We start from the raw sequence: 56,338 nt of genomic DNA, 5'->3' as shown, positions 1-56,338 counted from the left end.
AGTCGGTGGTCACCGCATCGACGCCCAGATCCAGCGAGTACTGCACAGCCTCCGGCGAGTTCACCGTGTACACGCCGAGGATCAATCCGGCACCCTTCACGTCCGCAACGTTCTGGGGTGTCAGGGTCCGGTAATTGGTACCCACCGAATCGGCGAAGGTCGCCCACGACTCAACAACCGCACGCGGCGGCACCACGCTGGTGAGCTGCTGCAGCTCGATGTCCGGAGCAATTGCTGCGAAGCGGCGGTTCGAGGCCTCATCAAAGCCGATGACCTGGATCTTGTCCGCCGCAACCAGCTGCGTCCACTTCGGGTCGCTGAGGAGTTCATCGGCGACAACCTGCTCCACGCCGGGCGAATTCACCGGGGACTTGATCTCGATGTACACGCCGGTCTTGACGGTCGCGATCTCAGCCGCGTCATCGAGGTGCGGGATGCGCTCCCCCGCGTACTTGTCGCTGAAGTAGGAGCCGGCGTCGAGCTGCTGGAGTTCCGCCCAGGTGAAGGAAGTGACCGGGTTGTTCTCGCGGCCGGGGAACACCTCTTCAACGTTGGTTGTGCGCGCAGGCGTGTTGTCGTGGAACAGGAATGGAACGCCGTCGGCGCTCAACTGCACGTCGATCTCAAAGAAGTCGGCACCGGATGCACGTCCGTCCTTGAACGCGGCAACAGTATTCTCCGGCGCGGTGCCGGCTGCTCCACGGTGTCCGATGAGGATCGGAGCGTCGGTCGCCTTCTCGGCGGGTGCAGCGTGTGCGCCGGCGACGGGCACGGTGGCGAGCGTCAGTCCGGCAATGGCGGTGGCGATGCTCCTGGTCAGGCGAAAAACCATAAGGTTCAGTCCCTTTCGAATGAAGTGTGGGTGGTCCCCCCGCCCGATGCTCCATGGTGCTGTGGTCCACCCGGTCAACGACGGGTGAACTGCGGGTGAAAGCCGCGCCCACACCCCGCGTTGAGTTGGCAGGACACACCCTGAAAGCCCGGCGGAACGGGGTGTGTCCTGTTAACTCAACGGGTTAGTGGCGGGCGTAACGCCGCACGAAGTTGGTGAGGATCTGCGGCGGCCAGGTCACCGACGAGGCCCTCGCGCGCTCAATCACGGTCTCCGCCTGGTCCGGCGGGAAGTAGCCGGCATGGCGGTAGATGCGGATGCGTTGAACGAGACCCTCGACGTCCAGTTCGGGGTGGAACTGAGTGGCATAAAGGTTTTGCTTCACCCGGAACATCTGCACCGGGCACGACGCCGACGACGCCAGCAGCACCGCGCCGGCCGGAAGCGTCGCGCAAGCCTCCTTGTGCCCAACGAAGGCATCGAAGCGCGGAGGGAGGCCGGCCAGCAGCGGGTCCGCTGTGCCGTCGTCGTTCACTGTGATTTCTATTGGACCAATGGGTTCCGCGAAGGTGCGGTCAATCACCGCGCCCTGGTGCCGCCCCAGTGTCCCCACCCCGTAACAGGCGCCCATGAATGGGAAATCGGCGTCGACAACCCGGTCGAGCAGCTCTCGGAGTTCGCGCTCCACACGATGCTGGGTGGGAGATTTGGCGTCCTCAGCGTCCGAAGAGTTGAAGGGGCTCCCGCCGAGGAAGATGCCCGAATAGTCCTCGAGCCGTAGATCGGGCAGGGGTTCCTGTTCGACCCGGATCCGGTGAAGGTTCGGCGGCGTAAGGCCGGTAAAGCGCAGGAAGCTGCGGTATTCACCCTCGGCCGCCGCATCCTCGGCGCGGGTGCCCAGAAGCAGGAACGGTAGCACCCATTGATCGTACTGCCCGGCAGATTTTTCTACCGATCGCTCGCAAAATGGTAAGCATGCTGATAGAAATTAACGGTGCCGTCTTCCCATTAATTCCTCGACGGTCTACGGCATCCCAAGTCTAAGGAGAGCATCATGGCAGGAAACACGCTTGTACGATCCCTTCACGATCTCAGTGCTGCGGCTTGGTTCGGCGGATCGCTCATGGGCGCCGTCGGCCTGAACGGCGCGGCAGCCGAAGCCAAGGACCCGACGGAGCGCACCCGTCTTTCCACGGTCGGCTGGGCTCGCTGGACTCCGGTGCAGGTCGCAGCGTTCGGCGCACACGCAATCGGCGGAATCGGGCTCATCGCCGCGAACAAGGGCCGCCTGGCCGGACAGCCGGGTGCTGTCGCCAACACAGTCGTCAAGTCAGCGATCACGGTCGTCGGCATGGCAGCGTCCCTCTACTCCGGCATGCTCGGCAAGAAGGTGGGCGAGCTGAGCCAGCACGGTGCTGCGGGTTCAACAGAACCCAACCCGGGAGCGCCGGAGGAACTCGCCAAGGCACAGCAGCAGCTGAAGATCCTTCAGTGGGTCCTGCCCGCCCTGAGCGGCGCAGTGATCGTGCTGGGCGCAAACCAGGGTGAGCAGCAGCGCCCCAAGAACGTGCTCGACGGACTGTTCAACCGCTAACCACCACGAAGCCAGGCCCGTCGTTTCCCCCAAACGGCGGGCCTCTTCGGTTAACCCCTTGAATCACACACCTACAGAAACAGCGACTTTCGGAGGAAATCATGGGTCAGCCAAAGCAGCAGCAGGACGTCCCCGGCGTTCAGTCAGAGATGGATCCCACGCCGGACTGCGGTGAGGAGAGCTACCGAGGGAGCGGCAAACTCACCGGCAAGGCGGCGGTCATCACCGGCGGCGACAGTGGTATCGGCCGCGCCGTGGCCATCGCCTTCGCGCGTGAAGGCGCGGACGTCCTCATCTCCTACCTCAGTGAGGACGACGACGCCGAAGAAACTGCCCGCCACATCGAGGACGCCGGCCGGAAGGCGGTCGTGGTACGCGGTGACCTCTCGGATTCCCAGCACTGCCGGGACATCATCGAGCTGGCCGTGCAGGAATTCGGCAAGGTGGACGTCCTCGTCAGCAATGCGGCCTACCAGATGAGCCACGAGAGCCTCGATGAGATCACCGAGGAGGAGTGGGAGTACACCTTCAAGGTCAACGTCTCGGCGATGTTCCACCTGGTCAAGGCAGCCCTGCCGCACATGGCGCCGGGTTCCTCGATCATCGGCAGCTCGTCCGTCAACTCGGATATGCCGAGCCCCGCGTTGGCACCCTACGCCGCGACGAAGGCGGCCATCGCGAACTTCTCCGCGAGCCTCGCGCAGATGCTCGGCGAGAAGGGTATTCGCGTCAACAGTGTGGCCCCCGGGCCCATCTGGACTCCGCTTATCCCCGCGACCATGCCGCCGGAAAAGGTGGAGCAGTTCGGTGATGACACGCCCCTGGGCCGCGCCGGCCAGCCTGCCGAGCTCGCCCCCGCATACGTCCTGCTGGCGTCCGACGACGGCAGCTACATGTCCGGTGCGCGCATCGCCGTCACCGGCGGCCGACCCATCCTCTGAGGCACTCGGTTCGAACGCATTGAGTTGACAGGACACGCCGGTTATGGCCGGTCAAAAGGGGTGTGTCCTGCCAACTCAACGCGACGGAGGATGACCATGGAATTCAACCGGCTGCTGCAGATCCGGCGCATCTATGCGCAGCCTGCAGCCCTGGAGCTGCCCCGCGGCAAGGAGATCGTGGAAAGGTGGCCGGATGCCGACGTCGTTCTGGTGGAAAACCACTGGAATATCCCTGAGGTGCACGGCGACGAGACCAACGTGCCCCGCTGGTCCCGAATCAAGACCGAGGCGCTGGTCCTCGGCGTCAAGAAGGCACTGACCGTCAAACCGAACGGCCGCTCCGCCGACTTCATTGCTCCCTCAACCGCCAACGGCTGCGCCATGGCCTGCGCCTACTGCTACGTCCCCCGGCACAAGGGGTACAGCAACCCGGTGACGGTGTTCGCGAACATCGACCAGATTGCCGGCACGCTTGAACGGCATGCCACGCGCCAGGGCATGAAGCTGGAGCCCAACCAGTGCGACCCGGAGCTCTGGGTCTACGACATCGGGGAGAACAGCGACTGCTCCGTGGATGCGTTGATCAGCGACAACGTCGAAGACCTGGTCAGCCTGTTCCGCGACCTCCCTACCGCCAAGCTGTCCTTCGCCACCAAGTACGTGAACCCCGCGATGCTGGACTGGCATCACGGCGGGCATACAAGGATCCGGTTCTCCCTCATGCCGGCGGACCTCGCCAAGTCGATCGACGTCCGCACCTCGCCCGTGGCCGAACGCATGGCTGCCATCAACGACTTCGTGGATGCCGGGTACGAGGTGCACGTAAACTTCTCCCCCGTCATCGTCACGGACACCTGGCTCAGTGACTGGGAGGAACTCCTGCGCCAGCTCGATGCCACGCTGACGCCCGCGGCGAAAGCCCAGCTTGCCGCCGAAGTCATCTTCCTGACCCACAACGAACGCCTCCACGAGGTCAACCTGGGCTGGCATCCTCAGGCCGAGAGCGTGTTGTGGCGGCCGGACCTGCAGGAATCGAAGGTCTCCTCGAACGGCTTTACCAACGTCCGGTACCGTTCAGGCACCAAGGCCCGCTACGTCCGGCAGCTGACCGCACTCATCGAGGAGATCGCACCGTACTGCCGGATCCGCTACGCGTTCTGATCCCCGCGAGAACGGGCAGGTGAAGGCAACCTCGGAGCGAAAACGGGCTTACACCGCCAGGGCGAGCTCCGTCCCGGTGTGTGAAACAGCAGCGACGGCGGTGGGGTTCGTCAACATCTCCAGTGCTTCAGTCGGCGTGGGGCGCAGGGCTGGATCCATGGAGGTCATGGCACGGATGAGGTGGCGCCAGTGAGACGGGATGTGGTCGGGAATCAATGGGCTGCGCAGGGTCCGGGCCACGAGCGATTCGACGGTGGGGAGGCTGAAGGCCCGGTGGCCGGAGAGGCATTCGAGCAGTACCAGTCCGAGGGAGTACATGTCGCTTGCAGCGCCGACGCCTGTGCCGCGGGCCTGCTCGGGGCTCATATAGAGGACGGTGCCACGGGACGACGCGTGGTCGTCACACTGGGGACCGCGGGCAGCGGTTCCGAAGTCAACGAGCTTGGGCTGGGGCGACGGTGAGCCTCCGGCGGTAAGAGGGATCATGATGTTCGAGGGCTTGATATCGCGGTGCACGATGCCAGCCGCACGCAGGGACTGCAGGGCCCGCAGAAGCCCGTACGCCCAGGCCGTCACATCAACGTTGTGCGGAGTGATGCGACTCAGGATGTCGCGAAGGTTCATTCCGGGGACCAACTCCTGCACGAGATACGCGGCGGGTTCCTGCTCAGCGCTCTCAGTCACGCCGCAGTCGAGCACGTGCGTGATGTATGGGGAATGCAGAGACATCTGGAGCTGCGCTTCTTCCTTGAAGGTGTGCTCACTGCGCCGGGCCACCTTGACGGCAACGTCGGTGAAATTGTCAAGGTCGGTGGCTGCCCACAGGACACTAGTGGCGCCCGAGCCGATCGTTCGCTGTAGCTGCCAGCGGCCCACAATAGTCGATTCGCCGGGGATATGAGGTGAAGAACCGCTGCCGCTCACGGTTGGTTGCGCTCGGAACGAGCGGCCCAGAGCAGAGTGGCAACTTCTTCCTTCGCCAGACCGGCAGACTCGGCGATCTTCTCGACGGAGCAGCCGTTGGATGTGGCCCGCTCGACTGCGGACGCGAGCGCGCTCTGGGCCCGGTCCAGTTCCCACTCGAGCGACTCGACCGCTCCGGCGGCTGCGATGATCCGCTCAGTGTCGGAGGCGCCGTCGTCGAACCCTGGATCACTGATACTCTCGTCAATCCATAACTCGTCGACAAGGTGAACGGGGTTCGCCACTGCAACCGGGGCCGCGGGCGATTTCTGGGCGACTGTAGACATCGGCTGCTCCGTAATCAGTAGGAAGAATAGTAACTAGTTCAACTAGTTATATATGACCTTAGCTTGTGCTGTCTACGATGAAAAACCCGGCAATACATGGCTGTTCTCGAGATTAACCGGAAATCTCAAGACCTCCTTGAGATTTGCTAGGTGACCTAGCTTGTAGGCGGGCGATAAACTAGTCGATATGGAACCCGCAATGAACCCTGACGGCGCAGGCTATTGGTACGCCGACCAGGAGAACCCCGGCAGCGTTGAAGTGCTAAATGCATTGCGCGTCTACCGGGCTGCGGAAGCCGAGATGCGACGCCGGACACGCGACGCCATGAAAATGAACGAAACGGATCTTCTCGCCATCAGGTATGCAATGCGGGCCCAGAAGGCTGGGCATTGCATCAGCCCGAAGGACCTCTCCCGCATGCTGAAGATCTCGACGGCATCCACCACGGGGCTCATCGATCGTCTCGTTGCGAGCGGACACCTTATCCGCCGGCCGCACCCTACGGATCGGCGTTCCGTCGAGATTGTCCCGACCGGCAACGCAGACATCGAAGTGCGGGAGACACTGGGCGAGATGCACAAGCGGATGCACGACGTAGCTGAATCACTCAGCCCCGAGGAGGCACTCCACGTCACCCGCTTCCTTCAACGCATGACGCAGGCCGTAGAACAGCAGGACAGCCCGCACCACTAACCCCACCTCAGACGCACCGAGTTTGGAAGCCCGGTTCTCGAACTGCAGAACAAAGCACAACCAGTCACAGGGTTCGTGCACGGCGACCGGAAGAGATAAACATCATGGATATCGCGCAGTGGCCGACGAACCGGCTTCTCAATACGGCCGCCAGGCTCAGCGCCAACCGCGAAAACGAACTGTTGCGCGAGCTGGGAACAACACACGCCGGGCTCCTGACGCTTCGAGTCCTGGGCCGGAACAATTCCATCACCCAGGTTGAGCTGGCCCGGGAACTACGGGTCCAGGCGCAGACCGCCGGAAAGCTTCTCGAAAGGCTGGCGACCCGTGGCCTGATCCTCCGGACACGGAGCGACGACGATCGACGCGTCTTCATTCTCAGTCTCACCCCGGTAGGGGAAGCTACCCTGCGGAGGGCACAGGCCCTGCTGGACGCGCAGGCACAGGCTCCCGACGGATCAGACGCAGTCCTGCGCCAGGAATTGATCGCTCACATCCGGGGCCTCGGCGGGGTCCCCGACCCGGATGACCAGCGGCCCAGCCTGCGTATGATCCCTGGTGACCAGCCGCATCATGAGTTGAGCGGGCACGACGCCACAACCGGCGGGTAGTCAGCCCGCGAGCAGGCCTTCGCAATTCGCCCCTGAGTGAAAGGTCCTCGCCTCGAAGAGCCTGGAGTCTATTTCCTCAAGATCGCCGACGGCTGCAGAGAGCAGTCGTTGGGCATGGTCCGGGTCCTTGGCAGCCCCACAGGCCTGCTGGACATCCAGCAGCGTCCGCGCAAGCTGGTCTCGCACCCGCTCCAGATCGCGGATGCGGCGGGCCGACTCTTTCAGCTCTTCGGCGATGCCGAAACCGCCATCGTATCGAGCTATCGCCCGGGGACTTGTTGAAGTTTGAAGCACCCGAAAATGATAAGCAGGCTTGGTATTTCTGTGCAAGCCGACACGCCTGGTCCTTGTTAGTGTTCAGCAATGGGACGCAGTAAGTCATCTCGGCACATCGCAAAGAACCTCACTCCGCGGGTCATCCGCGACTACGTGCGGACGCAGCTGTGGCCCGTGCCCCTTATAGCGGTGCTCAGCTCCGTGGTGCTCGCCCAGTTCCTGACGTGGCTGGACCTCCAACTCACCGATGACATGCCCCCCGCCCTGTCCGGACTGTTGTTCGGCGGAGGCCCCTCAGCTGCCCGGTCACTGATGGAAGCCATTGCTGCCTCAACAATTACCGTCACTTCGCTCACCTTCTCATTGACGGTTGTGACCCTTCAACTAGCCAGCAGCCAGTACTCGCCGCGCCTGCTGCGCACCTTCACCAGCGACAAGTTCGTCCACAACACCCTCGCGCTTTTCCTGTCGACATTCGCCTTCGCCTTGACGGTTCTGCGGACGATTCGGGACGAGGACGAGAACGGAGGGTCGTCATTCGTACCGGAGATCGCGGTGACGCTGTCCTTCCTGCTGTCGCTGGCAACCGTCATCGTACTCGTCCTGTTCCTCGGCCACCTTTCCCGACAGCTGCGGGTGGAACGGATGCTGGTGAACGTTCGGGACGAGTTCCTGTCTACGGTGGGTGATGAGGGAGCGGACTCCGAGCCGTTCCCTCACGAGTTCGCTTCACCGGTCGGCGCACTGGAGGTCCAGGCAAGGAGCTCCGGATTCATGGTGCAGGCTAACGAACCGTCATTGCTGAAGGTTGCGGAGCGCTTCGACGCAGTCATTGCTCTTCAAGAGCCGCCGGGTGAATTCCTTGTCGAGGGGATACCGTTCGCCCGAGTGTGGAAATTCGATGGCGCTTCGGCGAACATCTGGAGTACGGAGGAAAAGGAGGAACTGCAGCACGCGGTCACAGAGGCGATCTCGGTCGGATTCGAACGAAACTCGGTGCAGGACATCGGCTTCCCACTGCAGCAGCTTCTCGACGTCGCGGTGCGGGCGATCTCACCCAGCGTCAATGATCCAACGACCTGCGTGCACGCACTGGGCCACCTTTCGGCCGGCCTGACCAGGCTTGCCCGGGAGGGCAAGGGACACCGGGTGATGACCGATGGCCACGGACGCGTACGGGTGTTCCTTCCGAGGCGGACCTTCACCATGCTGCTGGAGCTGGTGGTTTCCCAGATCTGCACCTACGGCATGGATGATCCGCGTGTCGCCCGCCGTCTGGTGGAGCTGCTGGCAGAGGCAGAACAGAGCGACACCTCGCGTCGGTACGGCAAGGAGATCCGGGAGCAGCGACAGCGCGTCGCCCGCGCCCTCTCCGGAAGCCAACTCGATCCCGTGGACAGGCAGGAACTCCTCGAGGAGTGCAGGGCTTCCTGACTGACCGCTGTGTCAGCCGACCTGAACGGGCGGACCGGCGATCAGGAGCGCCGCAAACACAACGCTGATGCCGGCGATCGCCACCAGAGACGCCGTGAGCGGGTTGCGCAGCACCCACGCCTGCAGATTCTCGACCGGACCGGAAGGCCGGTCCTTTCCGGCCGCAAGGCGCCATCCGCCGTCGAGCTTTCCGCGGCGCTCGAGCTGCCAGTCAAAGAGCACGGTCGCGAAGGGAATCACACCAGCAAGCAGTCCAAGAATGCCCGTGCCTGCGCTCCATCGCTGGTTGACCCAGACGAACGCGGTGCTGACCAGGTACGTGAGGAATACGAACCCGTGGAGCGCACCACCGACGGACACCAGTACATCCGTGGTTTGGGCTACATACTTCAGGTACATGCCCGCCAGCAGAAGGGCCCACGTGAGCGCCTCCGCGACGGCGACGCTGCGGAAGAGGATACGAGGGGTCATGGGTGTCTCCTGGTCAAGGGGTTGCGGTCCTTCAAATCTATCGCAGCGCCGGCCGGACACAGACTGCGGCGGGCTGACCGACGCCCGGCGCCGGCGTCCGTCGAAGCCTGAACCGCGGGCGCACACTCACGGCGAGGATGGAACCGAGAACCAGAAGGCCCCCTATTCCCTGCAACAGTGACAACTGCTCTCCCAGCGCGAGCCAGCCCAGGAGCGCGGCCACCACTGGACTGAGCAGTCCCAGGAACGACGGCGCCGTGACGGGCAGGCGCTGGATGCCGCGGAACCACAGCACGTAAGCCACCGCCGTGCCGACAATCGAGAGGTAGAGATAGCCGCCGAGGTTCGCCAAGGACAGTGCCGGCGGCGGACCCTCCACCACCAACATCAGCGGGACCAGGAGGAGGCCGCCGGCCACCAGCTGCCAGGCGGTCATGGTCAGCGGCTTCTCAGCCCTGCCCCACTTTTTGGCGAGCACGACGCCGGTGGCCATGGATACAGCACCGCCGAGTGCTGCCAGCACCCCCACACCGTCCAGACGGGCCTGGGATTGGAGAACCAGGAGCGCGACGCCGGTAGCTCCGGTGACGCCCGAAAGCACCACCTTCATCGACAGCCGGTCCTTAAGCACCCACGTTGCCAGCCCGGCCACGATGAGTGGCTGCACGGCACCCACGGTCGCAGCAATCCCTCCCGGCAACCGGTACGCCGCGATGAAGAGCAGGGCGAAGAACACCCCGATGTTCAGACCACCGAGCACCAATGCCTTCCACCACCATGAACCGCACGGAAGCCGCCGGACCACCAGCAGGAGCAGCAAACCTGCCGGGAGCGCCCGAAGCACGGTGGCGGTCAGGGGAAGAGCCGGCGGCAGCAGGGAAACGGTCACCAGATAGGTGCTGCCCCACACCATGGGCGCCATGGCTGTGAGGATGAGAGTCCAACTTGTTTTGCTAAGCACTTAGCGATTCTAGCTAAGCGCTTAGTAAATTGTCTAGAGTGGACCCATGAATGACCATGTCGATGACATCGTGGAGCAGTGGCAGCGGGAACGGCCGGACCTCGATGTCTCCCCCATGCACGTGATCGGGCGGCTCTCCCGCGCCTCGCAACAGGTGGAGCGAAGGCTTGAGGAGAACTTCGGACGGCACGGGCTGGACTCCGGATCCTTCGACGTGCTCGCCACCCTGCGGCGGAGCGGTTCCCCCTTCACCCTCAGTCCCAAGGACCTGGCGGCGAGCGCAATGATTACCTCAAGCGCCGTTGCGCAGCGCCTGAACAGACTCGAGGAACGTGGGCTCATCACGCGCGAGAAGAGCAGCGTCGATGGACGCGGGACTGAAGTGACTCTCACCGGGACGGGACGGGACATCGTCGATGCAACCCTTCCCACCCACCTGGCTACCGAAGAAGAATTACTGGCCGGGCTTTCCGCGAACGAAATGCGCACGCTCGCGAAGCTGCTGAAGAAACTCGGAACCGGGCTGGCCGGCTAGTCCTGCACATCCCAGTACACCCCGCCGTCCCCAACCCGGGCGCCGGCGGACGGCTCGTGCGGCGTCAATCGGCCGTCATGCATGAGGTGATGGACCTCGAACCCATGGAGCAGGACCAGCACGTCCGCAACAATCCGCCGATGGCACCGCCACCAGACGCTCTCGCTGCACATGATCGCGGTGGAACGCTGCGCCGCGAGGGCCCGCAGGTCCGCCAGCGCTGTCTCGAATTCCCTGGTGCGGGTATAGGCCGCATAGGCGCGGAACTGTGCCACCCGCCACCACGCATCCGTTTCCGGTTCATCCGCAGCACGACGACGGCGGCCACCCAGGTCCTCAAGCCACACATAGTCGATACCCTCGGACGGCAACCACTCCTCGAGGGCTTCCTTGCGGGTGTCGAGGTTGCGGCGGCTGCCCGGGAAGCGGCGGGCATCCGCCAGCACCTGAAGGTCGGCGCCATGGAGCAAAGCGCTGAATTGTTCCCGGTCCGCTGTCCCGTGCCCGACGGTGAATAGCCGCATGGATCCAGTCTGTCAGGAGCGCGTGAGAGCATGAATTCATGCCCGAATCCCCGTATCCCATGATTGATGTCGCGGACATCATTCGCATGGTGGGCGGTGCCGCTTTTCAGCGGGGGCAGGGCTATGCCAAGGAGTCCCTGGTGCAGGGGCTCACCTTCGAACCGGAGTCCAAAACCGTGCACGCACGGGTCATGGGCAGCTCACCGGCGCCGTACCGTACGCGGCTGTATCTGGCCCGGAAAGGTGACGGCCGGTACCACCTTCGCGACAGTGTGTGCTCGTGTCCGGTGGGGCTGGACTGCAAGCATGTTGCTGCCGTCGCGCTCCGCTCCAATATGGAGAATCTCCGCTCCAACCAGGAGCTGACGGCACCGTTGTCCCCCGCTCGTCCAGCGGGGTGGCAGGAATCGCTCTCAGGCTTGCTTTCAACCCACGAGCACGACGACGGCGCGCTGGCCACCGTCCCGCACACCGCGCTGGGTCTGCAGTTCGAGTTGCGCCCCACCACGGGAGCCAAATGGGACCAGCGGCGCGCCTACCGCGGGTTCAAGCTCGGAGTCCGCCCGGTCATCCGGAATGCCAAGGGCAACTGGGTCAAGAACAACCTGGCGTGGGGAAACATCAGCTACCAGACGTACGGGCTGAAACTGGACTCCGATCAGCACCGCTGGTTCGCCCAGTTCCCGGCGCTGCACCGCGGAACCGGCGTCACATACTTCGGCAATAACGACTCCTGGCTGTATCTGGACGATTTCAGCAACCCCCTGCTCTGGCAGCTGCTGCAGGAGGCGCAGCGGCTCGGAATCGCCTTTGTCGGGTCGAAAAAGAGCGTGACGGTTCAGCTCGCTTCCCAGGCGGTGCTGCTGCTCGATGCCACCACCGTCGACGGCGCGATCCAGCTCTGCCCGGCCATCAACATCGACGGCGAAAACCACCCTCCGGACTCGGCGCATGTCATTTCCAACCACGGGGTGTACACCGCGTCGGAGGACGGCCTCATCACGCTGGCCCCCACCACCCGGAAGCTCACAGACCACAACCGCGAACTCCTCGAGCGCACGCGGCCCGTTCGCATTCCGGAGACGGAGAAGCAGGAGTTCCTCGCGGGCTTCTACCCCCGGCTCATCCAGTCCATTGACGTCGTCAGCAGCGACGGCTCCGTTGTCTTCCCGGAAATCATCCCGCCGGCCCTGGTCCTCACTGCCACCTTCGACGACGACCAGCTGGATCTCCACTGGGGCTGGGCGTACCAGACCGGCAACACCGAAACCCGCAAACCGCTGAAAAACACCGACGACGACGGCGGCTACCGTGACACCGCAGCCGAAACCTCCGCCCTGCAGGCTGCGCGGGAAGCCCTGGGCGGGCGCATGGTGAAGGACCGTGTCTACACCGGCATGGAAATGGTGGACTTCACGGAGACGGTCCTCCCCCGTCTGGAGCGCCTCGACGCGGTGCGCGTGGACGTGGTGGGCAGCAAGCCGACGTTCGAGGAACTTACCGAAACCCCGCAGCTCCTGATCACCACGGTGGACACGGAAGACCGCGATTGGTTCGATCTCGGCGTGCTCGTCACGGTGCAGGGCCGCAAAATCCCGTTCGACCACATCTTCACCGCTTTGGCCAAGGGCAACAACCGGATCAAACTGGTGGACAACAGTTATCTGTCCCTCAACCAGCCCATCTTCGACCAGCTTCGTGAGCTCATCGATGAAGCGCGGATGCTCAACGAATGGGAAACCGGCCTGCGGATCAGCCGCTACCAGGCCGGCCTGTGGGCTGAGTTCGAGGACCTGGCCGAGGAGACGGAACAGGCCCAGGCCTGGCAATCGGCGGTCAACGGCCTGCTGGGGCTGACCGAGGTGGAACAGATTCCGCCCCCGGAAGGACTCCACGCCACGCTGCGTCCCTACCAGGTGGACGGCTTCAACTGGCTCGCGTTCCTTTGGAGCCACGGCCTGGGAGGTGTACTCGCCGATGACATGGGCCTCGGCAAAACCCTGCAGACACTCGCACTGCTGGTGCACGCGAAGAACCACGGCGAGCAGCGGCCCTTCCTCGTTGTCGCGCCTACCTCCGTGGTGCCGAACTGGATAGCTGAAGCGCAGCGCTTCGCCCCCGGCCTGACGGTGCGGGGTATCGCTGACACGCAGGCCAAGAGCGGTACGCCGGTGGCCGAGCAGGTGGAGGGCGCCGACGTCGTCATCACCTCCTATGCCCTCTTCCGGCTGGACAATGACGCCTACGGCAAGCAGGAATGGGCAGGGCTCATCCTGGATGAGGCGCAGTTCGTGAAAAACCATGCGGCCAAGGTCCACCGCTGCGCCAAGGACCTGGATGCACCGTTCAAGCTGGCCATCACGGGTACCCCGATGGAGAACAACCTCATGGAACTGTGGGCAATGTTCAACATCACCGCTCCCGGGCTGTTCCCGTCGTCGCGCGCTTTCACCGAGGAGTACCGCACGCCGATCGAGAAGCAGGGCAGCACGGAGCGCCTGCAGCGGCTGCGTCGCCGGATTCGGCCGCTGATGATGCGGCGCACCAAGGAGGCCGTCGCATCAGACCTGCCGCCCAAGCAGGAGCAGGTGCTGTCCGTCGAGCTCCATCCACGGCACCGCAAGATCTACCAGACGCACCTGCAGCGCGAGCGGCAGAAGCTGCTCGGTTTGATCGATGACCTGGACCGGAACCGGATGATCGTGTTCCGTTCGCTGACCCTCCTCCGGATGCTCAGCCTCGATGCCTCACTGGTGGAGCCTGAGTATGAGGGAGTGCCATCGGCGAAGCTCGACGTCCTGTTCGAGCAGCTGGAGGACGTCCTCGCTGAGGGCCACCGTGCCCTGGTGTTCAGCCAGTTCACGTCCTACCTCAAGCTCGCGGCCGCTCGGCTGGAGCAGCAGGGCGTCGAATTCGCATACCTCGACGGCTCCACCAGGAAGCGCGGTGAGGTCATCGATTCCTTCAAGAACGGCACCGCACCTGTCTTTCTGATCAGCCTCAAAGCAGGCGGCTTCGGACTCAACCTGACGGAAGCCGACTACTGCTTCCTGCTGGACCCGTGGTGGAACCCTGCCAGCGAATCCCAAGCGGTTGACCGGACGCACCGCATCGGTCAAACCAAGAACGTGATGGTTTACCGGATGGTCTCCACAGACACCATCGAGGAGAAAGTGATGAAGCTGAAGGAGCAGAAGGCCAAGCTGTTCAGCTCAGTTATGGACGACGACGCCGTCTTCAGCTCCGCGCTCACGGCCGATGACATCAAGGAACTGCTCGCGGGATAGCCGCGACGCGACCGACGCCAAGGACCCATAGAGATGGACCGTCCCCGGAAAACATCATTGAATTCCACTCTCTTGAGTGCCAGGCCCCACGGGAAACCAAGCCAGGCACCGGTTCCCGGGCAGCAGGTTCTGGGCCTGGAAACTGTACGGGACACGTTGCTCTACATCCCGCCCGGTCTGGAGCCCGGACAGCCCGCCCCGCTCATTCTCCTGTTGCACGGCGCCGGGGGTGAAGCCGCGGGAGGCCTTTCCCTGCTGGGCGACCTTGCTGAGACGAGTGGGATCGTGATGGCAGCGCCGTCGTCGAGGGACTCCACCTGGGACGGCGTTCGAGGCAGCTTCGGCCCTGATGTCCAGGTGATCAATCGGGCCCTGGAACGGATTTTCACGCTGGTTTCCGTAGATCCGGACCGTATCGCGGTAGCAGGCTTCTCCGACGGCGCCTCCTTCGCGCTGGCACTGGGTCTGGCCAACGGGGACCTCTTTTCCAACATCGTGGCATTCTCGCCGGGTTTCACGCCTTCCGTGCCGCGTAACGGCAAACCCCGCCTTTTCGTTTCGCACGGCGATGCCGACCACGTCCTGCCGATTGACCGCACCAGCCGTCGGCTCGTGCCTGCCCTCAGAGCAGATGGCTACGACATCAGGTACCGGGAGTTTCAGGGACAACACGCGGTCCCTCTGGCCATCGTGCAGGAGGCCGTCGACTGGCTGGACTGGACAGGGACCGACCGGTATTGACCCTCGTAGGCAGCATTGCCCGACCGCGACCTTCCTTAATTGGTTGCGAGATGCACTCATCGGCGTTTCACAATAGTCTGGCCAAGTGGGTACAAGCACCGTTAAATCCGGCGAACAGATCGACAGGCAGTCGCGCATTCTCGAAGCGGCGATGGATCTGCTGTCGCGCCACGGCATCTCAGGTGTGAACATGCGTGCCGTGGCGCGCGAAGCCGGCGTAGCACTGGGGCTCGTTAACTATTACTACGAAGACAAGTCCTGCCTGATCCGTGCCGCCTTGCATCGAATCGACGAGCACGACCTCATGCTGGTCGAGCCCGACCCTGATTCGCCCCCGGACGAACAGCTCCGCAAGTCCCTCCGGCGCGTTGCGGGCGCGGAACTCCTGACCACACGATACTTGTCTCTCCGTCTCCACCTTTGGGCTCTCGCCCAGGCCAGCGAAGACTTCGCCCAGATCAACGCGGAGGCGTTCGAGCGGTACCTCGATGGTCTCGCGACGCTGATAGGGAACGCCAATCCCGAGCTTTCCCGCGATGAGTGCAGAGAGCGGGCAGCGGACATCGTCGTCGTGCAGAACGGCATGTGGCTAACCGCTCTCCTCGGCGTGGATAAGGCATCAATCCAGAGGAACATTGCCCACACAGAGGACATCGCCTTCGCCCCTCCGCGCAAGAACGAGCGCGGCCTGGGCGAGTCCGAAGAGTCCTGAGTCCTAAAGCCTGCCGCATCCGCGCAAGCGGCTTCGTGACTGTCATTGAACATTCGTTCAGATTATCTCTTGAACGTTTGTTCAATATCCCCTAATCTGGACTGTATGACTTACGCCACACAGTCCAGAACCAAGACGGATACCGCATCCACCCTGTTCATCAACGGCTCGTGGGAGCCGGCCGCGTCCAGCGCGGTGCGTGAAATTCGCAACCCGGCCGACGGCGAACTGGTCGCCACGGTCTCCGAGGCAGGCAGGGAAGACGCTGAGCGCGCCATCGCTGCGGCCCGTGCAGCCTTCGATTCCGGTGTCTGGTCCTCGGTCCCGGCTCCCGAGCGCGGCGCCTTCCTCCTCAAGGTCGCCGCGGAACTGCGCGACCGCCGCGAGAAATTTGCCCGCGCCGAATCGCTGGATACCGGGAAACGGATCATCGAAAGCCGGATCGACATAGACGACATCGCCGCCTGCTTCGAATATTTCGGAAGGCTCGCAGGGCAGCAGTCGGGCCGCGTGGTCGACGCCGGGGACCCCGCCGTCGTTAGCAGGATTGTCTACGAGCCGGTCGGTGTGTGCGGCCTGATCACGCCCTGGAACTATCCCCTGCTTCAAGCGGCGTGGAAGATCGCGCCCGCATTGGCCGCGGGTTGCACCTTCGTCCTCAAGCCCTCCGAACTGACCCCGTCCACCGCGATCCTGACCATGCAGCTGCTGCAGGACCTGGGCCTGCCGGACGGCGTCGCGAACCTCGTGACCGGCGCCGGCGCGGAGGCGGGCGCGCCGCTCTCGGAACACAGCGACGTCGACCTGGTCTCTTTCACCGGCGGACTGGAAACCGGCAAGCGCATCGCCGCGGCTGCCGCCGGCACCGTGAAGAAGGTGGCGCTGGAGCTCGGCGGCAAGAACCCCAACGTGGTCTTCGCCGACGCGGACTTCGACGCCGCCGTCGACAATGCGCTGAACGGGGCGTTTGTGCACTCCGGGCAGGTCTGCTCCGCCGGGGCGCGGCTGGTGGTTGAGGAATCGATCGCCGAGCGCTTCGTCGACGAGCTCGTCCGCCGCGCTGAGGGCATCCGGATCGGCGGCCCGTTCGATGAAGCCGCCGAGACCGGACCGCTGATCTCCGCGGCCCACCGCGAAAAGGTGCACACCTACGTCCAGCGCGGAGTGGAGGAGGGCGCACGGCTGCGGTGCGGCGGCGCGGCGCCTGAAGGAGAGCAGTACGACGCCGGTTTCTACTACCAGCCGACCGTCCTGGACCGCGTGCAGAAGGGGATGTCGGTCGTCGTCGATGAAGCCTTCGGTCCCGTAGTGACCGTTGAGACCTTCCGCACTGAGGACGAAGCGGTTGCAACCGCCAACGACACCATCTACGGGTTGGCCGGAGCGGTCTGGACCCAGGACGCCGGCAAGGCGCAGCGTGTAGCGGGCCGGCTGCGGCACGGCACCGTCTGGATCAACGACTACCACCCCTACCTTCCGCAGGCCGAGTGGGGTGGCTTCGGCCAGTCCGGCGTCGGTCGCGAGCTCGGGCCGACCGGCCTGGCCGAGTACCAGGAATCCAAGCACATCTACCAGAACACCGGCCCGCATGTGACGGGCTGGTTCGCTGACCACGGCAAGGAGAACTAGATGCATATCGACAACGTCGAGAATCTCAACGACCGAGAGTTCGACTACATCGTCATCGGCGGCGGATCCGCCGGTGCCGCAGTCGCCGCCAGGCTGAGCGAGGACCCGGCCGTGTCCGTGGCCCTGGTGGAAGCCGGCCCGGATGACCGCGGCGTGCCCGAGGTGCTGCAGCTTGACCGCTGGATGGAGCTGCTCGAGTCCGGCTACGACTGGGACTACCCGATCGAACCGCAGGAGAACGGCAACTCCTTCATGCGCCACTCCCGTGCCAAAGTCATGGGTGGCTGCTCCAGCCACAACTCCTGCATCGCCTTCTGGGCGCCGCGGGAAGACCTGGACGAGTGGGAGTCCAAGTACGGCGCCACCGGCTGGAACGCTGAGTCCGCCTGGCCGCTGTACAAGCGGCTGGAAACCAACGACGACGCCGGCCCCGAGGCGCCGCACCACGGAGACTCAGGACCCGTGCACCTGATGAACGTGCCCCCGGCGGACCCCACCGGCGTCGCGCTCCTGGATGCCTGTGAACAGGCCGGCATTCCCCGTGCCAAGTTCAACACCGGCACCACGGTGATCAACGGCGCGAACTTCTTCCAGATCAACCGCCGTGCGGACGGCACCCGCTCCTCCAGCTCGGTCTCCTACATCCACCCGATTATTGAGCGCGAGAACTTCACACTGCTGACCGGCCTGCGCGCCCGCCAACTGGTGTTCGACGCTGACAAGCGCTGCACCGGCGTCGATGTCGTGGACTCGGCGTTCGGCCGGACTCACCGGCTCTCCGCGCGTTGCGAGGTGGTCCTGTCCACCGGCGCCATCGACTCGCCGAAGCTGCTCATGCTCTCCGGCATCGGCCCCGCCGAGCACCTAGCCGGGCACGGCATCGAGGTGCTGGCTGACTCCCCCGGCGTCGGCGAGCATCTGCAGGACCACCCCGAAGGCGTCGTGCAGTTCGAGGCCAAGCAGCCGATGGCACAGACTTCGACGCAGTGGTGGGAGATCGGCATCTTCACACCCACCGAGGAAGGTCTGGACCGCCCGGACCTGATGATGCACTACGGCTCGGTCCCGTTCGACATGAACACCCTGCGGTACGGCTACCCGACCACGGAGAACGGCTTCAGCCTCACCCCGAACGTCACGCACGCCCGCTCCCGCGGCACCGTCCGGCTGCGCAGCCGGGACTTCCGCGACAAGCCGATGGTGGATCCGCGGTACTTCACCGATCCGGAGGGCCACGACATGCGCGTCATGGTCGCCGGTATCCGCAAGGCCCGCGAAATCGCGGCCCAGCCCGCCATGTCGGATTGGACCGGACGGGAGCTCTCGCCCGGTATCGCAGCGCAGACCGACGAGGAACTGCAGGACTACATCCGCAAGACGCACAACACCGTCTACCACCCCGTGGGCACCGTCCGGATGGGGCCGGCCGACGACGAGATGTCGCCGCTCGACCCCGAACTGCGGGTCAAGGGCGTCACCGGACTGCGAGTCGCCGACGCTTCTGTTATGCCTGAACACGTCACTGTGAACCCGAACATCACCGTCATGATGATCGGGGAGCGCTGCGCGGACCTCATCCGCGCCAGTCGAACCAGCGAAACAACGACGGCGGAGGCGGAGCTCAGCGCGGCCCTGGCCTAACTGTCAGCGCGCCACAGCGGGCTCCGAGTCGGTTAGGTCAACCCGGTGGAGGGGTGCCTCATGCCTCCTCCACCGGGTCTTTCCGCATCAGCCAGGGGTCCACCGAGCGAAGGGGATTATTCTTGAACATTCGTTATTCAGAGGTCTTGAACACATGTTCAAAGTGCACTAATCTCGTAATATGACCTACGCCACACCTAGCGGAGTCAATTGGGCTCCTCTCACGGGACAACAGGCATAGGCAACAGCCACACTAGGCAAAAACACTTGGGGGAAACGGCCGGGGGTCCACAATCGCTGCCCTGCCGTTGATCACACCCGCGTCCAATGGCGGTCACGGGTAATCACCATCGTGCTTTCTGACTTAGGAGTCCAGATATTGGAACGCAACAAGAGTATTGATTCAAGCGGCATGGAGGAGTTCGGCTGCGTTGATAGCCCACGACGAATGTCCGTAGTTGCCATCGTCTGCCCGGGTCGGGGTTTGGCCCGCGCCATTTCCGCCCAGACGATACACCGCCATGGTGTGCGGTGCACAATGAGAGGGACGATATGAGCCAGATAGCCGATGCTCCGCCCGCAACAGTTGCTGGAGGCGGTGACACGACTCCCGCGCCTCGAACCCGCGTCAATTGGACCGTCTTCATCGGATCGGCCACCGGAATCCTCGCGATCGCCATCTGGGCCATCAGCGACGCCGCAGGCGCCGAGGCCCTGATTGGGTCCATGGTCACCTGGGTGTCCACCAACATGGGCTGGTACTACTTCCTGATCGTTACCGCCGTGGTGGTGTTCGTTCTGGTCATCGCCCTGACCCGGGTGGGCAAGACGAAGCTCGGCCCGGACCACTCCAAGCCGCAGTTCAGCATGTTCACCTGGGCGTCGATGCTCTTCGCAGCGGGCATCGGCATCGACCTGATGTTCTTCTCGGTGTCCGAACCCGTAACCCAGTATCTGGCTCCCCCGCAGGGTGACGGCAGCACCGTCGAAGCGGCCCGGCAGGCCATGGTCCTCACCCTGTTCCACTACGGAATCACGGGCTGGGCCCTGTACGCGCTCATGGGACTGGCCCTGGGTTACTTCGCCTACCGGCATAATCTTCCCCTGAGTATCCGCAGCGCGCTGTACCCCATCTTCGGCAAGAAAATCAACGGTCCGCTCGGCGACGGCGTGGACATCGCAGCCCTGCTCGGGACCATCTTCGGCATCGCCACCTCCCTCGGCATCGGCGTCGTGCAGCTTAACTACGGACTCAGCCTCATGTTCGGCTTGCCCGAGAACGTCGCCGTGCAGGTCGGACTGATTGTCGTGGCCGTTGTGATGGCCACCGCTTCCGTGCTCTCCGGCGTCGAAAAGGGAATCCGCCGGCTTGCCGAGCTGAACGTGGTCCTTGCCCTCGCCCTGATGGTGTTCATCCTCATCACAGGCAAGACCAGCTTCCTGTTGGACGGGATCATTCAGAACACCGGCGACGTGCTCAGCCGGTTCCCGGCCATGACGCTGGATGCCTTCGCCTATGACCGGCCCGGTGACTGGCTGCAGGGCTGGACACTCTTCTTCTGGGCCTGGTGGATTGCCTGGGCGCCCTTCGTCGGGCTCTTCCTCGCGCGCATCTCCCGCGGCCGCACCATCCGCCAGTTCGTGCTGGGCACACTCATGGTCCCCTTCGCGTTCATCCTGGTGTTCATCTCAATCTTCGGCAACAGCGCCCTCGACATCGTGCTGAACGGTAATGCCGCCTTCGGGGAGACTGCGATGGCCCAGCCGGAGCGGGCGTTCTATGGGCTCCTCGAGCAGTACCCCGCGGCGCCGCTGATCATCGGCGTGGCTACCTTCACCGGGTTGCTCTTCTACGTCACCTCCGCCGATTCAGGTGCCCTCGTCATGGCCAACTTCACGAGCCATCTGAAGGACGCCAACGCCGACGGACCCAAGTGGCTGCGCGTCTTCTGGGCCCTGGTAACCGGTCTCCTGACGCTCGCCATGCTGACCGTCGGCGGTGTGACGACGCTGCAAAACGCGACGATCATCATGGGTCTACCGCTCTCGATCCTGCTGCTGTTCATCATGCTGGGCCTCTACAAGGCCCTCCGCGTGGAGAACTCGCTGGCCGACAGCTACCGCGCGAGCCTGCCGGGGATCATCTCCGGGCACAGCGCGGACGGATCGTCGTCGCGCACCTGGCGGCAGCGCCTCAACCGCGCCATGACCTACCCGGGGCCGAAGCAGGCGAACCGATTCGTGGACACCGTGGCCCTGCCCGCGCTGCAGGAGGTGCACGACGAACTGAAGGCACAGGACGCCAACGTGAGCCTGACAACGGGCATCGTTGAGACCTGCGGCATCCGCCACGTCGACCTGCTGGTGAGGCTCTGTGACGAGCGCCCGTTCAAATACCAGATCTACCCGGTCCAGTACGACACCCCGTCCTACGCGCCCGGAAATGCCGGGCTCGAACCGAAGTACTACCGGATGGAGGTCTTCTCCCTCGAGGGCAGCCACAGCTACGATCTCGCCGGCTATAGCAAGGAACAGGTCATCACCGATGTCCTGGACCACTACGAAACCCACCTCGAATTCCTGCACCTGAACCGGGCGGTGCCCGGTACCACGGCCGTCACCGAGGACCAGGCGGCCAAGGACAACTGGGAATCCGACTTCGCACACCCGGAGGAGACAAAGTGACACCCGGGACATCACCGGCCACACCGGTCACCCTGTTCGACGACCCCGTCTAGGGTACCTGCGTCCGTCGGCGGGACTGCACCCTCAGCTATCCCGCCGACTGGTCGTACGACTCTGAGGTCTCGGAGCTTGCCGCGTTCCCTCCTAGCGAGCCCACACGCCCGAGCGAAGGACCTCACCACGTAATAGTTCCGGCGGCCCCGTCCACCGTGATGGTTTGGCCATCGCGCAGCCGCAGGGTGGCGTCGGCAACACCCACCACCGCGGGGATACCGTACTCGCGAGCCACAACCGCTCCGTGCGAAATCACACCGCCCATCTCCATAACCAGTGCGCCTGCCGTCATGAAAAGTGGCGTCCAGCCGGGATCAGTGGAGGGGGTCACCAGAATGTCCCCGGGTTCAAGGTGGGCGCCCACCGGATCCATGATCACCCTGACCTTCCCGGTGGCGGTGCCCGCAGAAGCCGGCGTCCCCGTCAGACGGTCCGCGGTGGCCGCTGGTTGCGGCATCGCTGCCTCGACGTCTGTGCCGTCCGAGAGCAAAAGGCGCGGAACGCGCCGCCGCCGGAGTTCGACGTCGTACAGCCGACGGCGACCGGTGACCAGCCCCTTCAGGTCGGCACCGCGAAGGCCCACGCGAAGTTCGTCGAAGCCCAGAAAGAACACGTCACCGGCGGCGTCGATAGCTCCACTTTCCACCAGGTCGGCGCCGACCTCCATGAGCTGCCGGTGCATCTCCGCCAGTACGATAACGATGTAAAACTTGGGCAACTCGCGTAGCCCGGCGAGTTGCCGTGTCCGGCGCAGGCACCACGCCACCAGGCGCCCCCGCCACCGGCTCTTCTTTCCGGCACGCTCCACCAGTTCGTTGATCCGGGCTTCCGCCTGGTCGGCGGCCTTGGCGAACTGATGGTCCGGTGCCTGTTCGGGGTCTTCCACGCGGAGATAGTTCGAGATCATTCCGAGGGTGTGGTCGGGTTCTTCGGACCACCTCGGCATCCCGAGATCGATCTCCGCCACAGCCCGGTGTCCGTACTTTGACAGGAATCTCTGCATCCCGGCTTGGGCAGCGGCAGGCAAGCTGCCCGCCTTGTAGCGGGCAGCAAGCTCTCCGGGTTTGAGTTCCCTGAACACCCGGCGGGCCTCCGGGTCCCTGCCCAAGGACACAGCCAGATCCCACAACTCGAGGTCCATCATGGTGGTCACGTTGTGGGGAAGCCCGCGAAGGACACCTTCAAGTTCACGCGGCTCGACAATCCCCCGTAGCAGCCTGCGGGCGGTAGCCAGCATCAGGTATCCCACGGCCGGAGCGGGCAGCGCGGCCTGGATCAACCCGTTCACCGTGGTGGCCATGATGTGCTCAGTGTGCTGGAGCCGCCTCGCCGCAGTCGCCTGCGGGGGGAGAACCAACTGGGCCGAAAGACGGCTTTGGTACCGCCGCGCCCTCCGCAGTTCCCGGTCCGGATGCAGCAGTGCCCGGACCATGCCGAAAACGAGCCCTACGAATAGGCCCAGGCCCTGAGTACCTTCACCATCCTTGGACTGGGTGCGGACAGGGGCGGTTCTGCCTTCTCGGATGGATACCCTGCGAGGAGACCGGACAACGCTGAACCGCGGATCTTCCAAGAGCGCAGGGATGATGGCAGCAGACCTTCCGTCGGCGAGCGGAAGCACCCGCACCAGTGCCTCGCGGCCGGACTTGTTGCGAATGATAGGCGTCAGCTCGACGTACATCCGCAGTCCCGGGTTCGCGTATTTCCAAGGTCCCTTGTTGCCCCTCATTAGTTCGAGTATGGACAGTCCCATGGGCGTGATGGGACGCGTGAGGCCTTGGAGCAGCGTGCCGCACAGATAAATGCGTGTGGTCCGGTCCGGCGTACCGTCCCCGTCGGTCCGCCCAGTGAGCGGATCTTCATCCGGCAGCGGGTACAGCGTGGTGATGGGCCGAGACTGGGTTAGCCAGGCCTTGCCGCCGCCGTCGATCGCCCATTCCACGTCTTGAGGCGCGCCGAAAAGTTGTTGGGCGGCCTCGCCGAGGGATGTCAGTTCGTGTAGCTGCGACTTCGACAGGCTGGGCGCCCGCCCCTGCGTCTGCGTGCGCGTCTGCGTCAGAATCCGGCCCGATGCCGTTTCTACCACGAAATGGTCCGGGTTCACGGCGCCGGACACGACGGCTTGTCCCGGGCCGGGACTGGCATCGATGACCGTCTCGGTCCGTGTGCCGGTCACCGGATTGGCGGTGAACAGCACGCCGGCCGTGCCGGCGTCGACCATTCTGTGAACGAGGACTGCGAGGCCTAGCTCGCGGTGACTGATCGAGTTTGTTGTACGGTAGTCCACCGCTCGGTCCGTCCAGAGGGAGGCCCAGCAGTGCCGGACGGTCTCGACGACGGCGTCAGCTCCGACAACGTCCATGAAGGAGTCGTGCTGCCCTGCGAAGCTGGCAAAGGGCAGGTCTTCTGCGGTGGCGGAAGATCGCACCGCCACTGGCCCGCTGCCCATCGCGGCATAGGCATTGCGGATGGCAGCCTCGACCTCCGCAGGTACCGGCGCTGCCGCCATGATCTCGCGGCCACGCCGCGGCAGTCCTTTCCGGTCTTCTGCCTCGAGTTCGCGAACACCGCCCAGGTTTCCCGCTCCGTCGAGGCGGGCGCCGATAATGTCCATCTCCGGCGGTGCGGCACTGCGGTAGCCTTCTGTGGTCAGGCAGAAACCCGGCGGAATCGGAAAGCCCGCAGCGGCAAGTCGCCCGAGGTTGAGGGCCTTGCCGCCCACTGTGTCCAACGATCCTGATGCCAGTTGCCTGAGATCAACAACGAGGCTCGTGCCGGCACCGGTCTGCTCCGGACCGGGACTTACAGAAGTCATGTCCTACTCCCAGCCGTTGGTGTCAGGTAGCCGCTTTCTCGACGAGCGCGCGAATCCTGTCCTCCGTCGCAGCGTCCAGCGAGGTGATGGTCCAGGCGACCGGGTGCATGTGGGCGCCCTCTTCACGCGCAGGGTTCACAACTTCGCCAAAACCAAACGCGATGTAGTCCTTATCCGGTTTGATGTAGCAGATGTCCTTTCCGTCCTTCACATAGAACGGAAGTCCCCAGCGTACGATCGGCTCCAACGAGGGCGCGCTCTCGCGGATGATGCCATGCAGGCGTTCGCCAATCTCCCCGTACGGTGCGGGGGCCTCCCTGAGTTTTTTGAGAACAGCCGCGTCACCCGTCTTCGTGAACATCATGCTCAAGCCTCCTTCAGGTTGCCGTCGGACAATTATCGGAGCCGGCATCGTGCGCCCGCCCTGGACCGCCGGGGGCCTCTGACCGGCGACGGTGCCAAGCCTACGACGCGCGGCCGAGGTAGTCGAGGCATACGAGACAACCCGCGCTCCCACAACTCGGCAGTACCTCTTCGCTAGGTAAAGCTTCTCCTGCCTGACCAGGTTGTGCTGCCGTTACAGTCGATCCACAGGAGTAGTGACTGCGCGCTGCCGCATCCCGCACAGCCGCAGCTCACCGGTATAGAGCAGCTCGGGCCTTCGTACCGTTACGTGTCTTCTGGCTGCTGACCGGCGCGGAGCAGCAGCACGACGCTCGTGGCCAGGATCCAGACGATGAAGAGCACGAAGCCGACGAAGCCGGCTATACCGACCACGCTTTCCTCAGGGGTGGTCTGGAATACTCCTGCGAGTGCAACGAGTAGCAGCACAGCCGTGGCGGCAGCGAGCCAGCCCAACCACCGTGGTAGCGCCCGGGTGGTCAGAATGGCCACCGCCGCCCCGAGGAACATCGCGACACCGGCAGGCACAATGGCAAAACCCACAAAGTCGTTGAGGACGGTGAGAACAGGAAGCACCGCTGGGTCGGGCTGGCCACCGGAGGCGTACTGGACGAGCGCCAGGTACAGCCCTGCCGAAACGAGCATGAGTGTCACCATCGCAGCGCCGGCAGTGAGGACCAGGGCCGCGAACATTCCGGCCGGGCCCTCCCACCGTCGCAACCTGCTCCAGAGGCCGGCCAGGAATACCAGGAAGGCGACGTCCGCGAGGAATCCCAATAGCAGCGATACCTGGTGGGCGATGCTGTCGCCGGCAAGTTGGGCCGCAATGCTCTCCGCAGGGGTGTCGGTACTGGGAGTGTCAGGCGTGAAGAAGCTGCCCACAACCAAGGCGGTGAACACCAGACCAGCCACCGCGGCCCAGCGGTCCGGCCGCCTCCCCGTCGCCCCTCGCGGTCTGATCTGACCGGGCGTGCGGCCGTCCAACGGCGCGGAATTCTCTCTAGCATCCATGGGTTCCCTCCTTGGCGCTGCCTTGAGCGTTCTGCAAGCACGAAGAATGTAAACCTACGACAAATTATAGATGGTTCGAGGATGATCAGCACCGTCCCGCGTTGACTCAGTGGATGGTCACGAAGCCCTTTCCTGACGAGCACTTCAACCGTCTGGCCCAGCGTTGGGGACCTTATTTCGGTTCCGCGGCAAGCTCGCTTTGGCCGAGTACTCCCCGGACGTGTGTCCGGCCGGTTAAGAAGCTTTGGCCGGTGCGGGGAACTGGTTGTACCCCATACCGGCCGAAGCGGTCGTACTCTCGCTTAGTGAGTGGTGTGGGTCCTGCCGCGGTCCCGGCTCAGAAGTACGGCGAGGGCGATCATGCCAAGGCCAAGGAACAGGTGCAGCCAGTTATCGGCACCGTTGACCGGTACGAAGTTCGCAGCCGAGTCGTGGTCGATGATGATCCCGTACATCCAGAGGACCAGGTAGATGACTCCACCGTAGGTCAGGTAGTTTCGCGCACCGGAGATGGTGCGTGCCATCGCGAGACCGGCGGCGCCGAAGAGCAGATGGACGATGTTGTGCAGGACGGAGACCTGAAAGGCGCCAAGGAGCAGGGCTTCTGAGTCGTGTCCGGCGAAACTCATCTGGTCGTACTGGCTGGTGACGCCCGGGATGAAGCCGAGGATGCCGACGAGAAGGAACACGGCTCCGACCGCAGTGGCGGCCTTCTGGATGTTCGTTCTCGTTCTGTCGCCTGTGGCTAAGTTGTTTGTTGTTGTCATGATTGGTCCCCTTGATGCGAGTGAACGTATCGGCCCTGTTAGGAGCCGCTGCCCTGGACGTTGTCTTTTGCGTCGCGGGTCTTGTCCTGGAGGTCGGAGGCTGCTTGCGTACCTTCGTCCTTGACCGTCTGGGCCGCGTCGGCTGCGGTCTGCTTCACCGAATCGACGGCGTCGCTGGCCGGTTCCTTCATGTCCTGGACCACCTGCTTTGCAGCGTCCGTGGCTTCGGTGAGGAGGGGCTGGGCCTTTTCTTTCAAGGCCGACGCGGCTTCTTTTTCTCTTGCGCTGGCCGGGATGAGGGAGGCCGCGAGCAGGCCGGCACCGAAGGCGATGAGTCCTGCCGCTAGCGGGTTGCCCTGCGCCCTATTTTTCGCGGTTTGCGGCGCGTCGTGGATCGCTTCACCGGCGTTGTGCACAGCTGACCCGGCTGAGCGCTTTGCGCCGTCGGCTGCCCCGATGATGCCTGTTGTGGCGTTATTCAGCGCGCCCTGGTCTTGATCGGTCTGGCCGGTGCTGACGGTGGGGACCGTTTCGGGTGTCGCGCCGACGGGTAGTCCAAGTTCAGCGCGGGTCCGTTCGATGTCGGCGCGGATCTGGTCTGGTGATTGGCTCATGGGGTGTGCTCACCTGGTTTCAGGGTAGGAGGGATTTCTTTGATGGTTGCGGCGGTGTCCGGCATTCCGCGGATTGCTTTCATTTCCTTCTTGCCTTGCAGCGCCAGGACGGCGGTCACGATGGCCCAGATGAGGGCGACGATCAGCGCTGCCCATCCGAGGCCGACGAGCTCGGCCAGTCCCCACATCAGTGCAAGGGAAAGGAACAGCAGGACGAAATGCCCTGCCACGCCGGCGCCGCTGAGGAGGCCTGCGCCTTTTCCGGCTTTAGTGCCGGATTCACGCAGTTCAGCTTTCGCCAGGTCCAGCTCCAGGCGCATCAGGGTGGACAGGTCCTGCGTTACCTGGCCGAGCAGCGATCCCAGCGTCGTCTTGTCGGCGGTGACGAATGCCTGTGAGCTGGAGGTGGCACTCGAGCCGCGGACCGAGGAGCTCATGGCGTGGTGTCAGTGACGGGCACGGCCGGAACCCTCGGTGGCCGGGCGGGAGCCGGTGCCAGTCCCTGGGGTGTCGTGGAGTATCCGTCCGCTGTAACTCCGCGGGTGAGCCGTCCGGCCAGGACGCCGGCAGCAGCAGCCACGAGCAGGAATGTACCCGGACGCCGACGGGCGAAACCTGTTGCCTCGGTCAGGAGGGAACCCGGATCACGGCCCTCGAGCCAACCGGCCACATGTCCGGTCCGTTGGGCTGCCTGCCGCACCAGGTTCCGGGCGGGACCTTCTTCCGACTTGTCAGCCATGGAGGACAGTTCATCGCTGATGGACCGGATACCCTCGGTCACTTTTTGCTGCTGCGTTCCTGCCTGGCTCCTCAAACCGGAGCCAACCTCACCCAGAAGGTTCTTGGCCTGTGTGCCGGCTTCATGGGCAACATTCTGCGCTTCGTCACCGGCGGTCCGTGCGACGCTCTTGGCTGCGTCCACTCCCTCATGGCCCACCTTCGCAGCTTCTTCCTTCACCGCAGAGGGTGCAGAGGCTGGTGGCTGACCACTGAGCGTGGTGGCTGTAGGTCCGGGGGTGCTTGGTGCGACCAGCGGGTCATTCGACCAATCTGTAGCCATCGTTTCCTTCAATTCTGTCGGGTGCTGAACCAGGGAGGAACAGCAAAACTCGTAGTACGACCGGCGAGACGCGAGCCGGGTACGAAGCTTGCTTACTATCCATAAGATAAGCACCCTTACTACTTTGACACAAGCTTCGCTACCGCCCGTCCAGTGCGGCGCAGAAGGCCGGCCGCGGACGTATCCCACCTTCTGGACCTGCTGACCCGTCAGCAACGAATCGCGGTCATGCGACTTCAGGGACTGTCTTCGGGTCGGGCGGTGAGGATCCGTTTGGCGTTGACTTGCAGGATGCCGAGCGACTCCTTAACCAGGGGCGATGCGATGCTACCTCTGCGCACGACAGCGACGATGCGGCGCGCGGGCTTCCCCTTGCCAGTAATGCGCAGTCGAACCACGTTTTCGGCACCATGCAGGGGCGCCAGTCGCGGCAGCAGGCCCACACCCAGCCCCGCACCAACGAAGGCGATCTGGGTTTCCCATTCAACGGCCTCGTGGGCAATCCGCGGTGTCACTCCGACTGCCGTGAACGCCGCAGTGAATAGGGAATGGTAGGCGGAACCGGCGGCTTCGGTGATCCAGGGTTCCGAGGCAAGCTCTTCGAGCGTCACCGTTTCCCGCGATGCCAACGGATGGTTGGAGGGAATGATCACATCCAGGGGATCGTCGAGCAGAACGGTCTGCTCGAAGCGCGGATCGTCCTCAACATAGGTGTCGGATTGCATGGCGACGATGACCGCGAGGTCGATTCGCTCGGCGACCAACAAGTCGAAACAGCGGGCCGGGTTGGCCTCGAGGACCTGCACCTCCAGCAGGGGACGTGTTGAGTGCAGGGTGGCGGCCAGGGGCGCGAGCAATCGGGCGGCCGCCGTGGAGAATCCGCCGAGGCCAAAATGGGACTGCACCTGGTCGCCGGCCTCCATGGCTGCGGCGCGCAGTTTCTCCCATTCCGCAATAAGTGTGTCCGAGCCCGCCACGAGGAAGCGGCCCGTCGCGGTCAGCCGGACACCCCGGCCGTCCTTCGTCAGCAGCTGCATGCCAAGCACGCGCTGGAGCTCCCGCAATTGCGATGAGACGGCGGAGGGAGAATAACCCGTGAGCTGCGCGGTTGCTCCAACGGTGCCGCACCGGGCGAACACCCGAAGTGTTATGAGCCGTGGATCGATCATGCACTAATGATGCACTGTTATCTCCAAAATGTTGCGCTTTTATTGCAGGCCAAGGGTCTCTAATCTTATGAGGACAATGTTTTCGCGAATGCGCCGGTTGCACTCCACCAACCCGGGGTCTCCACGAATCCGACAGCCACCCATCCATCCCGGAGGAAACCCATGTCTGCTCCAGTGAACGTGCCCCTCAATTCACGCGGGAAACTCGCTTCATCCCTGCCTGCCGAGCAGCTGGCGGAAATCACCGAGTTGTTCAATTTCCGGCGCGCGGGATTTTCCCTCGATGCCCCCTTCTACACCGACCCGACGATCTTCAACGTCGACATGCAGGCCATCTTCGGCCAGCACTGGGTCTTTGCCGCCAGCATCGCCGAGCTCCCGGAGCCGGGCGACTACGTCACCGTCGACTACGGGCCCTACTCGCTGATCGTGCTGCACAATGACGACGGCGGCGTGAACGTCCTGCACAACGTGTGCCGCCATCGCGGTGCTCGCGTCCTGACCGAGCCCGCTGGGACAACGGGAAACCTGGTCTGCGGCTACCACTCTTGGACCTACTCGCCCGACGGCAATCTGATCCACGCCTCGGCGCCTGGGGAAACGAAGTTCGACAAGGGCTGCTTCGGCCTCAAGCGCGCCCACAGCCGTGTGGTCGCCGGACTCATCTTCGTCTGCATTGCGGATGAACCGCCGGCAGATTTCGACGAAACCTCCAAGATCTTCGAGCCTTACCTCGCACCCCACGATCTGTCGAAGACGAAAATCGCCTACCAGCAGAACATCATCGAAGAGGGCAACTGGAAGCTCGTCATGGAGAACAACCGTGAGTGCTACCACTGCGACGGCCACCCGGAGCTCGCCTGTTCCCTGTTTCCCACCTGGGGCCTGACGGAGGGCCTGATCCCGGCCCACCTCGAGGAAGTGTGGGACCGCAACAAGGAAGCGCAGTCCTCGCTCGAGGAGCGTTGCCGCCGCTATGGCCTTCCTTACGAAGTCGTCGAGGAGCTTGACACGCGCGTAGCGGGAATCCGCATCTCGCGGGAATCGCTCGACGGTGAAGGCGAATCGTTCTCCCCCGATGGGCGCAGGCTCTCCAAGAAGCTGCTCGGTGACTTGCGGGACTTCCGCCTTGGCCGCTGCTCGATGCACCTGCAGCCCAACAGCTGGTTCCATTTTCAGGGGGACCACGTCATCACATTCGGCGCCTTCCCCGTCAACGAACACCAAACGCTGGTACGCACCACTTGGCTGGTGGCTGACGACGCCGAGGAAGGCGTCGACTACGACCTGGAGAAACTCACCTACACCTGGAAGCAGACCAATCTGCAGGACAAGGCGTTTGTGGAGCTGTGCCAGAAGGGCGCCAGCAGCCCCGCCTACGAGCCCGGCCCGTACATGAAGAGCGAATACCAGGTCGAGGCGTTCATCAACTGGTACGTGCAGCGTGTGCAGGAGCACTTGGCATGATTGAACTCGGCACGGAGACGGCAATCCTGGAGCCACAGCGCATCCGCGGTCTTGAGATGCCGTGGAACAGGGTAATGGGCAGCAGCGAGGGACCCGCCCGCGCCGCCCATGCATTGGGCCCGTGGCATCCGCAGGAGTTCATGGCCGAATGTGTCGAGATCGTTCCCGAAGTGGGCGGCATGATGACCTTCGTGTTCCGCCGCTGCGACGGTGCGCCCCTGGCGTTCCGTGCGGGCCAGTACGTGAACATCGCCTTTCCCGTGAACGGCGAGGACCAGGATCCGGTGGACCGCAGCTACTCGCTGTCCAGTTCGCCCACGCAGCCGTGGACCTTCGACATCACAGTCAAACGCGACCCCAGTGGGCTCGTCTCACCGTGGGTGCATGAGAATGTCAAACCCGGCACTGTCCTCGAGATGCTCGGACCGGTCGGGGCATTCCACCTGCCCGATGCCGACCGGCGGGCACGGTACCTCTTACTGGCCGCCGGCGCAGGCATCACCCCAATCATGTCGATGGTGCGGACCATCCATTCCCTGCCCGGAACGGCCGATGTTGTGGTGCTCTACCACGGAGCGGAGGCCGGAGGATTTGCCTTCCACCTGGAGCTGGCCTACATCGCCTCCGTGGACTCGCGAGTCAAGGTCTTCTACGCCCTGGGCGACCGCAGTAAACCCGAAAAGTGGGATTGGCTCAGCGGAAGGCTGACGGCGGCCATGCTCGACGAGGTTGCCCCCGATGCCAACGGCCGCCAAGTCTATGCCTGCGGTCCCGAGGGTTACCTGAACACCGCCACCGAGCTCCTGGGGAAGGTCGGCGTCGACGACACCTCCATCTACATGGAATTCTTCACGGGGAACCGCCAGACGATCCTTGAATATGCGGCGGAGGTCGCGCTTGCGGTGGATATCGCAGAGGAAATCGCCGAGGAAATCGCCGATTCCGCCGAGGACTACTATGAAAGCCAGCCCACAGCGTTCGGGCTCTACGAGCCCGGCTACGACGCCGAGGGACCCCTGAAGGCCACGGGGCTGCCGCTGGAAGCCGTCGACTCGGATACGCCCTATTCCGAAGCCACCGACGGCGGTTCGGACGCTGGGGCGGAGGCCGTGTCCCCTGATGCTTCGAGCTTCGACACGGTCGGAACGGGAGAACTCACCCTGTCCTTCATGCGCACCGGCATCAACGTGCGTATCGACCCCGCCGAACACATCCTCGGGGTCGCCCAGCGCGCGGGCGTCAGGATCAGCGCGAACTGCAAGGAAGGCATGTGCGGCTCCTGCAAGGTCGTGAAGCTTGCAGGTGAGGTCGAGATGAACCACCAGGGCGGGATCCGGGCACGGGAAATCGACGCAGGAAAGTTCCTGCCCTGCTGCTCCACCGCGCGTACCGATTTGGTGATCGATGCCTAGACGCTTCCAGCTGCTCCGTTAAAACAGCTGGAAGCGTCTGAGCAGAGCTTCACTGCTCGTCGAAGGTTCCATACCGACTTCAAGACGTCGTCGGGACGTTTGGTCGAGGGTTCATCAGAAATCGAGGCACAACACAGCTACCGCGGATTCAAGCACGAACGCAGAGGTAGCCCGTGCCGGACTGGTTGTTCGCCGTTCTACCGCAAGGTCACTTCACATGTTTGAAACACCGGCATCTTAGGATCCTGTGCAGAAACTGCGTAAGGAACCCCTGAATGATCTCCGTACAGACAGACAGTCCAATGCGAGCTGACGTCCAACTGCTTCTGGACGAGCACCTGAGCGACATGTACGCGACCTCGCCCGCCGACAGTGTGCATGCGCTCGATCACTCCGCGCTGGCTGACGCGGGCATCACCTTCTACACCGCCAGAGAACACGGGCGCGTGGTCGGATGCGGTGCGCTGAAGCACCTCTCCGACGACGAGGCAGAAATCAAGTCGATGCGCACTGCAGCGCCGGCGCGACGACACGGTGTCGCCAACCTCCTTCTCGCCCGGATCATCGACGAAGCCAGGGCCAAGGGCTATGAGCGCCTTGCGCTCGAAACGGGAACGGAGGACTACTTCGCCGCCGCACGACGCCTATACCAACGACACGGGTTCGAGGAGTGCGCGCCCTTCGGTGCCTACACGTCAGACCCGTACAGCACTTTCATGAGTCTGGCTTTGAGCCCCTCAAGCTCGCTCAAAGACCCGAAGAGGTGCGGCTATTCCCTGGCGCGCCCATGCGGCTGAATCGCATCGCGCTCCGGCGATCGGGTCAATCCACCACCGTTACCGGCAGCTCCCCCATCGAGCCTGATTGCACGCGTACAGACAGCCTGAGCGAAAGCCTCGTCATGCGTCGCCATCACCACGGTTCCACCGCTGCCCACATGGTGCTGGATAAGACTCGCGAGGACGTCCCGGCCGCGTCGATCGAGACCTACCGTCGGTTCATCGAGCACCCAAATGTCGGGTCCCGTCGCCATCAGCGATGCCAGCGCGAGGAGTCTCCGGTCGCGGAAGCAGAGATCGTGCGGATGGGCATCGACGACATCCCCGAGTCCGACGTCGTTCAACGCCCCTAGCGCGAGCTGCCTCGTTTCCTTCGCTGATTTGCCGGCCGCCCTCGGGCCGTACGACGCCTCCCGCAGTGCCGTGCGCTCGAAGAGTTGCTGGTCAGTGTCCTGAAAGAGGTAGCCGACGCTAGCAGCAAGAGAGCCCGTGGCTCGACCGTGAATATCCTGCCCGTCCACGTGCACCGTGCCGATCGAGGGCTGCAGCAGTCCGTTGAGGTGCTGAAGGAGCGTCGACTTTCCGGACCCATTCGGACCGAGCACCGCCAGCGCCTCACCGCGGAAAACGGTCAGATCCGCTATCGAAAGAACAGGCTCCGCGCCGTAACCGAAGGTGAGGTCGTGGAGGCGGATGACGGGCACCGCACCGGGCGCACACGAAGCACTCGATGGAGCCGGATCAGAGGTTGTTCCCTCGGTGCCAACCCCGTGCTGCCGCAGAGCCGCGTCCACACCATCAGCGACCGCGGTGCCATCGGCGAGCACCAGAACCCGGCTCCCGGGAGTCAAGCCAGACGGAAGCATAGGCTCGAACTGCAGGACAGCGGTCCCGCTCTGCCCCAGCTCGTTCAGCAGCATTTCGATATCCCGGCGACCTGCAGCGTCGAGCCCCTTGAACGGTTCATCCAGCACAAGGAGGCCGGGACCACCGGCGACGGCGGCCGCAATACACAAACGCTGGAGCTCCCCGCCGGACAATCGCCGCGGGTCCCGCTCGAGCAGACTGCTCAGGCCCACCCGTTCGGCGGAACGCTCCACGAGTTCATGCATCTGCCCAGACGGGACGCCGCGGTTGGCAAGACCGAAGGCAATTTCCTCAGCCACCGTCGCGCAAACCATCGACAACTGGGCGTGTGCCCGCTGGCCGACGTAACCTACGTGCGCAGCCCACGCGGCAGGATCAATCCGCGGGTCGGATTCCGAACCCTCGAAAGTTTGACGCTCCCCCGCGACGGTCAGGGAGCCGACCAACCGATGCCCCTGGCCGCTATCGAACTGCCCGGCAACCACCCTCGCAAGGGTGCTCTTTCCGGAACCGGAGGCACCGACAACCCGCGCCCTCTCCCCCGCGCCGACGGTGAGGGAAATGTCAGTTAGCCCCGCGCCGTCGTCGTAGGTGAAGCTGCGCAGATCGAGAGAAATCACGCCAGCCTCCCCAGATACCAGCAGGCGCTGAAGAACACGACGACGGCAAGCATCGCCCAGCGCGCCGTCCGCTGGACTGCGGTGTCCGTGTCAGCGCGGTAGCTGGTGCGCGACACGGTCCCGGCGAAGCCGCGGGCTTCGAGGGTGCGGGACCGGTCGGCGGCGTCCATCAGCAACCCCGCGATAAGTGGGCGGCCCACCATCACGAGCGCCCGCAGCTTCGACAGCGGGCTACGGGTGACCACCAGGCCGCGCGCCTGCTGGGCCCTCGTGATCTGGGAAGACCTTTCGGACACCAGCGGCGCGAGTCCCAGGGATGCACCCAGCACGAACACAAGCTTGCGGTTCCACCCGCGATGGGTGAGGGTGCTCAGCAGTTCGGACACGTCCATGCACAGCACCGCGGTGAGGAGCAGGCCTGCGAAGGCCGCGATGCGCGTGCCCATGGACAGCGCGAACTGCAGACCCTCAGCGGTGACGGCGGCTATCCCGAGATCGAGCAGCACCGTATTGCCCTCCGGATAGAAGAGCCCGTGGAGCAGCAGGACAAAGAGGAGCATCGGCCCCACCAGCACCCCGAAGACGACGGCGATGCGTCCCGCCCGCCCGGACGTTCCCGCCGCGGGGAGGACCGCCAGCAGGAGGACCAGGAGCGAGAAACGCCAGTCGTCAACCACGAGCACCAGCACAACGAGCAGCCCGGCGACGGTCAACTCCGTGAGCGGGTTGAAGATTCGGCGGCGAAACCGCACCCCTTACTTCCTTCCGGCCGTGCTTTCGCCCGGAACCCCCGCGTCAGTGGACTGTGCTGTCGGCGAGGGCTGACCGAGCAGCACCCGGTGACGCCGCATAAACGGGAAGGCGTCGCGGGTGCGCCGCGGCAGCGCGTACACAATCAGAGCAACGACCGTGAACACGATGAGCTTGTCGATGGTGTCCGACGTCAGCCCCTGCTTGGTCGCGGCGACCAGCAGGGTGTCGCCCATCGCGCGGAACGCCGCCACAATGGCGTTGGTACCCATGGTCCCGGCCGCGCCGAACATGAAGGCAGCAACGGGAGCAGCCAGCAGACCACCGACGACGCCGGTCAGCAGCCCGGCGATCGGCACCAGGTAGATGCGGCGAAACATGCCCCACCGTGCAGCCAGGCCGGCAAGGAGGCCAATGGCCGCGGAACCGGCGGCGAACGGCAGGGCGAACGGGTTGAACAGGCCCCAGATCGCGTTGCTGAGCACACCGGTCGCCGCGCCCGCAGCAGGTCCGGCCAGGACGGCGACGAGCACCGTGCCCAGCGCATCAAGATAAATCGGCAGTCCGAGAGTACCGGCAAGCTGGCCGAATGAGATGTTCAGCGCGATACCGATCGGCATCAGCACCACAGCCTGGGTGTTCAGCCCGGGCAGGATGCCGGCCACCAGCAGGGCGCCGCCGCCGAGGAAGCCCACGAGTGTGATCAGCCCGGCAGGCGATCCTGCTCCCGTGGCAATCTCGGTGGGCTGGACCAGAACGAGGTACAGATAGGTGGCAGCGATGACTGCGGCGCCGGCGATCAGGAGCATCCGGCGCGACGGCGGCGCAGAGGCCTGGGAGGGCAGCGTCAGGGAAGAATTCATGGCGTTCCTTACGCACGGTCAAGCATTTACGTGGGAGCGCACCTCATGTCACCTCGGCGCAGGCCGACGGCAGCCGCCGGCAGCTCACAAGTCTACCGGGCCTGGGCTGAAGCCACCCTCCGGGCCAGCGAAGCAATCCGCTCGATCATCAGTTCGAAGACCTCATCGGGGTTGTTACCCGCGACCACCCGGGCGTTCGGCGGGAGCTTGCGGAATCCCGCGAAGTCACCCACGGTCTGGGCGAACGTCAACGCCGACTCGGTTTCGACGTCGACATGTGCTTCCCGGGCGGTGTAGTTTGCCTCGCCGGTGGCGACCATTGCGGCGAACAGATCGTGAAGGTGGGCGATGTAGCCCTGGTCGTACAGCCGGTGGAACTCCATGTAGAAGCGGAGTGCGTCGGAAAGGAACGCGATCACGGGGTTCGGTGAGGTACTGCGCAGTCCGTCGGCGTCGTCGCTATGGAGCAGTTCAGGCGGCATCCCGGCGGCGGCTGCCAATCGCTCGATGTGCTCAGGGCGGCACTCTATCTGCTCGGTGGTTTCCAGCGCGCAGATGATCGGCAGCTTATCCGCGGGCACGCCCTCGTATGCGGCGTAGACTTCGCGGGCAGCGTGGGGGTCGACGTGGGTGTTCCATTCCGCAACCGGCGTGGTGTTGCCCCGGTAGTTGAAGGATCCGCCCATGATCACCAGCCTTTTGAGCAGGTGCGGCAGGTTGGGTTCCTGCCGGATGGCGAGGGCCAGGTTGGTTAGGGGGCCCGTGACTAGCCCGGTGATTTCCCCGGGGTTCGCGCGGGCCGCGTCCACCCAGAGATCGACCCCGGACCGGCCGGACACACGCTGCCGGGCCGGCGGCAGGACCGCATAACCGAGCCCCTGGTCGCCGTGGGTCTCCTCCGTGGTGACCAGCGGAATCTCCAGCGGAACCTCGCGGCCGAGGGCGACCTCCACGCCGGTGACCCCGGCCAGCTCCAATAAGGCCAGGGTGTTCGCCGTAACCTGACGGGCGGACACGTTGCCGGCCGTGCAGGTGATCCCCTCAATGTGCACATCCGGGACGCCCAGCAGGTAGAGGAGGGCGACGGCGTCGTCAATGCCGGTGTCAACGTCAAGGAGGAGCCGAGTGGGCTGGGCAGTCATGCGTTTACCGTAGCAAGCTGCGCTCTACGGCAAACGCATCCATGCAAGGCAGAATCGTCAGGCGGACAGCCGCCCCTTTCCCGCCGTATGGGCTGGCTGTTCCTGGCTGCTCGATTCCTTGACTGAGGGGCCCTTACGGGTGTGGTCCATGACCGGCCCGGTTCCAGCTATCTCGCGAATGGCGTCGATCCCCTCGACCGCTGCCTGCTTGGTGGGGAAATATGCAGAGACAGCCACCAGGGTGCCGTCACCCGCCATGAGTTTGAGCCGGTATCCGTGATCATGGGCGTCAACCAGTTTGAAGTATCCAGACATTGCTTACCTCCCTGTAAGTACGTCTCGACCTTCCATATTACTAAGCTAGCTTGCGACTTGGTTAGTCATCGCCGGTCACGATTCGGCGACGAGCACTTAAGAGTTCAACCTCCGGGCGGGCGGCAACGAACCGTTCTACCGCATCGAGAACCTCCACAACGTGCCTGCGATCTCCTGAGACGAGACCTACACCCACCATGGCGCGGCGGTGCAGGTCCTGGGAGTCCACTTCGGCGACAGACACGTCGAAGCGTCGCCGCACCTCCGCAACCAGCGGCCGGATCAGCGAGCGCTTCCCCTTCAGGGAGTGGACGTCACCCAGCAGGAGGTCGAACTCGACGAATCCCACCCACACGACCGCTCACCTGCCGCGGGCGGCAAGGGGCGCCACCAACGACGACGGCGCATTCCTTGCGATGAAGGCCAGCACCTTGTAGCGCTTGCTGGGAATGGACACCGCCTTGCCTGCGGAGAGATCCTTCAGCGCAGCCCGAACGACGTCCTCGGCATTGAGCCACATCCACCGCGGAACGGACCGCTTATCCATGCCCATGCGCTGATGAAACTCCGTGTGAACGAAGCCTGGACAGAGCGCCATCACTGTAACTCCACGCCTGCCGTAGGCGAAGTTCGCCCACCGGCTGAAGTTGATCATGGCCGCTTTCAGTGCGCTATAGGTGCCGCGCGGAGTGAACCCGGCAACGCTTGACACATTCACGATCCGCCCGGAGCCCCGGGCCAGCATGCCCTGCAGCGCAGCGTGGCTGAGCGCCAGCGGAACCGTGAGGTGGATCGCCGCATGGTCGAGCTCATCCTCAAGCGGATTGTCTTCAAAGGAATTCGGGAGGCCATAACCGGCGTTGTTGACCAGAACGGAAACGGGCTCCTGCCCGTCCCGGAGCCTGTCGAGTACGCGGCGGACGCCGTCGTCGTCATGCAGGTCCGCTACCAGCACCTCAACCGGAACGCCGAAGCGGGACTGCAGGGCCGCGGCTTTTTCCTCAAGCCGGGCGGAGTCCCTGGCGATCAGGACGAGGGCATGGCCCTGCGCCGCGAGCTGCTCCGCGAACTCGGCCCCGAGCCCCGCCGTCGCGCCCGTGATCATTGCCCTGTCAGCCATCGTTTTCCCTTATCAGGTGGGTAATCCAGCAGTAAAATGAGAGTGCTGGATGAGCGCGGTTTGCGCTCCTCCAACGGCGGTGCATGCGGTGCGCCTCTCCTGACGCCTCGCGGCACAGCGAAGAGTCATATTCACACATTAGGAGGGGAGATGACTACCGCATCACACCACGCGCATGATTTCCATGTGACCCGCGACCACGTTCGCAGTGCCGCGATGGGGATGGGAGTAGTTTTCCTGCTGATGGGGATTCTCGGGCTCATCCCGGGCATCACCACCTCATACTCGTCCATGGCGTTCGCTTCCGGTTCGGAGGCGATGCTTCTGGGCGCATTCCAGGTCTCCGTGCTGCTCAACCTGGTGTATCTCGTCGTGGGTGGGGCGGGAATCTGGATGAGCCGCGGAGTACTTTCGGCCCGCAACTTCCTGATCGGAAGTGGCGCGGTACTGCTGGTCATGTGGCTCTATGGACTGATTGTCGGTAACTCTGCAGCCAACATCCTGTCCACGAACGCGGCGACCAACTGGCTGAACCTGATCCTCGGCCTCCTTGCCGGAGGACTGGGCGTTGCCTACGCCCTGCGGCACCGGGGAGACCGCGCCATCCAGTAGTGCGACCCCGATCACGCCCCGCCCGCACGACGCGGCGGGGCGCGTTTTTGTACGACTGGAATGTTTACTGAAACTGATGCCCTCCAGGGGGTCCCGGCCCTAGACTGGCCGCGAGGCCTCCTGCTGACAGTTGGGGTCGGCCATGGCCTTACGAGAAGGAAGTTCGACGACGAACGCCCGCAACTCTGAAGGGATCACCATGTCAGGAAACAAGGCCGTGGCCTATAAAGGCCCCGGCAAGGTCGAGATCATTGATACCGATTACCCCACGTTCGAACTTAAGGACGGTCCGGGCGTCAACCCTGCGAACGTTGGAAGGAAGGTAAATCACGGAGTCATCCTCAAGACCGTAGCCACCAATATCTGCGGCTCGGACCAGCACATGGTCCGTGGGCGGACCACCGCCCCGTCGGACCTGGTCCTTGGCCACGAGATCACCGGTGAGGTAGTCGAAATTGGCAGTGACGTCGAGTTCATCAAGAAGGGAGACATCTGTTCGGTTCCGTTCAACATCTCCTGTGGCCGTTGCCGGAACTGCAAGGAGCGCAAGACCGGCATCTGCCTCAACGTCAATCCGGACCGCCCAGGTAGTGCCTACGGTTACGTGGATATGGGCGGATGGGTAGGCGGCCAGGCTGAGTACGTTCTGGTTCCCTATGCCGACTGGAACCTGCTGAAGTTCCCGGACCGGGACCAGGCACTGGAGAAGATCCTGGACCTCACCATGCTTTCGGACATCTTCCCCACGGGCTACCACGGCGTGTACACGGCCGGTGTCACCACCGGGTCCACGGTCTACATCGCCGGCGCTGGACCGGTTGGGCTTGCCGCCGCACTGTCCGCGCAGTTGCTGGGTGCCGCCGTCGTTATCGTGGCGGACCTCAACGAGGACCGCCTTGCGCAGGCACGCAGCTTCGGCTGCGAAACGGTGGATGTCTCCAAGGGTGACCCGAAGGACCAGATCGAGCAGATCCTCGGAGTGCCGGAAGTGGACTGCGGTGTCGACGCCGTCGGCTTCGAGGCACGCGGTCACGGCAAGGACGCCTCGCACGAGGCTCCTGCGACCGTGCTGAACTCGCTGATGTCGATCACTGCCGCCGGTGGTGCGCTGGGCATTCCCGGGCTCTACGTCACGGGCGATCCGGGCGGAATCGACGAGGCTGCGAAGGTCGGGTCTCTGTCCATTTCCCTCGGTACCGGCTGGGCAAAGTCGCTGTCCTTCACCACCGGCCAGTGTCCGGTCATGAAGTACAACCGCCAGCTGATGATGGCGATCCTGCATGACAAGGCTCAGATCGCCAAGGCCGTCAATGCCAAGCCCATTCCACTGGAGGAGGCGCCGCAGGGCTACGAGGAGTTCGACAAGGGTGCAGCCACTAAGTACGTGCTCAACCCGAACGGATACATCGCCGCCTAGGCGAAGTTCGTTGAGTTGGCAGGACACGCCCCTAATGAACCGCCAAACGGGGTGTGTCCTGCCAGCTCATTATGAGAGGTTCTACCTGAACAGCCCCGGCCCTGCATAAGGCTCCAGTTGCTCCTTCTGCTCGGCGGTGATTCGCAGCAGCGAGCCCGACTCACCATCCACAAACGCCAGCGTGGTCTGGGCCTTCACGCACACCCGATTCAGCACGGGATCCAGGACGCGGTAGGCGATGTCGAGGCTCGCCGCTTTCATGTCCGCGATCCATACTTCGATTTTCAGCGGCACATTCCGGTAATCCAGCGTGGCCGTGTACTTGATGCGATGCTCCACCACGAGTGCCTGCACGCCTGCGCCGATGGAGGAGAAGAGCGGCACCGGAGGAGCCTCACCGGGTGCCCCGGTCCCGCCGGGAGGGCCGAAAGCGTGGATGCGTGCCTCTTCGAGCAGTCGCACCACCTGGACGTTATTAATGTGCCCATAGGCGTCCATATCCCCCCACCTCATGGGTATATGACAGGTTACTGACTGGTACGCGTCCATCCCTATGTTCTACAGTGGTCAACGGGGTTTACACCACTCTAATCGCGGACTTCTCTGACGCTATTCGTCAAGCACCGAAACGTCTCGATTTGGCAACGATTCGAAAACCCTCTACGGTGGGGACGTACCCACTATCGGGATTCACAAAGCAGACTCCGTTTACGTCTGCCACATAATGCCCTGGTGCTGCCCCTCCACCGCACGTTGCTCGTCCGGCAGACACCACAGACAAGACCACTGATCAGTCAAGGGTGAGCAACGGCGCAAAGATGTCCGGGGACGGAACGAGTGCAGGTGGCCTTTTGGAGCATCGTACCCATGAAGAACCAGAAACTCAGCCTTAACGCGCGCCGCGGCTTCGCAGCTGCCGCCCTCGTCGGTATCGGTCTCGGTGCATCCGCTGGTGCAGCAAACGCTGCTCCGGCCAGCACCTGGGACGCCCTTGCACAGTGCGAAAGCGGTGGCGACTGGGGCATCAACACCGGCAACGGCTTCTCCGGCGGATTGCAGTTCACCCCGTCCACCTGGGCCGGCTTCGGCGGCCAGGGCGCTCCCCAGGACGCCAGCCGTGCAGAGCAGATTGCCGTTGCTGAGCGCGTTCTCGCAGGCCAGGGTTGGGGCGCATGGCCCGCATGCTCGGCCAAGCTCGGTCTGACCGCCGGCGCCAACCCGACCCCGATCCCCGCCGCTCCGGCTCCCGCCCCTGTGCAGGTTCAGTCTGTACCGCAGGCTCCGGCTCCGGTCCAGGCTCCGGCTCCGGTTGTTGAGGCACCCGTTGTTGAGGCTCCCGTTGCCCCGGCTCCTGTCGTTGAGGCACCCGTTGTTGAGGCTCCTGCTGCTCCCGCAGCTCCCGCCGTTGCACTCTCCGGTGAGACCTACACCATCCAGTCCGGCGACACCCTCAGCAGCATCGCTGCGAAGCTCGGCGTCGCAGGCGGCTGGCAGGCCCTTTACCAGGCCAACGCTGACACCGTCATCCACGCTGACCTCATCTTCACCGGTCACGTTCTGCAGCTGCCTGCCTAAGGCTTCAGCTACATACGAAAAGAACCCCGCAACGTGCGCGTTGCGGGGTTCTTTCGTGTCTACGGCCCTGCGCTGCGTGCGTTGGCCGGACCGATCCAGGTTCAGCGCGGGGGCACCAGACCCGCAGCTCGCAACGCCTCTGCCATCGCGCTGTTGGCCGGCGTCTGGCCTGCCCCGGGGCCTTGCTTCGAGCTGCCCGGCTTGGCGGCGCCGCGCTGCTGCGTCGATCGGGGCTTTGAAGTTCCCGGCTTGGAAGTGCCGGGCTTGGGATTGCCGCTCTCCCCGCCGGATGAACGACGACGGCGGTCCTCTCCCCCGCCGGCACGCGCCTCGCGGGCGGGCTTGCCGCCACGCGGAGCGGCGTCGTCCTTCAATCGCAGGCTGAGCGAGATCCGCTTACGGTCGGGATCGGCCTCCAACACCTTCACCTTCACCACCTGGCCCGACTTCACGATCTCGTGCGGGTCGCTGACGAAACGGTCAGCCATCGCCGAGACGTGCACCAGCCCGTCCTGGTGCACACCCACGTCAACGAACGCACCGAAAGCAGCAACGTTGGTCACAACACCGTCGATCACCATGCCGGGGCGCAGGTCCGAGATCTTCTCCACGTCGGAAAACGACGCCGTGACGAACGCCGGGCGCGGATCCCTTCCCGGTTTCTCCAGTTCGGCGAGGATGTCCTGGAGCGTTGGCAGCCCGATCGTCTCGTCAACGTATTCGGCAAGGTTCAGCGACCGAAGTGAGCCACCGGCGTCGTGCACCATCCGCCGGGCCACGGGGTAGGCCTCCGGGTGCACGCTTGAGGCGTCCAGGGGCTCGTCACCGCCGGTGATGCGGAGGAAGCCGGCGCACTGCTCGAACGCCTTGGCACCGAGCCTGGGAACCTTCAGCAGGTCGCGTCGGCGGGCGAAGGGTCCATTGGCATCGCGGTGGGCAACGATGTTCTCGCTGAGCAGGGGGCCGACGCCGGCCACCCGGGTCAGGAGCGACGGCGAGGCGGTGTTCACATCCACCCCGACCGCGTTGACGCAGTCCTCGATCACCGCATCGAGTGAGCGCTCAAGTTTCGCGGGGCTCACGTCGTGCTGGTACTGGCCCACGCCGATGGATTTCGGATCAATCTTCACCAGTTCGGCGAGCGGGTCCTGCAGCCGCCTGGCAATCGATACCGCGCCGCGCAGCGACACGTCGAGCTCAGGCAGTTCCGCTGACGCCAGCGCCGACGCCGAGTACACGGACGCCCCCGCTTCGGACACGACGAGTTTGTGCAGCGTCCGGCCGGACATCAGCGAAATCAATTCAGACGCGAGCTTGTCAGTCTCGCGGGACGCGGTGCCGTTGCCGATCGCGATCAGTTCAACGTCGTGACTGGCCACCATCCGCGAGAGCGTTGCGAGCGCGTCGTCCCACTTCTTCGCCGGAGGGTGCGGGTAGATAGTTGCGGTTTCGAGGACCTTGCCGGTCCCGTCCACCACAGCCACCTTGACGCCGGTCCGCAGCCCCGGATCGAGACCCATCGTGGCGCGGCTGCCCGCGGGCGCCGCAAGCAGCACGTCGCGCAGGTTGGCGGCGAAAACCCGCACCGCTTCGGTCTCGGCCTCCATGAATAGCCTGACACGCAAGTCGATGGAGAGTTTCGCGAGCAGTCGGCGCCAGGCCTGCTGGACGGTAGCCATCAGCCACGCATCCGCTGGCCTGCCCTGGTCCGCGACACCGAGGAAGGCGGCTACGGAGTTCTCGAAGCGGCGCCGGGCACGCAGCGCGGCCTCCGCATCGGTGTTATCGGCTTCCGCGAGGGCGAGCTGCAGGACGCCTTCCTTCTCGCCGCGTAACAACGCCAAAACGCGGTGTGACGGCATTGAGGACGGCGCTTGCACAAAGTCAAAGTAATCGGCGAACTTCTGGCCCTCGGCCTCTTTGCCGGGTACCACCTGCGAGCGCAGCCTTCCCTGCTTCCAGAGCCGTTCCCGAAGATCGGCGAGCAGGTCTGCGTCCTGGCCTGCGCGTTCCACGAGGAGGGCACGTGCCCCTGCGAGGGCTTCCTCGGCGGTGGGTACGGCGTCGTTCAGGTAGCGGTTCGCTTCAACGTTCGGGTCCAGCGAGGGATCGGCGAGCAGCGCGTCTGCGAGCGGTTCCAGCCCTGCTTCACGAGCAAGCTGCGCCTTGGTCCGCCGTTTCGTCTTGAAGGGCAGGTAGATGTCTTCCAGTCGCGCCTTGGTGGTGGCACCGACGACGGCGGCACGCAACTCATCTGTGAGCTTGCCCTGCGCTTCGATCGCTTCAAGAACAGCTGCCCGACGCTCTTCGAGTTCGCGCAGATACCGCAGCCGCTCCTCGAGCTCGCGCAGTTGGGCGTCGTCGAGGGTCCCGGTGACTTCCTTGCGGTAGCGGGCGATGAACGGCACAGTGGATCCGCCGTCGAGCAGCTCGACTGCAGCTTTGACCTGCCATTGCTGAACGCCAAGTTCCTCAGCGAGTTGCTCAAAGATGGTGGAGGGAGTGTTATTTGGTGCGCTCACGCCTGCCATTGTGGCATTGACGGACGCGGCTGGCGCAAACAGCCCGGGACTGTTCTACTGTGCGCGAGAGGCTAGGAGCAGCTGTCGCGCTCCAGCTCGACCACCAGCGGGTGCGTCCCTGCGAACTCCTGGCCACCGGTCGAGTAGGCGACCGTGACGCCCTGTGCAGTGCCGGCGTCGGCGCCGTCCGCGATCGAAACGGCGACCACGAGGTTCACGTACTCGTGGGTGGTGATGTCATAGCCCTCGGCGGGGACAGGCTCAACCGGGCCGGAGGGTTTCTCGGAAGCCGCTGCAGGTGCCGGTTCGGCGCTGTGCGGGCCGTGAGCGTCGCCGTCGTCGTCGCCATGGGCCTTGTGGTGACCGTCCCGGTTTGCCGGGGACACCTCGGCACTTACCAGGGTGAGGTCGACCGCGTCCTCGAGGGTGACGTCGTCGAGCGTGAAAGTTTCGAGGGCCTCGTTATGGACCAGGACCGTGAACTTCTGGAACCCGATGTCGGGCTGCGTGTAGCAGAGGGTGGCGCCGTTCTCCGCGAGGTTCAGGGGGTCATCGCCGAAGTCCGTTGTGGCCGACTGGTTGCTGACACTCTTCTGGGTGACGTTCACCTGCGATCGAGGTGAGTTGACGTCGAGCGGGTTCTCCTCGACGGCCATGCATCCGCTGGTCAGGAGCGCAGCGATCATCGCCACTCCAGCCAGTGCCGCCCGCCGAACCGCCATGTTCCACCATCCTCGAAAGACGCGTTTATCTGTGTTCGGCGACACAGCGCTTCCGGATGGGTTCCAACGGAGGTTTACTCGTACAGGACGTACTCGGGTTGAGGCGTCAGCGCCAGAATCTCCGGCGGCGTCATGAGCGGGCCGAGAACCACGTCCTCCTCGAAGAAGAGCTTGAAACCGGCATGGACAGTTGGCGGCATGTCCTCCATCAGGAGGTTGTAGGTCTCGATCTTGGAATTCGGAGCGCCGATGCCGTCAACGCTCCGGATCACCGCGACGCCCGGGTATTCCTTGATCGCAGCCACATTGGAAACGACGCTGGGAGCCACCTGGTGGAACACCAGCGCCTTTTGCGGGAGGTTCTTCTCCTTCACGAGGCCATCGATATACGCCGCTATCTCGTTGATCTCCTCCCCCGAGGTGTGTCCGTAGGAGTGGCCTGGAAGCTGCTCGCCGGTGATATCCCACTCCGGATCGATGGCCACGCCGATGTCGGGCTCCACCAGCCACTTCTCGAGCGCCCGCACTTCATCGGCCATGCTCGCCCGCCCCGGCTGGACGTTCAGGAGCAGCATCCCGTCATGCCTGCGGGCTGCTTCGAGATACTCGCTGATGATCTCGTCGGATGCCCGGGTCCGGTAGGCACCGTCGGCGCCCGGGTCGGCCTGCACGACGACGGCAATCAGTTCCAGCACCGGCATCACCTTCCTGCCGCCGGCCAGTTCCGTCCCCAGCGCGTCGATCTCGGCAACCCGCTCATCGATCGCACCGATGCCGAGCCTGCCGAGGCCTTCGGAGTAGGGGTGTCCGCTGAACCCGACGAGCCGGTAGTCCGGGAACAGTTCCATTCCGCCGCGGGGAAGCTCAACAGGTTCCGGCGTGGGTGACGGTGACGGTGTTGATGACTCAGTCGACGTCGCGGTGGGAGACGGGGTTGACGAGGACGACGCTTCCGGAGATGCGGAAGCTGCCGGGCCACTGTCTGCAGGCGATGTGCTGCAGCCTGCCAGCAGTACGGTTGAGGCCACCCACGCCGCACTGAGTTGCAGGATTCGCGCCGGGTGGGGACGTCGTCGTCGTATGCTCTGCTGCAGTGCCATACCTTCACGCTACCCCCACGGGCTGCGAGCGCGGGTAGGCACAATGGGCGGGCGGCGCATCGGTCCTCAGCCTGCTTCGTATTGTGTTCGGTTATCCGCTCACCTAACAATGAACTATGACAGTGCTCATGAGGTCCCTCGAAACCGCCGTACCGACTACCGTCATGGTGCAGTCCGAGGTGCGGGACGTCTTCGCCGCGCAGCCCGGGCTCAACCGGCTCGGCAAGCGGCTGGTCACCGCAGCGTTCGATTCGTCCGGCATCGACACCCGGTACACGGCGGTGGAGGAAATGACCCTCGAACGGCACAGCGAGAGTCCGCTGTTCTTCGATTCGGCAACCATGACGATCCTCAGCCCCGGGACCAAAGCCCGCAACGAGGTCTACGCCGAAGAAAGCACCAAGCTGTTCATCGAGGCCGCGCAAAAGGCGCTTGATGCGGCCGAGGGCGTTGAAGCGGCCGACATCACGCACGTGGTGACGGTGTCCTGTACCGGGTTCTTCAACCCGGGGCCCGACTACAAGATCGTCCGGGCGTTGGGGCTGGATCCTTCAGCGCAGCGTTTCCACCTCGGCTTCATGGGATGCTACGCGGCGTTCCCCGCCCTGCGGGCAGCGAAGTCCTTCTGCGAGGCGGACCCGAAGGCCGTGGTCCTCGTGGTCAGCGCGGAGCTGTGCTCCCTGCACGTGCGGTCCTCGAACAACCCCGACACGATTGTGGGCACCTCCCTCTTTGCCGACGGCGCTGCGGCTGCCGTCATCACTGCCCGTACCGACATCCCGCGGCCCGAAGGCAGCGTGCTCAGCCTCGACTTCTTCGAGACCACGCTCACCCCGGTCGGCGAGGAATCGATGGCATGGAACATCGGCGACGAGGGTTTCGAGATGGTCCTCGGAACCTACGTTCCACACATCATCGACGAGCACATCGTGGGTGCGCTGGCTCCACTGCTGGAACGGGACGCCTCCCTGATCGGACTCGAGTACCGGGACATCGAGCACTGGGCCATACACCCCGGCGGACGCAGCATCCTGGACAAGGTGCAGGCCAAGCTGAAACTCAGCGACGAACAACTGGTCCCCGCCCGCGAAACCCTCCGCAACTACGGGAACATGAGCAGCGCCACGGTGATGTTTGTCCTCAAGCACATCCTCGACCAGCCCGCCGGACAGGCCGATGAGCGCATCTGCTCGATGGCCTTCGGCCCTGGGCTGACGGTGGAAACAGCGCTCTTCACCAAGACAGCAGCCTGAGTGGCCTTCCTCGCGCACCGCGACCTCAGCGCAATCGAGGAGATGGACAAGCCGGACTGCGATCCTTCGACGCTCGAACGCACCTACGCCCAGTTCGGGCTCGTCAACCGCGCGGTCGCCGGGTGGCACCGCACCTGGGCGCGGTATATACGGCCGGTGCTGTCGACGTCGCGCTCCAACACGCTGCTGGACATCGGCTCCGGCGGCGGCGACGTGCCGCGCGCGTTCGCCCGCTGGGCTGCCCGTGACGGTTTCACGCTGGAAATCACCGGGATTGACCCGGACGAACGCGCGCAGGCCTTCGCAAGCAGCCAGCCGACGACGCCGGGACTCACCTTCCGGCAGGCGTTCAGTTCCGAACTGGTCGAGGAGGGTGCGCAGTTCGACGTCGTCACCTCCAACCATGTTCTCCACCACCTCTCCCCCGAGGAACTGCGCGGGCTGCTCAGTGACTCGGAGCGGTTGGGCACCCGACTGGCGCTGCACAGCGACATCGAGCGGACCCGGATCGGGTTTGCGCTGTTCTCCGTGGCCACCCTGCCGTTGCGGGGTTCCTACATCCGGGAGGACGGACTGACCTCCATCCGGCGGAGCTACCTCGCGAAGGAGCTGCGTGCCCTCGTGCCGGAAAACTGGCGCGTAGAACGGCAGGTTCCGTTCCGCAACCTGCTGGTGCACCGTGCCTGATGTCCTGATAGTCGGCGGCGGGCCGGTCGGACTGTTCGCCGCGATCATGCTCGCGCAGGCGGGCGTTGAGGTGGAAGTCCTGGAGCGGCGCGCCGAGCGCAGCTCCCACTCGCGCGCCATCGGTATCCACCCGCCGGCCCTTGCGGCACTGGAGCAGGCCGGGGTTGCGGATACGTTGATTGCCTCGGGAGTGCAGATTCCGGGTGGTATTGCACGCAGCCGCGGACGGACGGTGGCCGAGCTCTCCTTCGCCCGGTTGCCCGGCAGGCACCGCTACGTCCTCGCGATTCCGCAGGAGCAGACCGAGCGCATCCTGTCCGAGCGGCTGGCTGAACTGGCGCCGGCCGCGCTGCGCCGGGGTGAGACGGTCGAGGCGGTCCACGACGTCGGGAACGAGGTGCTGACCGTCACCGGGACCGGAACCCACCGTTCCGCGCTGCTGATCGGCGCGGACGGGGCCCGGAGCACGGTGCGCAGCGGTGCCGGGATCGGTGCGAGCGTTCGGCCGTATCCCGACGCCTACGTCATGGGCGACTTCCCGGACAGCACCGGTGACGGGAGCACCGCTGCGCTCTATCTGGAGCCCGACGGCATCGTGGAGTCCTTCCCGCTGCCCGGCGGGGTCCGCCGCTGGGTGGTGCGGATGCCGTTCCAGGTGGAGCGCCCAACAGCTGAGATGGTTGCGGGTCTCGTGGCCGACCGGACGGGTGTCCCTGTCGATACCCGGAACAACACGATGCTCAGCTCGTTCACGGTACGCCGCAGGGTCGCCGACCGGTTCGTGCAGGGGCGCATCGCGCTGATCGGCGACGCCGCGCACGAAGTGTCGCCCATCGGCGGGCAGGGCATGAACCTTGGGTGGCTTGACGCCGCGCAGCTTGTTCCGCTGGTGGTGGCCTCGCTGGCGGGCACCGACGTCGGGCTGGAGCTTCGCCGCTTCAACAAGGAGCGGCGCCGCGCGGCGCTGGCGGCCTCCCGGCAGGCACACATCAACATGCTCCTGGGGCGGCCCCTGCCCTCAACGGTCCTGTCGGCGCGCAACCGGATCATGGGCAGGATCGCCGGGGTGCCGACCGTGCACGACGCAGTGGCCCGCACCTTCACGATGCACTAGCGGCAGGTGCCTCTCAGGACTTGCCGAGCTGCGATTCCGGCCGCAGAGTATCCGGCACGACGCCGGACAGCGCGGTCTCTGCCAGCGCCTCCCCCAATGCCGGCGCCTGCTTGAAGAGGTTGTGCCCCGCCACCGCGCTGAGATTCCCCACCGACCAGACGCCGACGCCGTCGTCACCCCAGGGCAGTCGTGTCACCCAGCAGTGCACGTAATCGGCCGGCTCCGGATCGAGACCAGGCAACGCGTGTCGCACATACGCTGATGCCCGGGCCGCGAGGGACTCCAGGGCAGTCGGGTCGACGACGCTCCCGTCCTGCCGTACCTCGGTTGTTTCGCTGAGGCCCACTGAGTAGGAACGGTTATCAGCAGAGGGTGCTGCGTAGACGCCGGTTTCTCCGAAGACCCCGCTGGCGTCCTGGAAGGTGGGCAGCGGAACTTCGGCGTCGTCGCGCACCCGGAAGGTCACGCGTGCATGCGCGGCTAGTTCAACGGGGATGTCCAGTCCCGCGCCGCGCGCCAGAGCGGCCGTGCCACGGCCGGCGCACAGGACCACATGATCGAACCGGTCGACGCGGGTGCCGGTACGGATCTCCACATCTCCGGCGGTGGTGTGCTGGACGGTGAGCACATGGTCCGGCACGAGAGCGCCTTCCAGCTTCCCAGTGAGCGCACGGAACGCGGCATGGGTGCGGATGGCACCGCCGTCGACATCGAGCATGGCCTTGCCCGAGAAGTGCGCGAGGATCGGCAACGCAGGTGCAAGTTGCCCGGGGGCCAGCAGCGCGACGCGAATGTGCGGAAGGTCGCTGAGAACGCGGAGCTTGTCCTCCACACTGTCGCCGATAGCTACCGCTCCGGCAGCGGACACCAGTTCCACCCCGAACTCGTCCTCCCACCCGCGCCAGAGGGTGCGGCTGTGGCTGACGAACGCGGCCAGCCGTACGTCGTCGTGGGCGTGCCGGAAAATCCTCGACTCCCCCGCTGACTGCCCGGAACCCGGGGTCCCGGACTCGTAGACGGTTACGTCCGCACCCTCCTTCTGGAGAGCATGGGCTGTAGATAGCCCGACAATCCCTGCACCTACCACCGCAACACGTGTCATGGTCCCAGCAAAACACGTTTGCGTCTGCCGGCGCAGCCCCTCACCGCTGGTTGCGCCCCGCGGAATATCACAGTGAACTGCACGTTCAGTGGTTTGTCCGGACAGTCCCACTGAAACCTGTCGTTCGGTGGGAATGCCCGGTCAGGTGTAACGCGGGATAGGGGCGGCGCGGCTCACCGGTGGCCCGGGTTAGCGGGGAGCTAGCGGCTCTGCACCTGCGCGAGGAGTTCCTCGAACGGCGGGGATGCCTGCAGGCCGCGGGGGCCGCGTGGCGTCGTCGTGCCTTCGATCATGCCGGCGAGTTCGCGGGCGGCGTGGCTGATGCGCTGGTCCAGGGCAGGCGCGCCGTGGGATCCGATACCCCAGTCCTCGGGCCCGGCGTAGACGCCGGTTGACACAACGCGGGCACGGAGGTAGCTGAACAGCGGGCGCATGGCGTGATCGAGCATGAGCGAGTGGCGGACACTGCCGCCGGTCGCGGCGATGAGCACGGGCATGCCGTCCAGCGCGGTGTTGTCGAGGACGTCGAAGAAGGACTTCAGCAGGCCGCTGTACGAGCCGGAGAAGACGGGGCTGACGACGATGAGCGCGTCCGCATCGGCAACCGACTGCAGGGCGTCGGCGAGCGCAGGCGGAGCGAAACCTGTCACCATGTTGTTCGCGATGTCCACGGCAAGCTCACGAAGCTCGATGACGGTGAGCTCGGCGTTCCCGCCGGCACGTTCGAGTTCCCGGCGCGCTGCCTCGCCGAGCTGGTCGGCCAGCATTCGGCTCGACGACGGCGACCCCATGCCGCCCGACACCACTACTACTCGGCGTGTTTCCATTGCCGGTCCTCCACTTCGCTGCTATTCATGCGTTTGCATCTAGTTGAACCGGCAAAGCCTGCAAAACATTCCCGTCACTGCTTGTCGAGGGCACTTTCCTTGTGGGCGGCCTTCTTGCCCGACTTCTCACTTTCCACGATGTAGTACGGCTCGTCCTTCGACGCGTTGAACTTCTGACCCTCGAAAGTGAACTCCTTGTCCTTCTTCTCGACGACCGTGCCGGAGGTCTTTCCCTGTGACGTATTCCAGCTGACCTTGCTTCCTTTGCTGTATGCCATGGCCCCAGCCTGTCATCCGCGTCCGACATACACCACCCCCTGAACTGCCCAAAAGGGTGGCTGCTTGCGGGCGGGAAAGTCGCTACGCTGGTTTCCGGCTTCCCGCGAAGGAGGTCACGCTCTGATACCCCGCTGTGAGGAGAGACCGATGACAGATGTCGCCAGCCAGCCGTCCGCCGAGGATGATGACCGCGCCGTCCTGACCAACCGTCAGGGCCACCAGGTCTATGACAACCAGAATTCGCGCACGGTCGGCGCCCGAGGCCCGGCCACCCTCGAGAACTACCAATTCCTTGAGAAGATCAGTCATTTTGACCGGGAGCGCATCCCTGAACGGGTAGTCCACGCCCGTGGTGCGGTGGCGTTCGGCGAATTCGAGGCGACCGGGAAGTGGGGGGACGAGCCGATCGCGGCGTACACGCGGGCGAAGCTGTTCTCCGAACCCGGCAAGAAAACCGACCTCGCCATCCGCTTCTCCACCGTCATCGGCGGCCGCGACTCGTCAGAGGCCGCCCGGGACCCACGCGGCTTCGCGGTGAAGTTCTACACGGAGGACGGCAACTGGGACCTCGTCGGCAACAACCTCGCCGTGTTCTTCATCCGGGACGCCATCAAGTTCCCCGATGTCATCCACTCCCTCAAGCCGGACCCCATCACGTTCCGGCAGGAACCGGGGCGCATCTTCGACTTCATGTCGCAGACACCGGAGTCCATGCACATGCTGGTGAACCTCTTCAGCCCGCGCGGCATCCCGGCTGACTACCGCCACATGCAGGGCTTCGGAGTGAACACCTACAAGTGGGTCAACGCGGACGGTGACACGAAGCTGGTGAAGTACACGTGGCAGCCGCACCAGGGCGTAAAGAGCCTGACCGAGGAGGACGCCGCCAACATCCAGGCGACCGACCTCGGACACGCATCGAAGGACCTCTACGAGGCCATCGAGCGCGGGGACTACCCGAAGTGGGACCTGTACGTGCAGCTGATGGACGACGGCGACCACCCCGAACTCGACTTCGATCCGCTCGACGACACGAAGACCTGGCCCGAACAGGACTTCGAGCCGAAGCTCGTGGGCACCATGACCCTGAACCGGAACGTATCCGATCACCACAACGAGAACGAGCAGATCTCCTTCGGCACCGGCGTCCTCGTCGATGGACTCGACTTCTCCGACGACAAGATGCTCGTGGGCCGGACGTTCAGCTACAGCGACACGCAGCGCTACCGCGTGGGCCCGAACTACCTGCAGCTGCCGGTGAACTCGCCGAAGAACGCGGCGATCGCAACCAACCAGCGCGGCGGCCAGATGTCCTATGGAACGGATCTGGGTCCCGGCCAGAACCCGCACGTCAACTACGAACCCTCCATCACGGGCGGGCTTCGCGAGGGTCACTACCCCACGCACGACGAACAGGGTCCCGAGATCACCGGGCGCCTGACCCGCCAGCGCATCCCGCTGACCAACGACTACCTGCAGGCAGGCCAGCGCTACCAACTGCTCGAGCAGTGGGAGAAGGATGACCTCGTAGGCAACTTCGTGACGCTCATCGGGCAGGCTGCCCGTGCGGTCCAGGAACGCATGCTGTGGCACTTCTATCTGGTCGATGACGAACTCGGCGCGCGCGTCGGGGATGGCCTCGGGATCGGGCTGGACGAGGTGAAGGACCTGCCGCCGCTCGCCAGCCAGACGCTGTCGGAGGATGAACTGGACCGGCTGAAGAACCTGGGCAACAACGGCCCGCGGAACGTCGAAGGCCTGACGATGACTCATTGCGTGCCCAACGAGCACGTGGCAGTCACCCGCTAGTCCGGCTTCCAATCAGGAGGCGTTGGCATCATGCCGACGCCTCCTGAGCTCGTTATAACTTGCTAGAGCGCGGGGATCCACACGCGCATGCCGCCCGGGCCGCGGTTCCCCCATCGGAAATACGGCACCAGGTCAACCGCGAAGGATCCGCCCTGTTCGGGCGTAGCCGTGCCCACGACCGGATACGGATCCGCCGACGACGGCGGCCGCACCGTCGCGCTGACGCTCACCGTCGGGACACGGACGTCTCCGGGGACGAGCGCCGCGGCGGTCCCCGCTTCCGGCTCACCCGAGGTTTCAAGCACCACATCCTCAAGCATGACGCCGTCAGGCAGGTCAGTCTGCTCCAGCGCGTACACGATCGGTCCCCGCGTCACGGCCACGCATCCCCGCACGGCGTCGAGATGCGCATGCGGGGCATGGATCCGGGCCGGCATGTCCAGCACCAGCTCAACGGTTCCGGGACCGACGTCGGACAGGCGAAGATAGCCGTCCACCGGCACCACCTGCTGCTCGGCCCCGTTCACCGATAGCGCATGGCGCCCCGCCCAGGCCGGTATCCGCAAGGCCAGCGAGGGCAGGAAACCCGAGATCTCGAGACGAATGCGGCCGTCGAACGGATAATCCGTCGCGACGGACACCGCTGCCTGCCCAAGCCGGATGTCGGCGGTTTCGTACAGGTGGAGCTGCAGGCCGCCGCCGTCGTCGGTTGTTGCCGCGTAGGCGTGCAGCGACGAGATCAACCGGGCAAGGTTGGGCGGGCAGCAGGCGCAGTCGTACCAGGGTGCCCGGCGGGCCGGAGCCTGCTCGTGTTCGCCGTCGCGCTCGGTCCGGACGTGCAGCGGGTTGGAGTAGAAGTAGTCTGTCCCCGCCGGCGAGGTGGAACCCGCGACCGCGTTGTACAGAGCGCGCTCAAGCTCGTCCGCATACCGGGCCTCGCCGGTGATCAGCAGCATCCGCCAGTTGAACTGGACACTGGAAATGGCTGCGCAGGTCTCCGAGTAGGCGCGGTCCGGCGGCAGTTCGAAGGGGTCGCCGAATGCTTCATCGCGGTGCCGGGACCCGAGGCCGCCGGTGATGTACATCTTGCGCAGATGCACGTCGGACCAGATGCGCTTCAGTGCCCCGAGCAGGTCCTCGTCGCCGTCCTCGGTGTACAGATCGGCGATTCCGGCAGCCAGATAGAGCTGGCGCACCACGTGTCCGGTGGCGCCGGGAACGTCGCGGACCGGCGTGTGGTCCTGGAAGTAGTGGTAACCGAAGCGGTCCTCGCCGACGCTCTGGTGGCCACGGGCGTCGACCATGCGCCGGGCCAGATCCAACCAGCGCGTATCACCTGTGTGCCGGTACAGCTCCACGAGCGCTGTCTCAATCTCGGGATGCCCGCACACCGACGGCCGTCCGCCTGCCGGGAAGACACGCTCGACGAGTTCCGCGAACCGGATTCCGATGTCCAGAAGATCTGTCCGACCGGTGGTCCGGGCCCAGGCGATACCGGCCTGCAGCAGGTGCCCGAGACAGTACAGCTCGTGTCCCCACCGGAGGTCGGAGAACTGCCGGTCGGGCGTTTCGGCGTAGAAGGAGTTGAGGTAGCCGTCATCCTGCTGGGCCAGGGCAAGCAGTTCAACGGTCTCGTCGACGAACGGCAGCAGTTCCGGGATGTCGCTGCGGCCGGCCTCCCAGCCGATGGCCTCGAGCACCTTGTAGATGTCGGAGTCGGCGAAGTGGAAGCCAGTGAACTTGAAAGAGGACTTGCCTTCCTTTGTTTCCGCCGCCGCCCGCATGTTCGGCAGCGCACCCGACTCCTCAAGCTGCGTGATGCAGTGCTGAAGGCTCGCGCTACGGTTGATCCGCTGCCACGAACCGAGCATGCCATCCGGTGCGAAGGTGACGGCGTCGAAACCAAGGGGGCTCAGTGCCAGGCGGTCTGTCGTGCGCGGTGCGGCCGGGGTGACAGTAGCGGTTTCGGGTCTCATGGGCGCTTCCTAGTCCCAGCGCGCCGTGGGCCAGCCGTCTTCCCAGTTCAGTGGGACCAGGCCGAGCCGGAACGCGCCGTCGAGTGCTTCATCGTAGTAGTGGAAGGCCAGCATGTCGCCGGAAACCGACTGACCGC

55 protein-coding genes (2 of these 55 running past the window's edge) are annotated in these 56,338 nt (G+C 64.5%); 23 read left to right on the top strand and 32 right to left on the bottom strand.

Annotated features, from left to right (window positions below):
- Window positions 1-832 carry the 5' portion of a glycerophosphodiester phosphodiesterase family protein gene (locus AC5RTB_RS00840; RefSeq protein WP_494059175.1) on the bottom strand. It extends 377 nt beyond the left edge of the window, so 832 of the gene's 1,209 nt are visible here — the first part of the coding sequence; it begins with the start codon at window positions 830-832; its stop codon lies off the left edge, out of view.
- A gap of 184 nt (window positions 833-1,016) precedes the next feature.
- Window positions 1,017-1,751 carry a glutamine amidotransferase gene (locus AC5RTB_RS00835; protein ID WP_494059174.1) on the bottom strand — a complete coding sequence of 245 codons (735 nt, stop codon included), beginning with the start codon at window positions 1,749-1,751 and terminating at the stop codon, window positions 1,017-1,019.
- Window positions 1,752-1,886: 135 nt separating this feature from the next.
- Between AC5RTB_RS00835 and AC5RTB_RS00830 the strand changes: the two genes are divergently transcribed.
- The 3 genes from AC5RTB_RS00830 to AC5RTB_RS00820 all read left to right on the top strand — a co-directional run bounded on the left by AC5RTB_RS00830 (window position 1,887) and on the right by AC5RTB_RS00820 (window position 4,528).
- On the top strand, window positions 1,887-2,426 hold the full coding sequence (locus tag AC5RTB_RS00830; RefSeq protein ID WP_494059173.1) for a hypothetical protein: 540 nt from the start codon (window positions 1,887-1,889) through the stop codon (window positions 2,424-2,426).
- 101 nt (window positions 2,427-2,527) lie between these two features.
- A complete protein-coding gene (locus tag AC5RTB_RS00825; protein WP_494059172.1) occupies window positions 2,528-3,367 on the top strand; it encodes a glucose 1-dehydrogenase in 840 nt (279 codons plus the stop codon).
- Window positions 3,368-3,463: 96 nt separating this feature from the next.
- Window positions 3,464-4,528: a spore photoproduct lyase family protein gene (locus AC5RTB_RS00820; protein ID WP_494059171.1), complete on the top strand. Its 1,065-nt coding sequence runs from the start codon at window positions 3,464-3,466 to the stop codon at window positions 4,526-4,528.
- Window positions 4,529-4,576: 48 nt separating this feature from the next.
- On the opposite strand, the gene AC5RTB_RS00815 is transcribed toward AC5RTB_RS00820, so the two are convergent.
- Complete coding sequence (locus AC5RTB_RS00815; RefSeq protein WP_494059170.1) at window positions 4,577-5,452, bottom strand: serine/threonine-protein kinase; 876 nt, start codon at window positions 5,450-5,452, stop codon at window positions 4,577-4,579.
- A complete protein-coding gene (locus AC5RTB_RS00810) occupies window positions 5,449-5,778 on the bottom strand; it encodes a hypothetical protein (protein WP_494059169.1) in 330 nt (109 codons plus the stop codon). The genes AC5RTB_RS00815 and AC5RTB_RS00810 overlap by 4 nt, the downstream gene beginning before the upstream one ends.
- A 187-nt stretch (window positions 5,779-5,965) precedes the next feature.
- Between AC5RTB_RS00810 and AC5RTB_RS00805 the strand changes: the two genes are divergently transcribed.
- Entirely contained in the window at window positions 5,966-6,472 is a 507-nt protein-coding gene (locus AC5RTB_RS00805) for a MarR family winged helix-turn-helix transcriptional regulator (RefSeq protein ID WP_494059168.1), read from the top strand.
- Window positions 6,473-6,576: 104 nt separating this feature from the next.
- Entirely contained in the window at window positions 6,577-7,083 is a 507-nt protein-coding gene (locus AC5RTB_RS00800) for a MarR family winged helix-turn-helix transcriptional regulator (protein ID WP_494059167.1), read from the top strand.
- On the opposite strand, the gene AC5RTB_RS00795 is transcribed toward AC5RTB_RS00800, so the two are convergent.
- The gene (locus AC5RTB_RS00795; RefSeq protein ID WP_494059166.1) at window positions 7,084-7,377 is read right to left on the bottom strand and encodes a hypothetical protein; all 294 of its coding nucleotides are present in this window, start codon (window positions 7,375-7,377) and stop codon (window positions 7,084-7,086) included.
- Between the two features lie 69 nt (window positions 7,378-7,446).
- Between AC5RTB_RS00795 and AC5RTB_RS00790 the strand changes: the two genes are divergently transcribed.
- The gene (locus tag AC5RTB_RS00790; protein ID WP_494059165.1) at window positions 7,447-8,793 is read left to right on the top strand and encodes a DUF2254 domain-containing protein; all 1,347 of its coding nucleotides are present in this window, start codon (window positions 7,447-7,449) and stop codon (window positions 8,791-8,793) included.
- A 12-nt stretch (window positions 8,794-8,805) separates the two neighbouring features.
- On the opposite strand, the gene AC5RTB_RS00785 is transcribed toward AC5RTB_RS00790, so the two are convergent.
- On the bottom strand, window positions 8,806-9,264 hold the full coding sequence (locus AC5RTB_RS00785) for a DUF3817 domain-containing protein (RefSeq protein ID WP_494059164.1): 459 nt from the start codon (window positions 9,262-9,264) through the stop codon (window positions 8,806-8,808).
- Window positions 9,265-9,301: 37 nt separating this feature from the next.
- Entirely contained in the window at window positions 9,302-10,225 is a 924-nt protein-coding gene (locus AC5RTB_RS00780) for an EamA family transporter (protein WP_494059163.1), read from the bottom strand.
- A gap of 46 nt (window positions 10,226-10,271) precedes the next feature.
- On the opposite strand from AC5RTB_RS00780, the gene AC5RTB_RS00775 reads away from it, so the two are divergent.
- Window positions 10,272-10,760, top strand: a complete 489-nt coding sequence (locus AC5RTB_RS00775; protein WP_494059162.1) for a MarR family winged helix-turn-helix transcriptional regulator — start codon at window positions 10,272-10,274, stop codon at window positions 10,758-10,760.
- On the opposite strand, the gene AC5RTB_RS00770 is transcribed toward AC5RTB_RS00775, so the two are convergent.
- On the bottom strand, window positions 10,757-11,284 hold the full coding sequence (locus AC5RTB_RS00770; protein ID WP_494059161.1) for a DUF488 domain-containing protein: 528 nt from the start codon (window positions 11,282-11,284) through the stop codon (window positions 10,757-10,759). The two genes, AC5RTB_RS00775 and AC5RTB_RS00770, sit on opposite strands and share 4 nt — an antisense overlap.
- Before the next feature lie 38 nt (window positions 11,285-11,322).
- Here AC5RTB_RS00770 and AC5RTB_RS00765 point away from each other — a divergent pair, with 38 nt between their 5' ends.
- The 6 genes from AC5RTB_RS00765 (at window position 11,323) to betT (ending at window position 21,979) form a co-directional block, all read left to right on the top strand.
- Entirely contained in the window at window positions 11,323-14,571 is a 3,249-nt protein-coding gene (locus AC5RTB_RS00765) for a DEAD/DEAH box helicase (RefSeq protein WP_494059160.1), read from the top strand.
- Window positions 14,572-14,643: 72 nt separating this feature from the next.
- Window positions 14,644-15,312: an alpha/beta hydrolase gene (locus AC5RTB_RS00760; protein WP_494059159.1), complete on the top strand. Its 669-nt coding sequence runs from the start codon at window positions 14,644-14,646 to the stop codon at window positions 15,310-15,312.
- An 85-nt stretch (window positions 15,313-15,397) separates the two neighbouring features.
- Complete coding sequence (locus AC5RTB_RS00755; protein ID WP_494059158.1) at window positions 15,398-16,024, top strand: TetR/AcrR family transcriptional regulator; 627 nt, start codon at window positions 15,398-15,400, stop codon at window positions 16,022-16,024.
- A gap of 105 nt (window positions 16,025-16,129) precedes the next feature.
- Window positions 16,130-17,653, top strand: coding sequence for an aldehyde dehydrogenase family protein (locus AC5RTB_RS00750; protein ID WP_494059157.1), 1,524 nt, complete (start codon window positions 16,130-16,132; stop codon window positions 17,651-17,653).
- Window positions 17,654-19,294, top strand: a complete 1,641-nt coding sequence (locus tag AC5RTB_RS00745) for a GMC family oxidoreductase (protein ID WP_494059156.1) — start codon at window positions 17,654-17,656, stop codon at window positions 19,292-19,294.
- 552 nt (window positions 19,295-19,846) lie between these two features.
- Window positions 19,847-21,979, top strand: coding sequence for a choline BCCT transporter BetT (betT, locus tag AC5RTB_RS00740; RefSeq protein ID WP_494059155.1), 2,133 nt, complete (start codon window positions 19,847-19,849; stop codon window positions 21,977-21,979).
- Window positions 21,980-22,154: 175 nt separating this feature from the next.
- Here the strand turns inward: betT and AC5RTB_RS00735 are convergent, their stop codons facing one another.
- The 8 genes from AC5RTB_RS00735 to AC5RTB_RS00700 all read right to left on the bottom strand — a co-directional run bounded on the left by AC5RTB_RS00735 (window position 22,155) and on the right by AC5RTB_RS00700 (window position 29,871).
- Window positions 22,155-24,848, bottom strand: a complete 2,694-nt coding sequence (locus AC5RTB_RS00735; RefSeq protein ID WP_494059154.1) for a PEP/pyruvate-binding domain-containing protein — start codon at window positions 24,846-24,848, stop codon at window positions 22,155-22,157.
- 22 nt (window positions 24,849-24,870) lie between these two features.
- Window positions 24,871-25,212, bottom strand: a complete 342-nt coding sequence (locus AC5RTB_RS00730) for a DUF1801 domain-containing protein (RefSeq protein WP_494059153.1) — start codon at window positions 25,210-25,212, stop codon at window positions 24,871-24,873.
- Window positions 25,213-25,517: 305 nt separating this feature from the next.
- The gene (locus AC5RTB_RS00725; RefSeq protein WP_494059152.1) at window positions 25,518-26,261 is read right to left on the bottom strand and encodes a hypothetical protein; all 744 of its coding nucleotides are present in this window, start codon (window positions 26,259-26,261) and stop codon (window positions 25,518-25,520) included.
- Between the two features lie 302 nt (window positions 26,262-26,563).
- Window positions 26,564-27,028 carry a DUF4383 domain-containing protein gene (locus AC5RTB_RS00720; protein WP_494059151.1) on the bottom strand — a complete coding sequence of 155 codons (465 nt, stop codon included), beginning with the start codon at window positions 27,026-27,028 and terminating at the stop codon, window positions 26,564-26,566.
- A gap of 38 nt (window positions 27,029-27,066) precedes the next feature.
- Window positions 27,067-27,642 (bottom strand): DUF3618 domain-containing protein, encoded by a 576-nt coding sequence (locus AC5RTB_RS00715; RefSeq protein WP_494059150.1) that lies wholly within the window; start codon window positions 27,640-27,642, stop codon window positions 27,067-27,069.
- A complete protein-coding gene (locus tag AC5RTB_RS00710) occupies window positions 27,639-28,079 on the bottom strand; it encodes a phage holin family protein (protein WP_494059149.1) in 441 nt (146 codons plus the stop codon). The genes AC5RTB_RS00715 and AC5RTB_RS00710 overlap by 4 nt, the downstream gene beginning before the upstream one ends.
- Entirely contained in the window at window positions 28,076-28,702 is a 627-nt protein-coding gene (locus tag AC5RTB_RS00705) for a hypothetical protein (protein WP_494059148.1), read from the bottom strand. Before AC5RTB_RS00705 ends, AC5RTB_RS00710 begins: the two co-directional genes overlap by 4 nt.
- A gap of 236 nt (window positions 28,703-28,938) precedes the next feature.
- Window positions 28,939-29,871, bottom strand: a complete 933-nt coding sequence (locus AC5RTB_RS00700) for a LysR family transcriptional regulator (protein WP_494059147.1) — start codon at window positions 29,869-29,871, stop codon at window positions 28,939-28,941.
- 162 nt (window positions 29,872-30,033) lie between these two features.
- Here AC5RTB_RS00700 and AC5RTB_RS00695 point away from each other — a divergent pair, with 162 nt between their 5' ends.
- The 3 genes from AC5RTB_RS00695 (at window position 30,034) to AC5RTB_RS00685 (ending at window position 33,547) form a co-directional block, all read left to right on the top strand.
- Window positions 30,034-31,338: an aromatic ring-hydroxylating oxygenase subunit alpha gene (locus AC5RTB_RS00695; protein WP_494059146.1), complete on the top strand. Its 1,305-nt coding sequence runs from the start codon at window positions 30,034-30,036 to the stop codon at window positions 31,336-31,338.
- The gene (locus tag AC5RTB_RS00690; RefSeq protein ID WP_494059145.1) at window positions 31,335-32,750 is read left to right on the top strand and encodes a ferredoxin reductase; all 1,416 of its coding nucleotides are present in this window, start codon (window positions 31,335-31,337) and stop codon (window positions 32,748-32,750) included. The genes AC5RTB_RS00695 and AC5RTB_RS00690 overlap by 4 nt, the downstream gene beginning before the upstream one ends.
- A 275-nt stretch (window positions 32,751-33,025) precedes the next feature.
- Window positions 33,026-33,547, top strand: a complete 522-nt coding sequence (locus AC5RTB_RS00685; protein ID WP_494059144.1) for a GNAT family N-acetyltransferase — start codon at window positions 33,026-33,028, stop codon at window positions 33,545-33,547.
- On the opposite strand, the gene AC5RTB_RS00680 is transcribed toward AC5RTB_RS00685, so the two are convergent.
- From AC5RTB_RS00680 to AC5RTB_RS00650, 7 genes are all read right to left on the bottom strand, one after another.
- Window positions 33,520-35,016 (bottom strand): ABC transporter ATP-binding protein, encoded by a 1,497-nt coding sequence (locus AC5RTB_RS00680; protein ID WP_494059143.1) that lies wholly within the window; start codon window positions 35,014-35,016, stop codon window positions 33,520-33,522. The two genes, AC5RTB_RS00685 and AC5RTB_RS00680, sit on opposite strands and share 28 nt — an antisense overlap.
- Window positions 35,013-35,768, bottom strand: coding sequence for an energy-coupling factor transporter transmembrane component T (locus tag AC5RTB_RS00675; protein WP_494059142.1), 756 nt, complete (start codon window positions 35,766-35,768; stop codon window positions 35,013-35,015). Before AC5RTB_RS00675 ends, AC5RTB_RS00680 begins: the two co-directional genes overlap by 4 nt.
- 3 nt (window positions 35,769-35,771) lie before the next feature.
- Entirely contained in the window at window positions 35,772-36,629 is an 858-nt protein-coding gene (locus tag AC5RTB_RS00670) for an ECF transporter S component (protein ID WP_494059141.1), read from the bottom strand.
- A 92-nt stretch (window positions 36,630-36,721) separates the two neighbouring features.
- Complete coding sequence (locus AC5RTB_RS00665) at window positions 36,722-37,771, bottom strand: nucleoside hydrolase (protein WP_494059140.1); 1,050 nt, start codon at window positions 37,769-37,771, stop codon at window positions 36,722-36,724.
- Between the two features lie 57 nt (window positions 37,772-37,828).
- Window positions 37,829-38,086, bottom strand: coding sequence for a YegP family protein (locus tag AC5RTB_RS00660; RefSeq protein WP_494059139.1), 258 nt, complete (start codon window positions 38,084-38,086; stop codon window positions 37,829-37,831).
- A 61-nt stretch (window positions 38,087-38,147) separates the two neighbouring features.
- On the bottom strand, window positions 38,148-38,441 hold the full coding sequence (locus AC5RTB_RS00655; protein ID WP_494059138.1) for a DUF503 domain-containing protein: 294 nt from the start codon (window positions 38,439-38,441) through the stop codon (window positions 38,148-38,150).
- Between the two features lie 6 nt (window positions 38,442-38,447).
- A complete protein-coding gene (locus AC5RTB_RS00650; protein ID WP_494059137.1) occupies window positions 38,448-39,206 on the bottom strand; it encodes an SDR family NAD(P)-dependent oxidoreductase in 759 nt (252 codons plus the stop codon).
- Between the two features lie 150 nt (window positions 39,207-39,356).
- Between AC5RTB_RS00650 and AC5RTB_RS00645 the strand changes: the two genes are divergently transcribed.
- A complete protein-coding gene (locus tag AC5RTB_RS00645) occupies window positions 39,357-39,818 on the top strand; it encodes a DUF4383 domain-containing protein (RefSeq protein WP_494059136.1) in 462 nt (153 codons plus the stop codon).
- Window positions 39,819-40,017: 199 nt separating this feature from the next.
- Window positions 40,018-41,235 carry a formaldehyde dehydrogenase, glutathione-independent gene (fdhA, locus tag AC5RTB_RS00640; RefSeq protein WP_494059135.1) on the top strand — a complete coding sequence of 406 codons (1,218 nt, stop codon included), beginning with the start codon at window positions 40,018-40,020 and terminating at the stop codon, window positions 41,233-41,235.
- Window positions 41,236-41,316: 81 nt separating this feature from the next.
- On the opposite strand, the gene AC5RTB_RS00635 is transcribed toward fdhA, so the two are convergent.
- Entirely contained in the window at window positions 41,317-41,748 is a 432-nt protein-coding gene (locus tag AC5RTB_RS00635) for an acyl-CoA thioesterase (protein ID WP_494059134.1), read from the bottom strand.
- A gap of 354 nt (window positions 41,749-42,102) precedes the next feature.
- Between AC5RTB_RS00635 and AC5RTB_RS00630 the strand changes: the two genes are divergently transcribed.
- Window positions 42,103-42,810 (top strand): transglycosylase family protein, encoded by a 708-nt coding sequence (locus AC5RTB_RS00630; protein WP_494059133.1) that lies wholly within the window; start codon window positions 42,103-42,105, stop codon window positions 42,808-42,810.
- A 101-nt stretch (window positions 42,811-42,911) separates the two neighbouring features.
- Here AC5RTB_RS00630 and AC5RTB_RS00625 read toward each other — a convergent pair whose 3' ends face one another.
- The 3 genes from AC5RTB_RS00625 to AC5RTB_RS00615 form a co-directional block, all read right to left on the bottom strand.
- Entirely contained in the window at window positions 42,912-45,341 is a 2,430-nt protein-coding gene (locus AC5RTB_RS00625) for a Tex family protein (protein WP_494059132.1), read from the bottom strand.
- 62 nt (window positions 45,342-45,403) lie between these two features.
- A complete protein-coding gene (locus AC5RTB_RS00620; RefSeq protein WP_494059131.1) occupies window positions 45,404-46,054 on the bottom strand; it encodes a hypothetical protein in 651 nt (216 codons plus the stop codon).
- 74 nt (window positions 46,055-46,128) lie between these two features.
- Entirely contained in the window at window positions 46,129-47,154 is a 1,026-nt protein-coding gene (locus tag AC5RTB_RS00615) for a hypothetical protein (RefSeq protein WP_494059130.1), read from the bottom strand.
- A 116-nt stretch (window positions 47,155-47,270) separates the two neighbouring features.
- Here AC5RTB_RS00615 and AC5RTB_RS00610 point away from each other — a divergent pair, with 116 nt between their 5' ends.
- Genes AC5RTB_RS00610 through AC5RTB_RS00600 form a run of 3 tightly spaced genes read left to right on the top strand, consistent with a single transcriptional unit; the run spans window position 47,271 to window position 50,208 of the window.
- A complete protein-coding gene (locus tag AC5RTB_RS00610) occupies window positions 47,271-48,407 on the top strand; it encodes a type III polyketide synthase (protein WP_494059129.1) in 1,137 nt (378 codons plus the stop codon).
- On the top strand, window positions 48,408-49,094 hold the full coding sequence (locus tag AC5RTB_RS00605) for a class I SAM-dependent methyltransferase (RefSeq protein ID WP_494059128.1): 687 nt from the start codon (window positions 48,408-48,410) through the stop codon (window positions 49,092-49,094).
- Window positions 49,087-50,208: an FAD-dependent oxidoreductase gene (locus AC5RTB_RS00600; RefSeq protein ID WP_494059127.1), complete on the top strand. Its 1,122-nt coding sequence runs from the start codon at window positions 49,087-49,089 to the stop codon at window positions 50,206-50,208. Before AC5RTB_RS00605 ends, AC5RTB_RS00600 begins: the two co-directional genes overlap by 8 nt.
- 13 nt (window positions 50,209-50,221) lie before the next feature.
- On the opposite strand, the gene AC5RTB_RS00595 is transcribed toward AC5RTB_RS00600, so the two are convergent.
- From AC5RTB_RS00595 to AC5RTB_RS00585, 3 genes are all read right to left on the bottom strand, one after another.
- Entirely contained in the window at window positions 50,222-51,310 is a 1,089-nt protein-coding gene (locus tag AC5RTB_RS00595; RefSeq protein ID WP_494059126.1) for an NAD(P)/FAD-dependent oxidoreductase, read from the bottom strand.
- A 200-nt stretch (window positions 51,311-51,510) separates the two neighbouring features.
- On the bottom strand, window positions 51,511-52,137 hold the full coding sequence (locus tag AC5RTB_RS00590; protein ID WP_494059125.1) for an FMN reductase: 627 nt from the start codon (window positions 52,135-52,137) through the stop codon (window positions 51,511-51,513).
- A 74-nt stretch (window positions 52,138-52,211) separates the two neighbouring features.
- Window positions 52,212-52,415 (bottom strand): hypervirulence associated TUDOR domain-containing protein, encoded by a 204-nt coding sequence (locus AC5RTB_RS00585; protein ID WP_494059124.1) that lies wholly within the window; start codon window positions 52,413-52,415, stop codon window positions 52,212-52,214.
- Window positions 52,416-52,563: 148 nt separating this feature from the next.
- On the opposite strand from AC5RTB_RS00585, the gene AC5RTB_RS00580 reads away from it, so the two are divergent.
- Window positions 52,564-54,225, top strand: a complete 1,662-nt coding sequence (locus tag AC5RTB_RS00580) for a catalase (RefSeq protein WP_494059123.1) — start codon at window positions 52,564-52,566, stop codon at window positions 54,223-54,225.
- 62 nt (window positions 54,226-54,287) lie between these two features.
- Here the strand turns inward: AC5RTB_RS00580 and AC5RTB_RS00575 are convergent, their stop codons facing one another.
- A complete protein-coding gene (locus tag AC5RTB_RS00575) occupies window positions 54,288-56,201 on the bottom strand; it encodes a glycoside hydrolase family 127 protein (RefSeq protein ID WP_494059122.1) in 1,914 nt (637 codons plus the stop codon).
- Window positions 56,202-56,210: 9 nt separating this feature from the next.
- Window positions 56,211-56,338 carry the end of an arabinan endo-1,5-alpha-L-arabinosidase gene (locus tag AC5RTB_RS00570; RefSeq protein WP_494059121.1) on the bottom strand. 877 nt of this gene lie beyond the right edge of the window, so 128 of the gene's 1,005 nt are visible here — the last part of the coding sequence; the start codon falls outside the window, past its right edge; the stop codon is at window positions 56,211-56,213.

This window comes from Arthrobacter sp. M71 S08 (assembly GCF_059089725.1).
This window is presented reverse-complemented; position numbering and strand designations above follow the sequence as displayed.

Bases quoted from the DNA above. Each gene is read 5' to 3' on its own strand.
- AC5RTB_RS00830 (WP_494059173.1), top strand. From the start codon at position 1,887: ATGGCAGGAAACACGCTTGTACGATCCCTTCACGATCTCAGTGCTGCG.
- AC5RTB_RS00825 (WP_494059172.1), top strand. From the start codon at position 2,528: ATGGGTCAGCCAAAGCAGCAGCAGGACGTCCCCGGCGTTCAGTCAGAG.
- AC5RTB_RS00820 (WP_494059171.1), top strand. From the start codon at position 3,464: ATGGAATTCAACCGGCTGCTGCAGATCCGGCGCATCTATGCGCAGCCT.
- AC5RTB_RS00810 (WP_494059169.1), bottom strand. From the start codon at position 5,778: ATGTCTACAGTCGCCCAGAAATCGCCCGCGGCCCCGGTTGCAGTGGCG.
- AC5RTB_RS00805 (WP_494059168.1), top strand. From the start codon at position 5,966: ATGGAACCCGCAATGAACCCTGACGGCGCAGGCTATTGGTACGCCGAC.
- AC5RTB_RS00800 (WP_494059167.1), top strand. From the start codon at position 6,577: ATGGATATCGCGCAGTGGCCGACGAACCGGCTTCTCAATACGGCCGCC.
- AC5RTB_RS00790 (WP_494059165.1), top strand. From the start codon at position 7,447: ATGGGACGCAGTAAGTCATCTCGGCACATCGCAAAGAACCTCACTCCG.
- AC5RTB_RS00785 (WP_494059164.1), bottom strand. From the start codon at position 9,264: ATGACCCCTCGTATCCTCTTCCGCAGCGTCGCCGTCGCGGAGGCGCTC.
- AC5RTB_RS00775 (WP_494059162.1), top strand. From the start codon at position 10,272: ATGAATGACCATGTCGATGACATCGTGGAGCAGTGGCAGCGGGAACGG.
- AC5RTB_RS00770 (WP_494059161.1), bottom strand. From the start codon at position 11,284: ATGCGGCTATTCACCGTCGGGCACGGGACAGCGGACCGGGAACAATTC.
- AC5RTB_RS00765 (WP_494059160.1), top strand. From the start codon at position 11,323: ATGCCCGAATCCCCGTATCCCATGATTGATGTCGCGGACATCATTCGC.
- AC5RTB_RS00750 (WP_494059157.1), top strand. From the start codon at position 16,130: ATGACTTACGCCACACAGTCCAGAACCAAGACGGATACCGCATCCACC.
- AC5RTB_RS00745 (WP_494059156.1), top strand. From the start codon at position 17,654: ATGCATATCGACAACGTCGAGAATCTCAACGACCGAGAGTTCGACTAC.
- betT (WP_494059155.1), top strand. From the start codon at position 19,847: ATGAGCCAGATAGCCGATGCTCCGCCCGCAACAGTTGCTGGAGGCGGT.
- AC5RTB_RS00735 (WP_494059154.1), bottom strand. From the start codon at position 24,848: ATGACTTCTGTAAGTCCCGGTCCGGAGCAGACCGGTGCCGGCACGAGC.
- AC5RTB_RS00730 (WP_494059153.1), bottom strand. From the start codon at position 25,212: ATGATGTTCACGAAGACGGGTGACGCGGCTGTTCTCAAAAAACTCAGG.
- AC5RTB_RS00725 (WP_494059152.1), bottom strand. From the start codon at position 26,261: ATGGATGCTAGAGAGAATTCCGCGCCGTTGGACGGCCGCACGCCCGGT.
- AC5RTB_RS00720 (WP_494059151.1), bottom strand. From the start codon at position 27,028: ATGACAACAACAAACAACTTAGCCACAGGCGACAGAACGAGAACGAAC.
- AC5RTB_RS00715 (WP_494059150.1), bottom strand. From the start codon at position 27,642: ATGAGCCAATCACCAGACCAGATCCGCGCCGACATCGAACGGACCCGC.
- AC5RTB_RS00710 (WP_494059149.1), bottom strand. From the start codon at position 28,079: ATGAGCTCCTCGGTCCGCGGCTCGAGTGCCACCTCCAGCTCACAGGCA.
- AC5RTB_RS00705 (WP_494059148.1), bottom strand. From the start codon at position 28,702: ATGGCTACAGATTGGTCGAATGACCCGCTGGTCGCACCAAGCACCCCC.
- AC5RTB_RS00700 (WP_494059147.1), bottom strand. From the start codon at position 29,871: ATGATCGATCCACGGCTCATAACACTTCGGGTGTTCGCCCGGTGCGGC.
- AC5RTB_RS00695 (WP_494059146.1), top strand. From the start codon at position 30,034: ATGTCTGCTCCAGTGAACGTGCCCCTCAATTCACGCGGGAAACTCGCT.
- AC5RTB_RS00690 (WP_494059145.1), top strand. From the start codon at position 31,335: ATGATTGAACTCGGCACGGAGACGGCAATCCTGGAGCCACAGCGCATC.
- AC5RTB_RS00685 (WP_494059144.1), top strand. From the start codon at position 33,026: ATGATCTCCGTACAGACAGACAGTCCAATGCGAGCTGACGTCCAACTG.
- AC5RTB_RS00670 (WP_494059141.1), bottom strand. From the start codon at position 36,629: ATGAATTCTTCCCTGACGCTGCCCTCCCAGGCCTCTGCGCCGCCGTCG.
- AC5RTB_RS00665 (WP_494059140.1), bottom strand. From the start codon at position 37,771: ATGACTGCCCAGCCCACTCGGCTCCTCCTTGACGTTGACACCGGCATT.
- AC5RTB_RS00660 (WP_494059139.1), bottom strand. From the start codon at position 38,086: ATGTCTGGATACTTCAAACTGGTTGACGCCCATGATCACGGATACCGG.
- AC5RTB_RS00650 (WP_494059137.1), bottom strand. From the start codon at position 39,206: ATGGCTGACAGGGCAATGATCACGGGCGCGACGGCGGGGCTCGGGGCC.
- AC5RTB_RS00645 (WP_494059136.1), top strand. From the start codon at position 39,357: ATGACTACCGCATCACACCACGCGCATGATTTCCATGTGACCCGCGAC.
- fdhA (WP_494059135.1), top strand. From the start codon at position 40,018: ATGTCAGGAAACAAGGCCGTGGCCTATAAAGGCCCCGGCAAGGTCGAG.
- AC5RTB_RS00635 (WP_494059134.1), bottom strand. From the start codon at position 41,748: ATGAGGTGGGGGGATATGGACGCCTATGGGCACATTAATAACGTCCAG.
- AC5RTB_RS00630 (WP_494059133.1), top strand. From the start codon at position 42,103: ATGAAGAACCAGAAACTCAGCCTTAACGCGCGCCGCGGCTTCGCAGCT.
- AC5RTB_RS00625 (WP_494059132.1), bottom strand. From the start codon at position 45,341: ATGGCAGGCGTGAGCGCACCAAATAACACTCCCTCCACCATCTTTGAG.
- AC5RTB_RS00620 (WP_494059131.1), bottom strand. From the start codon at position 46,054: ATGGCGGTTCGGCGGGCGGCACTGGCTGGAGTGGCGATGATCGCTGCG.
- AC5RTB_RS00615 (WP_494059130.1), bottom strand. From the start codon at position 47,154: ATGGCACTGCAGCAGAGCATACGACGACGACGTCCCCACCCGGCGCGA.
- AC5RTB_RS00610 (WP_494059129.1), top strand. From the start codon at position 47,271: ATGACAGTGCTCATGAGGTCCCTCGAAACCGCCGTACCGACTACCGTC.
- AC5RTB_RS00595 (WP_494059126.1), bottom strand. From the start codon at position 51,310: ATGACACGTGTTGCGGTGGTAGGTGCAGGGATTGTCGGGCTATCTACA.
- AC5RTB_RS00590 (WP_494059125.1), bottom strand. From the start codon at position 52,137: ATGGAAACACGCCGAGTAGTAGTGGTGTCGGGCGGCATGGGGTCGCCG.
- AC5RTB_RS00585 (WP_494059124.1), bottom strand. From the start codon at position 52,415: ATGGCATACAGCAAAGGAAGCAAGGTCAGCTGGAATACGTCACAGGGA.
- AC5RTB_RS00580 (WP_494059123.1), top strand. From the start codon at position 52,564: ATGACAGATGTCGCCAGCCAGCCGTCCGCCGAGGATGATGACCGCGCC.
- AC5RTB_RS00575 (WP_494059122.1), bottom strand. From the start codon at position 56,201: ATGAGACCCGAAACCGCTACTGTCACCCCGGCCGCACCGCGCACGACA.